This is a genomic window from Streptomyces sp. NPDC050703 (assembly GCF_040654435.1).
Taxonomy (GTDB): domain Bacteria; phylum Actinomycetota; class Actinomycetes; order Streptomycetales; family Streptomycetaceae; genus Streptomyces.
Window position 1 is genome coordinate 56,539 of the sequence record NZ_JBFAHX010000005.1, and the last position, 55,116, is coordinate 111,654.

Annotated in this window: 54 protein-coding genes, 1 tRNA gene and 2 pseudogenes (2 of these 57 cut by a window edge); 28 read left to right on the forward strand and 29 right to left on the reverse strand. The window is 70.1% G+C overall.

Translation table 11 applies throughout. From position 1 onward, the window contains the following. A protein-coding gene (locus AB0I16_RS06500; RefSeq protein ID WP_363248179.1) for an exopolysaccharide biosynthesis polyprenyl glycosylphosphotransferase crosses the window boundary here: on the reverse strand, window positions 1-240 show its start. It extends 1,257 nt beyond the left edge of the window; 240 of the gene's 1,497 nt are visible here — the first part of the coding sequence; its start codon is at window positions 238-240; its stop codon lies off the left edge, out of view. Then, window positions 237-1,412, reverse strand: a complete 1,176-nt coding sequence (locus tag AB0I16_RS06505) for a glycosyltransferase (RefSeq protein ID WP_363248181.1) — start codon at window positions 1,410-1,412, stop codon at window positions 237-239. Before AB0I16_RS06505 ends, AB0I16_RS06500 begins: the two co-directional genes overlap by 4 nt. 385 nt (window positions 1,413-1,797) lie before the next feature. Between AB0I16_RS06505 and AB0I16_RS06510 the strand changes: the two genes are divergently transcribed. The 6 genes from AB0I16_RS06510 (at window position 1,798) to AB0I16_RS06535 (ending at window position 5,789) form a co-directional block, all read left to right on the forward strand. Then, on the forward strand, window positions 1,798-2,037 hold the full coding sequence (locus tag AB0I16_RS06510; RefSeq protein ID WP_363248182.1) for a chaplin: 240 nt from the start codon (window positions 1,798-1,800) through the stop codon (window positions 2,035-2,037). 261 nt (window positions 2,038-2,298) lie between these two features. Beyond that, a complete protein-coding gene (locus AB0I16_RS06515; RefSeq protein WP_363248183.1) occupies window positions 2,299-2,883 on the forward strand; it encodes a hypothetical protein in 585 nt (194 codons plus the stop codon). A gap of 188 nt (window positions 2,884-3,071) precedes the next feature. Further along, window positions 3,072-3,347 carry a hypothetical protein gene (locus tag AB0I16_RS06520; RefSeq protein WP_363248184.1) on the forward strand — a complete coding sequence of 92 codons (276 nt, stop codon included), beginning with the start codon at window positions 3,072-3,074 and terminating at the stop codon, window positions 3,345-3,347. A 375-nt stretch (window positions 3,348-3,722) separates the two neighbouring features. Beyond that, window positions 3,723-4,307: a vitamin K epoxide reductase family protein gene (locus tag AB0I16_RS06525; protein ID WP_363248359.1), complete on the forward strand. Its 585-nt coding sequence runs from the start codon at window positions 3,723-3,725 to the stop codon at window positions 4,305-4,307. A gap of 231 nt (window positions 4,308-4,538) precedes the next feature. Beyond that, window positions 4,539-4,883, forward strand: a complete 345-nt coding sequence (locus AB0I16_RS06530) for a tyrosinase family oxidase copper chaperone (protein ID WP_363248360.1) — start codon at window positions 4,539-4,541, stop codon at window positions 4,881-4,883. A gap of 33 nt (window positions 4,884-4,916) precedes the next feature. Then, entirely contained in the window at window positions 4,917-5,789 is an 873-nt protein-coding gene (locus AB0I16_RS06535; RefSeq protein WP_363248185.1) for a tyrosinase family protein, read from the forward strand. Window positions 5,790-5,848: 59 nt separating this feature from the next. Here AB0I16_RS06535 and AB0I16_RS06540 read toward each other — a convergent pair whose 3' ends face one another. Both AB0I16_RS06540 and AB0I16_RS06545 read right to left on the reverse strand, forming a co-directional pair. Beyond that, window positions 5,849-6,115, reverse strand: coding sequence for a chaplin (locus AB0I16_RS06540; RefSeq protein ID WP_363248186.1), 267 nt, complete (start codon window positions 6,113-6,115; stop codon window positions 5,849-5,851). Between the two features lie 96 nt (window positions 6,116-6,211). Further along, on the reverse strand, window positions 6,212-6,448 hold the full coding sequence (locus tag AB0I16_RS06545) for a hypothetical protein (protein ID WP_363248187.1): 237 nt from the start codon (window positions 6,446-6,448) through the stop codon (window positions 6,212-6,214). A 197-nt stretch (window positions 6,449-6,645) separates the two neighbouring features. On the opposite strand from AB0I16_RS06545, the gene AB0I16_RS06550 reads away from it, so the two are divergent. Further along, a complete protein-coding gene (locus AB0I16_RS06550; protein ID WP_363248188.1) occupies window positions 6,646-7,860 on the forward strand; it encodes an FAD-dependent monooxygenase in 1,215 nt (404 codons plus the stop codon). Between the two features lie 294 nt (window positions 7,861-8,154). Next, window positions 8,155-9,066 carry a PRC and DUF2382 domain-containing protein gene (locus tag AB0I16_RS06555; RefSeq protein WP_363248189.1) on the forward strand — a complete coding sequence of 304 codons (912 nt, stop codon included), beginning with the start codon at window positions 8,155-8,157 and terminating at the stop codon, window positions 9,064-9,066. Between the two features lie 57 nt (window positions 9,067-9,123). Here AB0I16_RS06555 and AB0I16_RS06560 read toward each other — a convergent pair whose 3' ends face one another. Further along, the gene (locus AB0I16_RS06560; protein WP_363248190.1) at window positions 9,124-9,672 is read right to left on the reverse strand and encodes a hypothetical protein; all 549 of its coding nucleotides are present in this window, start codon (window positions 9,670-9,672) and stop codon (window positions 9,124-9,126) included. A gap of 879 nt (window positions 9,673-10,551) precedes the next feature. Next, window positions 10,552-11,337 (reverse strand): hypothetical protein, encoded by a 786-nt coding sequence (locus AB0I16_RS06565; protein WP_363248191.1) that lies wholly within the window; start codon window positions 11,335-11,337, stop codon window positions 10,552-10,554. 415 nt (window positions 11,338-11,752) lie between these two features. Here AB0I16_RS06565 and AB0I16_RS06570 point away from each other — a divergent pair, with 415 nt between their 5' ends. Next, window positions 11,753-12,853: a hypothetical protein gene (locus tag AB0I16_RS06570; protein WP_363248192.1), complete on the forward strand. Its 1,101-nt coding sequence runs from the start codon at window positions 11,753-11,755 to the stop codon at window positions 12,851-12,853. A gap of 94 nt (window positions 12,854-12,947) precedes the next feature. Here the strand turns inward: AB0I16_RS06570 and AB0I16_RS06575 are convergent, their stop codons facing one another. Together AB0I16_RS06575 and AB0I16_RS06580 are read right to left on the reverse strand one after the other, a co-directional pair. Beyond that, window positions 12,948-13,514, reverse strand: coding sequence for a peptide deformylase (locus AB0I16_RS06575; RefSeq protein WP_363248193.1), 567 nt, complete (start codon window positions 13,512-13,514; stop codon window positions 12,948-12,950). Beyond that, entirely contained in the window at window positions 13,511-14,485 is a 975-nt protein-coding gene (locus AB0I16_RS06580) for a helix-turn-helix transcriptional regulator (protein ID WP_363248194.1), read from the reverse strand. Before AB0I16_RS06580 ends, AB0I16_RS06575 begins: the two co-directional genes overlap by 4 nt. 144 nt (window positions 14,486-14,629) lie before the next feature. On the opposite strand from AB0I16_RS06580, the gene AB0I16_RS06585 reads away from it, so the two are divergent. From AB0I16_RS06585 to AB0I16_RS06605, 5 genes are read left to right on the forward strand one after another with little or no spacing between them, the layout of a single operon-like run. Next, a complete protein-coding gene (locus tag AB0I16_RS06585) occupies window positions 14,630-15,784 on the forward strand; it encodes a glycosyltransferase (protein WP_363248195.1) in 1,155 nt (384 codons plus the stop codon). After that, entirely contained in the window at window positions 15,781-16,485 is a 705-nt protein-coding gene (locus AB0I16_RS06590) for a hypothetical protein (protein ID WP_363248196.1), read from the forward strand. The genes AB0I16_RS06585 and AB0I16_RS06590 overlap by 4 nt, the downstream gene beginning before the upstream one ends. Beyond that, window positions 16,482-17,711: a glycosyltransferase gene (locus AB0I16_RS06595; RefSeq protein WP_363248197.1), complete on the forward strand. Its 1,230-nt coding sequence runs from the start codon at window positions 16,482-16,484 to the stop codon at window positions 17,709-17,711. The genes AB0I16_RS06590 and AB0I16_RS06595 overlap by 4 nt, the downstream gene beginning before the upstream one ends. After that, a complete protein-coding gene (locus tag AB0I16_RS06600) occupies window positions 17,712-18,578 on the forward strand; it encodes a glycosyltransferase family 2 protein (RefSeq protein WP_363248198.1) in 867 nt (288 codons plus the stop codon). A 27-nt stretch (window positions 18,579-18,605) separates the two neighbouring features. Beyond that, complete coding sequence (locus AB0I16_RS06605) at window positions 18,606-19,151, forward strand: ATP-binding protein (protein ID WP_363248199.1); 546 nt, start codon at window positions 18,606-18,608, stop codon at window positions 19,149-19,151. A 151-nt stretch (window positions 19,152-19,302) separates the two neighbouring features. On the opposite strand, the gene AB0I16_RS06610 is transcribed toward AB0I16_RS06605, so the two are convergent. The 4 genes from AB0I16_RS06610 to AB0I16_RS06625 form a co-directional block, all read right to left on the reverse strand. Then, window positions 19,303-20,997, reverse strand: a complete 1,695-nt coding sequence (locus AB0I16_RS06610) for a relaxase/mobilization nuclease domain-containing protein (RefSeq protein ID WP_363248200.1) — start codon at window positions 20,995-20,997, stop codon at window positions 19,303-19,305. After that, window positions 20,994-21,530: a plasmid mobilization relaxosome protein MobC gene (mobC, locus tag AB0I16_RS06615; RefSeq protein ID WP_363248201.1), complete on the reverse strand. Its 537-nt coding sequence runs from the start codon at window positions 21,528-21,530 to the stop codon at window positions 20,994-20,996. Before mobC ends, AB0I16_RS06610 begins: the two co-directional genes overlap by 4 nt. 270 nt (window positions 21,531-21,800) lie before the next feature. After that, the gene (locus tag AB0I16_RS06620) at window positions 21,801-22,733 is read right to left on the reverse strand and encodes a DUF2637 domain-containing protein (protein ID WP_363248202.1); all 933 of its coding nucleotides are present in this window, start codon (window positions 22,731-22,733) and stop codon (window positions 21,801-21,803) included. A 100-nt stretch (window positions 22,734-22,833) separates the two neighbouring features. Beyond that, window positions 22,834-24,111, reverse strand: a complete 1,278-nt coding sequence (locus tag AB0I16_RS06625; RefSeq protein WP_363248203.1) for a DUF3631 domain-containing protein — start codon at window positions 24,109-24,111, stop codon at window positions 22,834-22,836. A gap of 289 nt (window positions 24,112-24,400) precedes the next feature. On the opposite strand from AB0I16_RS06625, the gene AB0I16_RS06630 reads away from it, so the two are divergent. From AB0I16_RS06630 to AB0I16_RS06640, 3 genes and pseudogenes are all read left to right on the forward strand, one after another. Further along, window positions 24,401-24,913, forward strand: a complete 513-nt coding sequence (locus AB0I16_RS06630; protein WP_363248204.1) for a helix-turn-helix transcriptional regulator — start codon at window positions 24,401-24,403, stop codon at window positions 24,911-24,913. Between the two features lie 183 nt (window positions 24,914-25,096). Further along, window positions 25,097-25,417, forward strand: coding sequence for a helix-turn-helix domain-containing protein (locus tag AB0I16_RS06635; RefSeq protein ID WP_363248361.1), 321 nt, complete (start codon window positions 25,097-25,099; stop codon window positions 25,415-25,417). A gap of 32 nt (window positions 25,418-25,449) precedes the next feature. Continuing rightward, window positions 25,450-26,955 (forward strand): annotated as a pseudogene (locus AB0I16_RS06640) (LacI family DNA-binding transcriptional regulator). A gap of 66 nt (window positions 26,956-27,021) precedes the next feature. Here the strand turns inward: AB0I16_RS06640 and AB0I16_RS06645 are convergent. The 5 genes from AB0I16_RS06645 to AB0I16_RS06665 form a co-directional block, all read right to left on the reverse strand. After that, window positions 27,022-28,158 carry a hypothetical protein gene (locus tag AB0I16_RS06645; protein WP_363248205.1) on the reverse strand — a complete coding sequence of 379 codons (1,137 nt, stop codon included), beginning with the start codon at window positions 28,156-28,158 and terminating at the stop codon, window positions 27,022-27,024. 1 nt (window position 28,159) lies between these two features. Continuing rightward, window positions 28,160-28,663, reverse strand: a complete 504-nt coding sequence (locus AB0I16_RS06650) for a DUF4365 domain-containing protein (protein WP_362987758.1) — start codon at window positions 28,661-28,663, stop codon at window positions 28,160-28,162. Between the two features lie 283 nt (window positions 28,664-28,946). Then, window positions 28,947-29,168, reverse strand: coding sequence for a hypothetical protein (locus AB0I16_RS06655; RefSeq protein ID WP_363248206.1), 222 nt, complete (start codon window positions 29,166-29,168; stop codon window positions 28,947-28,949). Between the two features lie 9 nt (window positions 29,169-29,177). Then, entirely contained in the window at window positions 29,178-31,277 is a 2,100-nt protein-coding gene (locus AB0I16_RS06660) for a multicopper oxidase family protein (RefSeq protein ID WP_363248207.1), read from the reverse strand. Window positions 31,278-31,368: 91 nt separating this feature from the next. Continuing rightward, a complete protein-coding gene (locus AB0I16_RS06665; RefSeq protein WP_363248209.1) occupies window positions 31,369-32,079 on the reverse strand; it encodes an SgcJ/EcaC family oxidoreductase in 711 nt (236 codons plus the stop codon). A gap of 142 nt (window positions 32,080-32,221) precedes the next feature. On the opposite strand from AB0I16_RS06665, the gene AB0I16_RS06670 reads away from it, so the two are divergent. Beyond that, window positions 32,222-33,412: a histidine kinase gene (locus AB0I16_RS06670; RefSeq protein ID WP_363248210.1), complete on the forward strand. Its 1,191-nt coding sequence runs from the start codon at window positions 32,222-32,224 to the stop codon at window positions 33,410-33,412. Next, the gene (locus AB0I16_RS06675) at window positions 33,409-34,092 is read left to right on the forward strand and encodes a response regulator transcription factor (protein ID WP_363248211.1); all 684 of its coding nucleotides are present in this window, start codon (window positions 33,409-33,411) and stop codon (window positions 34,090-34,092) included. Before AB0I16_RS06670 ends, AB0I16_RS06675 begins: the two co-directional genes overlap by 4 nt. Window positions 34,093-34,181: 89 nt before the next feature. Here AB0I16_RS06675 and AB0I16_RS06680 read toward each other — a convergent pair. The 3 genes and pseudogenes from AB0I16_RS06680 to AB0I16_RS06690 form a co-directional block, all read right to left on the reverse strand. Further along, window positions 34,182-34,440: pseudogene (locus tag AB0I16_RS06680) on the reverse strand (GNAT family N-acetyltransferase); the annotation flags it as partial. Window positions 34,441-34,702: 262 nt separating this feature from the next. After that, window positions 34,703-34,776, reverse strand: a tRNA-Pro gene (locus tag AB0I16_RS06685). Window positions 34,777-35,003: 227 nt separating this feature from the next. After that, window positions 35,004-35,930, reverse strand: coding sequence for a metallophosphoesterase (locus AB0I16_RS06690; protein WP_363248212.1), 927 nt, complete (start codon window positions 35,928-35,930; stop codon window positions 35,004-35,006). A gap of 276 nt (window positions 35,931-36,206) precedes the next feature. On the opposite strand from AB0I16_RS06690, the gene AB0I16_RS06695 reads away from it, so the two are divergent. Further along, complete coding sequence (locus AB0I16_RS06695; RefSeq protein ID WP_062774750.1) at window positions 36,207-36,671, forward strand: GatB/YqeY domain-containing protein; 465 nt, start codon at window positions 36,207-36,209, stop codon at window positions 36,669-36,671. Between the two features lie 333 nt (window positions 36,672-37,004). Here the strand turns inward: AB0I16_RS06695 and AB0I16_RS06700 are convergent, their stop codons facing one another. Further along, window positions 37,005-39,332 carry a transglycosylase domain-containing protein gene (locus AB0I16_RS06700; protein WP_363248213.1) on the reverse strand — a complete coding sequence of 776 codons (2,328 nt, stop codon included), beginning with the start codon at window positions 39,330-39,332 and terminating at the stop codon, window positions 37,005-37,007. Between the two features lie 384 nt (window positions 39,333-39,716). Here AB0I16_RS06700 and AB0I16_RS06705 point away from each other — a divergent pair, with 384 nt between their 5' ends. After that, on the forward strand, window positions 39,717-40,061 hold the full coding sequence (locus AB0I16_RS06705) for a WhiB family transcriptional regulator (protein ID WP_030782081.1): 345 nt from the start codon (window positions 39,717-39,719) through the stop codon (window positions 40,059-40,061). 113 nt (window positions 40,062-40,174) lie between these two features. Here the strand turns inward: AB0I16_RS06705 and AB0I16_RS06710 are convergent, their stop codons facing one another. Continuing rightward, entirely contained in the window at window positions 40,175-41,614 is a 1,440-nt protein-coding gene (locus tag AB0I16_RS06710) for an ArsA family ATPase (RefSeq protein WP_363248214.1), read from the reverse strand. Continuing rightward, window positions 41,611-42,591 carry an ArsA-related P-loop ATPase gene (locus tag AB0I16_RS06715; protein ID WP_363248215.1) on the reverse strand — a complete coding sequence of 327 codons (981 nt, stop codon included), beginning with the start codon at window positions 42,589-42,591 and terminating at the stop codon, window positions 41,611-41,613. Before AB0I16_RS06715 ends, AB0I16_RS06710 begins: the two co-directional genes overlap by 4 nt. A gap of 82 nt (window positions 42,592-42,673) precedes the next feature. On the opposite strand from AB0I16_RS06715, the gene AB0I16_RS06720 reads away from it, so the two are divergent. The 4 genes from AB0I16_RS06720 (at window position 42,674) to AB0I16_RS06735 (ending at window position 45,300) form a co-directional block, all read left to right on the forward strand. Further along, the gene (locus AB0I16_RS06720; protein WP_003975360.1) at window positions 42,674-42,835 is read left to right on the forward strand and encodes a DUF4177 domain-containing protein; all 162 of its coding nucleotides are present in this window, start codon (window positions 42,674-42,676) and stop codon (window positions 42,833-42,835) included. Continuing rightward, window positions 42,832-43,302 (forward strand): RidA family protein, encoded by a 471-nt coding sequence (locus tag AB0I16_RS06725; protein ID WP_062774759.1) that lies wholly within the window; start codon window positions 42,832-42,834, stop codon window positions 43,300-43,302. Before AB0I16_RS06720 ends, AB0I16_RS06725 begins: the two co-directional genes overlap by 4 nt. Before the next feature lie 140 nt (window positions 43,303-43,442). Next, entirely contained in the window at window positions 43,443-44,387 is a 945-nt protein-coding gene (locus AB0I16_RS06730) for an NUDIX hydrolase (protein ID WP_363248216.1), read from the forward strand. Between the two features lie 82 nt (window positions 44,388-44,469). Beyond that, window positions 44,470-45,300 (forward strand): MBL fold metallo-hydrolase, encoded by an 831-nt coding sequence (locus AB0I16_RS06735; RefSeq protein ID WP_363248217.1) that lies wholly within the window; start codon window positions 44,470-44,472, stop codon window positions 45,298-45,300. 69 nt (window positions 45,301-45,369) lie between these two features. Here AB0I16_RS06735 and AB0I16_RS06740 read toward each other — a convergent pair whose 3' ends face one another. After that, complete coding sequence (locus tag AB0I16_RS06740) at window positions 45,370-46,044, reverse strand: Crp/Fnr family transcriptional regulator (RefSeq protein ID WP_055553109.1); 675 nt, start codon at window positions 46,042-46,044, stop codon at window positions 45,370-45,372. A 419-nt stretch (window positions 46,045-46,463) separates the two neighbouring features. Between AB0I16_RS06740 and nth the strand changes: the two genes are divergently transcribed. The 3 genes from nth to AB0I16_RS06755 all read left to right on the forward strand — a co-directional run bounded on the left by nth (window position 46,464) and on the right by AB0I16_RS06755 (window position 49,598). Then, window positions 46,464-47,492, forward strand: coding sequence for an endonuclease III (gene nth / locus AB0I16_RS06745; protein WP_363248218.1), 1,029 nt, complete (start codon window positions 46,464-46,466; stop codon window positions 47,490-47,492). A 138-nt stretch (window positions 47,493-47,630) separates the two neighbouring features. Beyond that, window positions 47,631-48,344 (forward strand): CoA pyrophosphatase, encoded by a 714-nt coding sequence (locus tag AB0I16_RS06750; protein WP_363248362.1) that lies wholly within the window; start codon window positions 47,631-47,633, stop codon window positions 48,342-48,344. Between the two features lie 48 nt (window positions 48,345-48,392). Then, window positions 48,393-49,598, forward strand: coding sequence for a MarP family serine protease (locus AB0I16_RS06755; RefSeq protein WP_363248219.1), 1,206 nt, complete (start codon window positions 48,393-48,395; stop codon window positions 49,596-49,598). A gap of 57 nt (window positions 49,599-49,655) precedes the next feature. Here the strand turns inward: AB0I16_RS06755 and AB0I16_RS06760 are convergent, their stop codons facing one another. The 5 genes from AB0I16_RS06760 to acs all read right to left on the reverse strand — a co-directional run. Next, window positions 49,656-49,844, reverse strand: a complete 189-nt coding sequence (locus AB0I16_RS06760) for a hypothetical protein (RefSeq protein ID WP_363248220.1) — start codon at window positions 49,842-49,844, stop codon at window positions 49,656-49,658. A gap of 155 nt (window positions 49,845-49,999) precedes the next feature. Further along, window positions 50,000-51,025, reverse strand: a complete 1,026-nt coding sequence (locus AB0I16_RS06765; RefSeq protein ID WP_363248221.1) for an alpha/beta hydrolase — start codon at window positions 51,023-51,025, stop codon at window positions 50,000-50,002. Then, a complete protein-coding gene (locus AB0I16_RS06770) occupies window positions 51,022-51,519 on the reverse strand; it encodes a phage holin family protein (RefSeq protein ID WP_363248222.1) in 498 nt (165 codons plus the stop codon). The genes AB0I16_RS06765 and AB0I16_RS06770 overlap by 4 nt, the downstream gene beginning before the upstream one ends. A 52-nt stretch (window positions 51,520-51,571) precedes the next feature. After that, entirely contained in the window at window positions 51,572-52,972 is a 1,401-nt protein-coding gene (nhaA, locus tag AB0I16_RS06775) for a Na+/H+ antiporter NhaA (RefSeq protein ID WP_363248223.1), read from the reverse strand. 250 nt (window positions 52,973-53,222) lie between these two features. Next, a protein-coding gene (gene acs, locus AB0I16_RS06780) for an acetate--CoA ligase (RefSeq protein WP_363248224.1) crosses the window boundary here: on the reverse strand, window positions 53,223-55,116 show its 3' portion. It continues 86 nt past the right edge of the window; the window shows 1,894 of its 1,980 coding nt (coding positions 87-1,980); the start codon falls outside the window, past its right edge; its stop codon occupies window positions 53,223-53,225.

Sequence of the window (55,116 nt, forward strand, 5' to 3'; positions counted from 1 at the left end):
CGGCGCGAGCACGGCGATCCGCCGCGGCTCCGCCAGTGGGACCACGGCGAGCAGCGCGGCGGCGGCGTCGACGGTGAGCAGGGCGGTCGCCGTGCGCCGTCCGCGCGAGGGCCGCCTCGCCGGGGTCCCGGCGCGCGGGCCGACGGCGCCACGGGGCGCCACGACGAAGGGCCCGGCCGGGGTGTACTTGTCCTGCCGCGGCTGTCCCGCGGAGGAAGCGACGGTTCGTTCGGCACTCACGTGGACGTGGACTCCCTGTACTTGGTGGGCGCCGGGTACTTGGTGGGCGGCGGGCCCAGAAGCTCCCGGTACACCGCGTCGATCGCCGACGCGGTCCGCCGGGCGTCGTGGTGATCGAGGACATGACGGCGGCCCCGCCGCCCGAGCCCGGCCCGCAGCGGGCGGTCCCGCAACAGGGCGAGCAGGGCCCCTGCCAGCGCCGCGGGGTTCCCGGGCGGTACGAGGGCGTGCGCGCGGTCGGCCGGGGGCAGGCTCTCCCTGGCGCCGTCCACGTCGGTGACCACCACGGGGCGGCCACAGGCCATGGCCTCCAGCGGGGCCAGGGCCATGCCCTCCCAGCGGGAGGGCAGGACGACCACGTCGGCCGCCCGGTACCAGCCGGCGGCGTCGTCCGTCGTGCCGGCGAACGTGACGGCCGGGTCCGCCAGGTCCCGCAGCCCGGCCGCGTCGGGCCCGTCGCCGACGAGGACGAGCCGGGCGTCGGGCAGCGCCGCGGAGACGGCGGCCCAGGCGCGGAGCAGGACGTCCTGCCCCTTCTGCCGGCACAGCCGCCCCACGCACACCACGAGGGGGGCCCGCGCGAAGGAGGCGGGCAGCAGTCCGCCGCGGGCGTCCGCCCGGCGGCCGGGGGAGAAGCGGGTGACGTCCACGCCGTTGGGGACCACCGTGTACGCACCCGTGACGCCCGCCCTGCGGCCGGTGATCCACTCGGCCTCGCTGACGCAGACGATGCGGTCCGTCCAGCGGGCGGCACGCCGCTCCCAGCAGCGGGTCAGCGGCGCGGTGAGGCCGCCGACCGCCTCGAAGGACCAGGCGTGCGGCTGGAAGACGGTCGGGAGGCGTCCGCGCAGGGCGAGGCGTGCGGCGAGGCCCGCCTTGGCGCTGTGGGCGTGCACGAGCGCGGGCCGTACGCGGGCGATGACGCGGGCCAGGTCGCGTACCTCGGCGGCGAGTTGCGGCCCGGGGGAGCGCGAGGCCGTCCACGGGTGGCCGCGCACGCCGCCGTCCGCGGTGTCCCAGATCCGGGGCAGCGTGCCCTCGTCGGGGCAGGCCACGTGGACGTCGGCGCCCGCCGTGGCCTGCGCGCGGGCCAGGTCGGTGACCACCTGGGCCACACCGCCCTCGACGGGCTGGCTGACGTGCAGGATGCGCGAGCCCGGGGAGTGACGCATGACGGCGTTGGCCTTCCGAGGTGAAGAGCTCTGAACCACAGCGGAGACAAGACATGTGCAAGGAATGCCGGGATCTGACGTATATGACTGAAATATCCCAATCGATGCGCAACTGTAGCTCGGTGGAGGAGCAGCTCCGCCGATCCCCGCACGTGTGTCGGACCGGTGAAAGGCATGGTGGGGCGGGGTCGATGGAGACGGCACGCGCCTCCCGCGCGCGCACCGGCCGGTCGTCCCCGTCATCGGCCGTTGCCGCCGCCGTCAGCGCGGCACGCGGCGCACATCACCCTTCCGGGTGCACAACTCGTGGTCTGGATCGGCAGTTGATTCCCCGTACACGGGCATCCCGCCCGTGCGTCACACCCTTGCCAAGGAGCAGCACCCCATGTCCCGTAGCACCAAGGCCCTCGCCTTCTCCGCCGTCGCCGCCGCCGCCGTGGCCGGTTCGGCGGGCGCCGCCGTCGCCGATGCCGACGCGAAGGGCAATGCCTCCCACTCCCCCGGCGTGGTCTCCGGCAACGTCGTGCAGGTGCCGGTCCACGTCCCCGTGAACGTCTGCGGCAACACGGTCAACGTCGGCGGCCTGCTGAACCCCGCGTTCGGCAACAAGTGCGTCAACCACTGACACGTCGTCCGGAGAACGGCCGTCCCCGCTCCCGCGGGGGCGGCCGTTCCCGCGTCCGCGGCGGCGTCCGGGGGTGCGGTGCCCCGAATGGAGTGGCGTCCCGCGATTATCCGACCACCCGTCAAATACCGGCGCCACCTGCGCCGATGCGTCCGCGTGACCGGTGTGGCCGGGCCGCGGGGGAGCCGCTCGGTTGCGGTGTGCGTGCACCCCTCGCACGGTGATCGCAAGATCCGACGTATCACCGAAAGGCTGTGACCTATGCGCGCTCTGCCCGTACGGCGTATCGCGACCACCACCCTGTGCGCGACGCTGCTCCTCGGCACGGCCGGCCCCGCGCTCGCCTCCGCGGACACCGCCCCCGGCGAGGAGACCCGGACCGCGCCCCACACACCCGGCCAGTCGCCGAAGGCCCTGCTGGCCGAGGCGAAGCGGCTGCACGACGCGGGCGGCGTCATCACCCCGGCCGCCGACCTGCTGGTGGCGGTCCTGGAGGCCAAGGGATACGAGCTCTCCGTCGCGGCGGCCGACAAGCACGCCCAGGCCGTACGGACGGAGGCCCAGAAGGTCGCCGCCAGGCAGCCCGCCGCCCCGGCCGGCAGCTCCGCCGCCAGGGCCCCCGAGCCCCCGGCGGGCAGCCTCCCCGCCCTGCAGAAGACGGTCGACAACCTGCTCAAGGCCTCCACGACCGGCGACGCCACCGGCGTCGTCAAGGAGGGGCGCTCGCTCGTCACGGGGCTGCTCCAAGGGGTGCTCGGCGGCCTCGGCGGCGCGGCCCAGCCGGCGGCCCCGGCCCCGGCCGCGGTGGCTCCGGCCCCGGGAGCGCAGCTGACGCCCACGCTCTGAGGGAGGGACGGCGGGCGGTCCTCATGCGCACGGGCCTGCGGGAAGTTCCCGGCTCAGGGGTTTCCGCACAGGCCCGTGCTCGTTGGTTCCTGGTGAAGTGACACGACAGGTGACGTGACACGCCCCGGCGGTCGACGCCGGGGCGGCACGTCCACCGGGCGACACGCGTTGCCAAAGAAAGGAACAAGATGAAGGCCATGAAGGCTGCCGCCGTCCTTGCCGGTTCCCTCGTCATCGCCGGTTCCGCCGCGCCCGCGTTCGCCGGCACCCAGGCGCCCTCCCGCCTGAACGGCGGCCTCGACGACCTCGCGAGCAAGGGCCTGGAGGCCGCCACCCCCGTCGGCACGAACATGCTCAACCCCGAGAACAGCGACTCCATGGCCAACACGGTCAAGGGCGTCGTCAGGGGGCTGAGCTCCGAGGGCCCCGGCAAGCTCATCGGCGGCCTCCCGGCGGGCAAGTAGACGCGCGCCGCCTCGCAGCCCCCGCCGAACACAGAGGGCCGGCTTCCTCCACGGGCCGGCCCTCCGGTGTGCGTACGGGCACACGAGGCACCCCGTACGGAAACCTGTTCGATCTGGCGCCGCTCTGTGGCCCCCCGGTGTGACCCCATCGTGTGATGGCCGCCCACGGCTCCGCCACCCGGGTGACAACGGAACCGGTCGTGCCCCCGGGCGTCTATACGGTTCCCCCATGACCATGACCACGACTACGACCCCCGGCGGCCCCCGCGCCGCCGCGCACCGCCCGCCGCGGACGCCCGGCCTCCGCCCGTGAGCGCCACGGAACTGCCGCTCCGCGTACCGGCCCAGTCCGCGGGCGGGCGCGGCCCGGCCGCGGTGCCGCAGTCCGACGGGCCCGGCCGGTGGTTCGGCGTGCTCCTCGTGGTCACCGGGGCGGCCGGCCTGCTCGCGTCGTGGGTCATCACGCTCGACAAGTCCAGGCTGCTCGAAGACCCGGACTTCCGGCCGGGCTGCGGCCTCAACCCGGTCGTGGCCTGCGGCAGCGTCATGCAGAGCGAGCAGGCGTCGGCCTTCGGGTTCCCCAACCCGCTCATCGGCCTCGTCGCGTACGCCGCCGTGATCGGCGTGGGAGCGAGCGTGCTGGCGGGCGCACGCTTCCCCCGCTGGTACTGGCTGACGCTCGACGCGGGCACGCTCCTCGGCGTCGCCTTCTGCACCTGGCTGCAGTTCCAGTCGCTCTACCGCGTCAACGCGCTCTGCCTGTGGTGCTGCCTGGCCTGGGCCGCGACCATCCTCCTGTTCTGGTACGTGACGGCGCACAACGTACGGCGCGGCTTCCTGCCTTCGCCCGAGGGACTGCGTACGTTCGTCTCCGAATTCACCTGGGTCCTTCCCGCCCTGCACATGGGCGTGATCGGCATGCTCGTCCTCACGCGCTGGTGGGACTTCTGGACGAGCTGAACCGCACGGTGGAGACGGGGCGCGGCCGAGTGAGCGGCCGTGCGGGGCGGCCGGGCACGGCTCATGAGGAGGCACGGTGGGCGATGGGAAGTGCGGAGTGACCGGGCACGGTGAGCGATGACGCGCGCTGAGCGTGCTGAGCGTGCTGAGCCGCGACGGCTCGTCGACCGCGTGACGCGCCGGCATCTCATCGGCGTCGCGGCTCTGTCCCTGCTCGCCGCCGCCGAGGTCATGCGGAGGCCCTGGGCCACGCGCGAGCAGAGCCCGTTTCCGGCCCCGGTCCCCGCTCCGGAACCGCGAGCCGCCCTGGCGTCGGACGGCCCACCCGCCGGCTTCGACGAGATGTACCGGGGCCGCCGCATCCAGGGAGAGCCGGTGGCCGCGAGCGAAGGGCAGGCACCGGAGAGCTGGCGGATCACCGTGGACGGCCGGCCGCTCGGCCTCATGCGCCGCGCCGACGGCAGTTTCCTCAGCATGGTCGACCACTACCAGTCGTACGCCACCCCGCTGGCCGCCGCGCGAGGCGCCGTGGACGAGATCGGCCCCCTGCAAGCCCTGAGCGGCCGGCACCACTGAGCCCGGCAGCCCCCGGACCCGGAACGGACGGACATGGCCCCCACGCGCAAGAACCAGAGCAGTCTGACCCGGGCCGAGCGGCGCAGGTTCGTCGACGCGGTGCTGAAGCTGAAGCGCCGGGGCGAGTACGACGAGTTCGTGCGCACGCACATCGACTTCTACGTCTCGGACGGCGAGAAGGGCCTGCGGGTGGCGCACATGGCCCCCTCGTTCTTCCCGTGGCACCGCCGCTTCCTGCTGGACTTCGAGCGGGCACTCCAGCGGATCGACGCGGGCGTGGCCGTCCCGTACTGGGACTGGACGAAGGACCGCAGCCCGGCGGCGTCGCTGTGGGGCGACGACCTGATGGGCGGCACGGGACGGAAGCCGGACCGCAGGGTGACGACGGGCCCGTTCGCCCGCGGGAACGGCCACTGGGTCATCAAGGAGGGCGTGACCGACGGGGACTTCCTCACCCGCGACCTGGGGCGCTCGCACGACCCCATCGCACTGCCGACCGCGCGGGACGTGGCCGACGCGATGGCGGACCCGCGCTACGACGTCCCGCCCTACGACTCCACATCACGCGGGGGCTTCCGCAACCGGCTGGAGGGCTGGCCGACCGCGCCGGGCGGCGAGCGGTGGCGCAACCACAACCGGGTACACCGCTGGGTCGGCGGCCACATGCTCGGCGGGGCCTCGGTCAACGACCCGGTCTTCTGGCTGAACCACGCCTTCGTCGACCTGCTGTGGGACCGCTGGCGCCGCCGCCACCCCCGCTCGGCCCCCTACCTCCCGGCGGAGCCGCCGCCCCTCGGGTCGTCCCAGTACCGGCGCGTCATCGCGCGCCATGAGCGGATGCCGCCGTGGGACGTACGACCGCACGACCTGCTCGACCGCGGCAAGCCCCACCGGGACGGGGGGTAGCCCCCGGTGCGCGGTTCACCGGGGGCCGACGGGCCGCTCAGCGGCGGCCCGGGGCCACATCAGTGGCCGTAGCCGCCGCCGTGGTGGCTGACGTTCGTGCACTTGTTGCCGAAGGCGGGGTTCAGCAGGCCGACGACGTTGACGGTGTTTCCGCAGAAATTGACCGGGACGTGGATCGGAGCCTGCACGACGTTGCCCGAGACGGCGCCGGGGGAACCGACGGCAGCGCCCTGCGCGTCCGCGTCCGCCATGGCCATGCCCGCGCCACCGAGTACGACAGCGCTGGTACCGAGGGTGGCGGCGGTGACCTTCGCGATGCGAGACATCACGTTCTCCTTTGACTTGGTAAGCGCGGCTGCCTACGCGCAGCCGCACCTCCGTTAACGCCCGGCGTCAACGTGAAGTAACGGTCCCGCGCCGTGTCACATGCGGCCGCCGACGACGCACGAACTGCCGTACCGCCAGTCGCACACGGGCGAGCCGCCGACGGAGGCATCGCGCACGGAGGCGTCCCGTACGAGCCGGTTGCTCTCAGAGGTGTTGGTTACCGCCGGGGCCGGGGCCGGGCCCGTGGGTGTGGCCGCCGCGGACACGATCCCCAGCGGGGGGACCAGGGCGAGCGCGACGATCAGAAGCGGCCTGGTGAGGTGAGCCGACACGTCCGGTCTCCTCGTGATCGACGTGAACCCGAGACAGAGTGATGGTGCACATACCTCACCCAAGATCGCATGCCGATCACGTTTGGTGACCGGCGCTGGGGTGACGTGCGGCGACACCGCCGCGCCGTACGGCGAGGAAGAGGAGACGGGCGGCTACTTTATGTGATCGTCCCGCTTCCCTCGGCGACTGGAGTCCCGTGAAGATCGATTGCGTCGGCGGAGGCCCCGCATCCCTGTACCTGGCCATCCTGGCGAAGCTCAAGGACCCGGCCCACGAGGTCACCGTCCACGAGCGGCACGCCGAGGGCGCCAGCCACGGCTGGGGCGTCACCTTCTGGCCCGACCTCCTGGACGAGCTGCGGGCGCACGACCCCGAGTCGGCGGCGGCCATCGCCGGGCGGTGCGTGAACTGGAGCGGCGGCTTCGCCCACGTAGGCGACAGGACCACCGCCCACGACGGCGACCTGGGCCACGCCATCGGACGCCACGAGATGCGGACGATCCTCGCCGACCGGGCGCGCTCCCTCGGCGTGCGCCTGGCGTTCGGCACGGAGATCGCCGGCCGCGAGGACCTGCCGGACGCGGACCTGATCGTCGCGGGAGACGGAGCGCGCAGCCGGCTCCGCACGGCGGGGGCCGAGCACTTCGGCACGCGCGTGACCACCGGCGCCAACCGCTTCGTCTGGCTCGGCACGACCCGCGTCTTCAAGGCCTTCACCTTCGCCTTCGTGGAGACCGGACACGGCTGGATCTGGTGTTACGCGTACGGGTACAGCGGCGGGCACAGCACCTGCGTGGTGGAGTGCTCGGCGGCCACCTGGACGGGCCTCGGCCTCGACCGGATCGCCCACACCGACGCCCTGCGCCTGCTGGAGAAGCTCTTCGCCGAGCCGCTGGACGGCCACGGACTGCTCGGCCGCGACGACATCGGGGGCCACGCGCAGTGGCAGGCCTTCCCGACGGTCACCAACGCCACCTGGTCCCACGGCAACCTGACGCTGATCGGCGACGCCGCCCACACCACGCACTACTCGATCGGCGCGGGCACCACGCTGGCGCTCCGCGACGCCGCGTGCCTGGCGGAGGAGCTCAGGGGCGTGGGCCCGGGGGAACTGCCCGGTGCCCTCGCGCGCTACGAACGCCGACGCAAGCACGCCCTGCTGGCGGTGCAGAGCGCGGCCCGGCACAGCGCCCAGTGGTACGAGAACCTGCCCCGCTACATCGGCATGCCCCCGGAGCGGATGTTCGCGCTCCTCGGCCAGCGCCACTCGCCGCTCCTGCCCTACGTGCCGCCGCAGATCTACTACCACCTGGACCAGACGGTGGCCCGCCTCAACTCCCTCCGCTGGCTGAAGCAGCGCCTGGGCCCCCGCGTGGCCAGGGCCTTGCAGGGCAGGCGCCCCGAATCCTGAGAACAGCTGCTCCCACGGCCTGCTCCCATGGCCTGCTCCCGTGGCTGCGACTGGGCGCCCATGGTTGCGTTGCCCAAGTGTTCACCCGTACGGCCCCCCGGGCCCGAAAGTGCCGTGACCGGCTCGATCGGCCCGGTTACCGGGGCGGGCACGGCTGACGGGGCGTTCCCCGTACGCTCCGTGATCCTCCGCCTTGCGGGGCGGGCCGGGGCGGCGCGCGATGGACCTGAGGCGTGCGTCGTCCCGTGGCGGATCGGTTTTCGCCCGTCGCATGCTCAAAGGGAGTGATCACCCATGACGCAGGGCGAGGCCTTCACCAACCCCGACGCGCTCAAGGGCCTGACAGCCTATGACCGGACCGGCGAGAAGATCGGCAGCATCGAGCGGGTCTACCTCGACGACCGCAGTGGCCGCCCCGAGTGGGTGACCGTCAAGACGGGCCTCTTCGGTATGAAGGAGAGCTTCGTGCCGCTGTCCGGGGCGCGCCTCCAGCAGGACGCCCTGCACGTCTCGTGCACCAAGGAGGCCGTGAAGGAGGCGCCGCGTGTCGACGCCGACCAGCACCTGGAACCCGGCCAGGAGCACGAGCTGTACACGCACTACGGCCTGACCCGCCCCGGCACGGGCACCACGGGCACCGGCACCGGTACGGGCATGGGCACCGGTACGGGCATGGGCACCGGCATGGCCACGGGCGAGCGCCCGATGGCGGGAGCCGCCGGGGGCCGCGAGTACGCCATGCGCGGCCGGGAGCACGACGACAGGGCGCAGGACATGATCCGCTCCGAGGAACGGCTGCGGGTCGGCACCGAGGAGGAGGAGGTCGGCCACGCCCACCTCCGCAAGACGGTGGTGAACGAGGACGTCACGAAGTCCGTACCGCTCTCCCACGAGGAGGTCCGCGTCGTACGCGAGCCGATCCGCGAGGGCGACCGCTCGCGCGCCGACATCGGCGAGGCGGAGACGGAGGTGACCCTCCACGCCGAGCACGCGGTGGTGAGCAAGGAGTCCGTGCCGGTCGAACGCGTGCACCTGGAGACCGAGCGCGTCACGGAGACCGAGCAGGTCTCCGGCACGGTCCGCAAGGAGCAGATCGAATTCGACGACGGCACGAAGGACACCCGCCGCGGCAGGAAGGGCGACCGCCGAGGAATGAAGGGCGCGGCGGACGACTGGCGCGACGACAAGCGGGGCCCGGGCCACTGACGCCGCGCCCTCGGCCCACGGTTCCAGACCGAGGCCCTCACCTGCCGGGTGAGGGCCTCACGCCGTCTCCGCGGCCGGGCCGGCGTGGCTCTCGGCGAGGGCGAGCCGGCTGCGCCAGACGTGCCGGGTGTTCGGCACCTCGGGATGGTCGAGCATCCACAGGACATGGGCCGCATGGCGCCGGGCCCACGCATGCTCCGAGCGGGCGGCCGCGGCGAGCCTGCCGCGCAGGTCGTCGCCGTCCAGGACCCGGCAGAGGCGGACGTACTCGCGGTCCTTGCAGCGGTAGGGCCGCAGGACGACGATTTCGACGAGGTCCGTGAGCGCGGCCTCGACCGACGCGATGTGCTCAGGCACGGCGAGGGCCCGTATCAGGGAGGCCTTGGTCCCCCAGTCCTTGGCGTGCCGAGTCCACTCCTCCGGGTACCGCGCCTCCCACTCCAGATAGAGCAGGGCGTAGGGCAGCCCGGGCCAGGCGGTGATGTCCTCGCCGGCCGGCCGGTCCCACAGCGCCTCGGGCAGCGAGCGCCCGCAAGCCCGGTAGTACTCCCGTTGGGCCCTGGCCCGACGCCCCGGCCACGCGGCACCCCGCCAGGCCCCATTCAACCGATCAAGAGTACCCAGCACCTCCCGCTGACCCTCGCCCCATCGCGCGAGCGCCGCCTCTCGCTCGTCCGCTCTCTCGGCAACGAGCCCGACCGCCCACCCCAACCGCTCCCCCCAACCACCCGAACCGAACCCCACGCCCCACACCACCTTCACCACCAGGCCTCTCTCCCCCTCCCGCGAACCGGACCTCCCCGACCGACCTCGCCGGCCCTGACCGTCTTCGGAGAAAGGCATGCGTTCAAACAGTCCCGGACGCGAAGCAAGGAAACAAGCCACATCCTGCGCTGCCTGTTTGCTGATACACGGCTCAACGGCAGCATGGTCGAGCAACGCGGGAAGAGCTACTACCCAGGGCACCCCCCGAACACCTGTCCGTCACATCGCGCGTGTCGCTGCTCTCCGGCAGGGGCGTCCCCTTGGAGGAGAGAAGCAGATCCGGCCCGTGATCCAGACCGGCGCCGTGGTCATGGACGGCATCTTCGAGCGCGCCCCAAAGCGATGGTCACGCAGATAGACACGCACGCAAAAACAGGTGAGGCCCTTACCGAACCGGTAAGGGCCTCACCTGATGTTTCACTGTCGGGGTGGCGGGATTTGAACCCACGACCTCTTCGTCCCGAATGAGGGTCGGCGAAGATCGACACCAGGACTGATGAGTATCTGTGCTGCTCAGGGGCTTGGAACGGGTTGGTCTCGGGTGGCCTTGATGGGCTTCCGGACGAAGATCATCTCCCAGATTTCTCCCGCACCGCGAGGCAGCTGATGGACCCTGGGATCAAGCAGCAGGCACGGTTGTCCATTGCCTTCGCACATTTGCGGTGAGACCGCAGTCGGCACCTGGCGCTTCCGGCGCTTCGTCGATGGGCGGCACAACTGTCAGCGCCTGCGCCTTTCCGAGCCGATACGGGGTTGCAGGCCGTATCGGACCTTCGCCGGTCCCTCGCGCTCACTCCATAGACGTGACTCGGACCTCATCAGTGTCCAGCCGCTGTCCTCGTAAGGCATGAGTTCTCCGACGCTGAGCTGCCCCAAGAGGTGGGTCAGCTCCTTGGCCATCCGGAGATCATGCTCGCGCTCCCGCGCGTCGGCATTCATGTAGCCGTCGGCGCGAGCGCTGAACTCCTGGTAGGTCATCTCGCCGAGACGGCGTCGATGGGCGACCAGCGCCTCAGCATCGACGTATGCATCGGAGTATTCCTTGCCAAACTGGCGACCGTATCGGCGTATTCGCTCGCGTTCCCCCTCCAGCATCTCAGGGCTGATCTGCCGCTGACGGAAGGTGGCGATCTCGTCGGCACGCGATAGGAGCCAAGTCAGCGGGGAGGGGCACAGGAACACTCCCAGCCTGCCGTAGCCCTTCCATTCGCACTGCGTATATCCGACTGCCTGCGCCACCCAGCTGTAGCGCTCGCCGGTGCTGGTGTTCGGGGCGAGATTCTTGAACTCCACGCCGAAGGCCGGCTCTTGGTCGTGCCAGCCGTCCGGTTCCCGGGGTCTTAGCGCGGCGTCTATTCGAGTCTCTTCGCCAGTCCAGGAGCGGCCGGGGACCTGCTCCTCGATGTGGAACCACCGGTTCAATTTGCCGAGGACGAAGGTGGCAAGAGCCTTCTCGTTGGCGAACGTTCCGGGTTCCGGGAGTAACGCCCTCTGTCCGTATCGCACCCGGTGACTGTACGACGCAAGCTGACCATCCGGAAGGTGGCCTAGCTGCCGACAACCGCCGACGCCACGGCGCTGTCAGTCTGCGCCGGTCGACCGGCGACGGACCGGTGTTGGCACCCCCTTTCGGGCGGACGTGGGAACCGTCCGCACAGGCACGCGACCAGTCAATCCCACCGGCCGCGCTCAGTTCGGCGAGCAGGATGCGGCGGGGCTGGTCGAAGACGTCGGCCCGCTGCCACCGCTCCAGGCGACGCCGGAGGTCTGTCCCGAACTGAACCCACCGAAACCCAGCTCGAACGGCAGAAGTTGCCGGGCTATGTCGCTGTAGAGGACGTACAGGATGCCTTACAGGCACAGCCGGTCGTCTATCGGGCGCGACCCCGGCGCCCGGTCGGGCCAAGGCGGCAGCAGCGGCTTGATCAGCAACCACAAGTCGTCGTTCACGATCCACGTGCATGCTTCAGCGCTTCGCCAAGCTCACCTGTCAGTGGCGCCTCGTAACATCCATCTGACGGCAGCAACCTGGGAGGGGCAAGTGGCGGAGTCAGCCGAGCACGCTTTTCTTTCTGACGCAGTTCTGCAAATTCTCGAAGATGCGTCAACATCCCGCCTTTATGCATACAAAGAGGCTGATCGAAAACGCTTTGATTTTGCTTGCGATATCGCCACTAACTGGAAGAGGGCCGTTTCGGGGCAGACGCTCTGGAAGCATAGCGAGGGGATCGACAAAGATATTAGGATGCTCCTCTCTGAGTCGGAATCGGATGCCCTTGTTTATGTTGCCCGCACTACGATGAAAAATAAGTCGGTGCTGCACGAGGCTATCGCCGACTATAAAAGAGCCGGATTGACGGATAGGCTTGACCGGCTGCGCGTATTCTGGGTTCCAGAAGACTTTGATGCCGATTCCGAGAGTCACAGGAGACTAGTTTATTCAGACCTGGAAAACTCGCTGTCCCGTGATCTCTTGCTTGCCGTTGTTCTTGGTGGCATCACTGAACGAGATGTCGCATCCTTTGCGACATGGAGTGGAATTTGTGGGCTCAGTCTGGCTGTCTTGGCTCAGGTGGAAGCCTCTGGTTTCGGTAACTACACAAGGCTCGGCAAGCAGATAGGTGTCGGGGTAAACCCTGTGAAGGAGCGGATTATTCGGTTGAATCTCACGGGGTTTATTGTGCACAGCCCAGACCCTCGAAAATCTGGAACCATTTACGAGGTGTCACCTAAGGGGTACGCTCTTATGGATCTCTGTGGGAGGCTTGCTGCCGAGCGCGAGGGAGGAAACGTGGATTCTGGGTTGAAGCACGTGTGCTCGCTGCTGGGTATCGATCTGAGGAAAGTTGATCTCTGGCCTTTCATTCCTGAATATGATGCACAGATTGATGGCGGTTCGAATCCTCGCCTTCGCCGCGATACCTCTTCAAGGCTAGCCAGGGAGATTAACTACGCGCTTGCAAGATGGGGTGTGGTGCTTCCAGATCCGCACTACGAAATCCCGCGCCTGGACATTTCTTGAGGTCGGCGGCGGATTTGGTCTGAAGCTGCTTTGGGGTGAGTGACAATGGCCCATCAAGCTGATGGCGAATCGAGCAGCCTGTGGACCTGCTCGTTTATTGCTCGTACGCCCAGGCCCTGCCGGTCTGCCGGTACTCCTCCACAGGGATCGGCTTGACCCCTGTGCGCATGCGGGCGGTGTAGAGCAGGCCGTCGAGGTGGTCGATCTCGTGGTGGATGAGGCGGGCGAGGCCGCGTTCGTACACGGTGGTGACGGTCTCGCCGGTCAGGGTCGTGGTCTCGACGGTGATCTTCAGGGGGCGGGGGACGAGTCCGCGGACGTCGAAGAAGCTCAGGCAGCCTTCGTACTGCTCGTCCAGTTCGTCGGAGCGGTCGGTGATCTGCGGGTTGAGCAGGATGATGGCGGGCGCGTCGCCGGGCGGCTGGACGACGGCTGCGGAGCGGCCGATGCCGATCTGCGGGGCGGCGATGCCCATGCCCTTGGCGAAGGGGTGGACCTGGCCGATCCGTTCCATGGCGGCGAAAAGCTCGTCGGTGATGCGCTCGGCTTCGTCGCGCTCGTCGGGCAGCGTGAAGGCGCGGGCCGCTTCGGCCAGGATGCCGGCGCCGTGCTGGACGACCCCGAGGTCTCGCATCTGCTGGCTGGGCCGCACATCAATCACCTGAAGTCCCCTTGCTCCGTGTCGTGTTCGGGCCGTGCCCGGAACCTCCACTCAAGACGGTACCGAGCATGGAGGGCGGGCGTGGTCGTGATCCAGGTGAATTGCCTCAGTTCACCGTCGTCGCTGCGGACGGGCGGGGTCCGCAGAGGCGACGCTTCGGCGGTCATGGAGGTCTCGGTGCCCCACACGACGGGGTCGAGGGCGGCGGGGAAGGCGAGCTGGACTTCGAGTTGCTCGGTGGGCAGGCGCACGGCCCGCTGGAACCAGTTGCCCCATTTGTCGTCGCCGACGGTGTAGGCGTATTCGATCCATACGGATTCGCCGGGGTAGAGCGGGAAGCGGCCATGTTCGTTGTCGAACAGCAGCCAGACTTCCTTGAAGGCGTCGCGGTCATGCTTGGCCTGCCAGCGCATTGTCTCGCCGCGGCAGGTGGCGGTGAGATCGAGTTCGTCCCAGGTCAGCGGGTGGGCTCGGTAGTGGGCGTTGGACTGCTCGGGGTCGCCGGGATAGCGGTCGACGGAGATGCGGATCAGGTAGCGGGTGACCGGTTCGTCGCCGGTGTTCCTCAGTAACCGCCTCATGGTGAGCCGGTAGGAGTGGCCGTCGTACTGGAGGCGGGCAGCGTCGTGTTCGACGACAAGCGCGGATCCGGTGGCGTACGGCTGCTCATGCCTGCGCTGGGCCGGTGGGGCCGTAGGTTGGCGCCGGGACTTCGTCCGGGCCTGCTCGTAGTCGCACCAGTGCCGCCAGATCGCCTTCCCGGCGTTCAGGTGCTCGTCGGCGAGCCTGGCGAACTCCTCGGTGGGCTTGTGGCGGCCGGACTCGACGTGGCTGACGTAGGACGGGTCGAAGCCCATGGCCAGCGCTAATGCCCGCTTGGACATGCCGCGTACTTCCCGCCATCTGGCTACCTCGGCCGCGAAGCCCTCGGCCGCCTGCTCGACGGTGATCTCCTCGCTGTGCGCGTCCATCGAAGCCCCGCTCCGCGTCACTTGGTGAGCATGAATGAACCGTGAGTGATCCAAGTTCATCATCCCGTCACGGCATGCGTCGCCGTTTTCCTTCTCTCAGCGGCCCGGATCGACCCCCGGGCGGATGAGGGAGGCGACGCAACCATGCGCGTGCTGTATCTGCTGAACATCTCCAACCCCGACCGGCTGTCTGCGGATTCGGGTTGGATCTTCGCGGACCTGCTGGCCCCGGCCCTGGTCGACGCTGGGGCGGAAGTGACTGTTGCGGCCCCGGCGGCGGCCGGGGATGCCCGCTGCGGATTCCACCGGACGAAGGTACCGGGAACGAAGTACCGGGCCCGGTTCTCGGCGGACATCGACGAGTTGGTGGCCTTGATCGCCTCGGAGAAGCCGGACGTCGTGGTGGCCAACCAGATCGAGGAGGCCCCGGCTGTCCGCACGGCTCTGCTGGAGGGCGGGTCGGATGCGCTGCTGGCCGGGTACTGCCACTACCTGCCGTTTTCGTTCGCGGGCGGCGGGCAGATGCTGCTCGACCCGTCGCTGGATGATGCGAGGCTCGGGAGGCCGGTCCTGCTGGCGTTCGCCGCGGGCCTGGCCGCGTGCGACCGGGTGATGGTCCACTCCTCCACGGCCGCCTCGTGGGTGTCGGCCGCCGCCGCCCGGATGACGGTGGACCTGGGCGACCGGCTGCGGGTCGTGCCCGCGCCGCGTGACGAGCGTCTGGTCCGCGACCCCGCCACGGTCCAACCCACGACCGGCACGGCGATCGGTATCTACAACCACCGCCTGTACGCGCACTACGGCACCGAGCAGTTCGTGGGCCTGGCCCGCCAGCTCAGCGACTCCGGCACCGTGCGACTGCGGGTCTTGGACCTGTTCGGCCAGCGCCGTCCCGAGCGCAAGGGCCTGGACGCCAGCCCCGAGAAGATGCGTGACCAGCTTGCCGCGCTGCCGCACGTGCAGGTCGTCTCCGACCGTGGCGACCGCGTCCGCTACAAGAACCTGCTGGCCGGCGCCCGCTTCGGCATCGCCCCGTTCCGGCCCGGCTGCCCCTGGTCGATGAGTGTCATCGACTGCCAGGGCATGGGCCTGCCGGTCATCTCGCCCCGACTGGGCTGGCTCGCCGAACACATCGACCCTGAGCTGTGCTTCACCACCCCGGCCGAAGCCGCCGCCCTAGCCGAACGCCTCGTCACGGACGACGAGTTCCACGCCGTCCACGCCAAGCGGGCGCACGCCTCCACCGCCGACTTCGCCCCCGCCCTGGTCGCCGCCCGCTACCTGGAGGCGATCTCGTGACCGGCTTCGACGCCGTGTTCCTCTCCTACGACGAGCCGATGGCCAACTCCCTGCATTCCCGGCTCCAGCGGACGCTCGGCGGCACGGTCAAGCGCCTGCACGGGGTCCACGGGATGCGCCGGGCCTACCGGCTGTGCGCCGAGGTCGTCGAGCGCGAGCAGTTCTTCCTCGCCGACGGAGACTTCGCCATCGACACCGACTTCGACCCCGCCACCGTCGAACCACTGGAGGAAGGCGTCTCCATGCGGGTGTGGCGGGCGGTCAACCCGGTCAACGGCCTGACCTACGGCTACGGCGGCCTGAAGCTGATCCGCCGCAGTGCTCTGCGGGAGATGGGCGACGCCGTGGACGTGCTTGCCGCTCTGCCCGGACGGATCGAATTCGCCCAGCACACCGCCGGGATCACGCGGTTCAACCAGAGCCCCTTCCACGCCTGGAAGGCGGGATTCCGCGAGTGTGCGATGCTCGCCCGCGGCAGCGAGTACGGCATGGCCGACGACGACGCCCACCAGCGCGTCGATGCCTGGATGCGCAGCCGCAGCGGCGAGTTCGCCACCCACGCCGCTGCCGGGGCCAGGGAGGGCGTCTCCTTCGCCCGCCAGGCCGCACGTGACCCGCAGCAGTTCGACCGCCTCAACGACCCCACCTGGCTGCGGGAGAGGTTCACCGCTGCCCATGGGGACCAGGCGGTGTCCGGATGAGGGGCAGGCTCGTGCTCATCGAGCCGTACGCGAACCGCCTGGGCGGGCACCACCAGCGCACACTGGTGGCCCTCGCCCAAGCTCGGCCCGGCAGCCTCGTCATCGCCCCGCACGGGATCGCCTCCGAGTCGGTACGTGCCTTGCGTGAGGCGGACGCCCGACTGGTGACCGCACCGGCCGGGTCGGCGGCTACCGTGCTGCTGGCCGTCTCCCGGGTGGCGGCGGGGCTCTCCGCGGCCGGACAGTGTGTGTTCCGCTCTCGCCGCTGGCCCCGCCGTCTGAGGAGGGTGCCGCACCAGATCACCCTCCTCGCCCGCTGCCTGACCGAGGCGTCCGCCCTGCGGTCCTCGCGCTGGTTAGTGTCCGACGCCGACGCGGTGGTGATCCTGACCGCGAGCGAAGCCCTGCACGGGGCCGCCGCCCTCCTCGGTGGGCAGCCGCACCTTCGGTTCGTCCACGAGGCGGTCACGGCCGAGGACGCCGTCGTACGGCTACTGGGCCGACTCGCCCGCCGGGGCGAACAACGGGTGATCGCCGTGTACCCGACCCAGGCCGTCGGCGATCAGTTCGCAGCGGCCTTCGCCGACCTGCCCGCGGTGGTGGGCGCCTTCGCGGTCGACGACGGCCGCCGTCTGAGCGACGCCGAACGCGACGGAGGCCGGGCCGCGTTCGGCATCCCCGCCTCCGAGGCCGTGGTCTGCCTGGTCGGCGGCTGGTGGCCCCACAAGGACATCACCGTTGTCAACGCCGCTCTGGCCCGGCTCAAGGAGCCCCTGCACCTGGTGGTCACCGGCTTCCCGCTCGACGAAGCCGTCCTGCAGCGGTGGCGGTGTCTGCCCGGTCTGCGGGTGCACACCGTGCCCGGCCCCGTCAGCGACTCCGTGCTGCGGCTCGTGTACGCCGCCGCCGACGCCGCCCTCGTCACCCGCCGCTCCGGAACCGGCAAGGAATCCGGACTCGTCATGGACGCCGCCCGCCTCGGCGTCCCCCTGATCATCTCCGAACACGACGGAGCCCTCACCACCCGCCTGTACGGCCAGCCCTGGGCCCTGATGTTCCCCGCAGGCGACCCGGATGCCCTCGCAGATGCCCTGCACACCGTCATCCGTCAGCCGCCCCCGCTACCCGGACCGGAGGCCCCGGTTCTGCTCGGGATGCGGTCCGCCACCGAGCAGGCCGACTTCCTCACCCGCACCTTCGCCCCCTTGCGCACGAAGGAGTCCTGAATGCCGAGCACGCCTCCCGCGCTGATCGCCGTCGTCGGCCCCGTCGAGCCGCCGCTGCTGGCCGCCTGGGCTCGCCACTACCGGTGGCTGGGCGTCGAGCGGTTCCTGATCGCCTTCCACTTCCCCGACCACGTCCCCGACGCACAACGACACGAGCTCCAGGCCGCGTGCCGGGAGCTGGGCATCATCCCCACCGGCACCAGCACCGGCCCCTGGCACGAGCACACCAACACCCAGCTCCGCGATGCCCTGCGGCACCGGGCCGGTCCCGGCTGGCACCTGCTTGCCGACGCCGACGAGTTCCAGCAGTACCCCGCCCCGCTGAACGAGGTGATTGCCCAGGCCGAGAAGTCCGGAAACCCTGTGGTGGGCGGTCTGATGCTCGACCGCCTCGCCGCGAGCGGACGCCTGACCGGCTGGCGGCCCGAAGGCGGACTCGATCTCGCCTATCCCCTCGGCGGACACCTCACTCACCGGCTCCTGCACGGCGACCCGAGGAAGATCGTTCTCGCTCGCCACGACGTCACCGTCTCCTCCGGCAACCACCGCGCTCCGGGCCACCGGCCGGACGCGGACCGCATCTGCGCAGTTCACCATTTCAAGTGGCGCTTGGGTGTCCTGGACGACCTGCGCCGCCGGGTCCAGCACTTCGCCTCCGGCACCTGGCAGGAACACACCCCGGCCGTCCGCGACGAGGCTGGACGCCTGCTGGCTCACGTCGGACAGCACGGCGGCGTGATCAACACCAGCGACCCGCGGTTCGCCTTCCGCCGGGTGGGCCTCGACCGGATGCCCTTCAGCTGGCCCTCGGAGGCCCGCAGCATCTTCACCACCTGGCGTCCGCACGCCCACAGCGGCCAGGATTGACACACGACGCACTCACACACGGACAGCATGTCGCGGAAGGATGACCACGTGCCCCTCGCCGTACTCCTGGCCGGTCTCACAGGCTCCGGGAAGACCACCGTCGCCCAGGCCCTGGCCGACCGCGGCTACCTCCGGCTGTCCGTGGACGAGGAGGTCCACCGCCTCCACGGCCGGTACGGCGTGGACTACCCCGAACACACCTACTTCGAGCGCGAACGGCCCGTGGTCGAAGTGATTCGGGGCCGGTTCGTCAAGGAGATCGAGGCCGGCAACGACGTCGTCCTGGACCACGGCCTGTGGCGCCGTGCCGAGCGCGACACCTGGCGGCAGGCCGCCCGCGAAGAGGGCGGCCTGCCCGTTGTCGTCTACCTCCCCGCCGACCGCGACGAACTGCTGCGGCGCCTGACTGAGCGCAACGCACGCCAGGACGCCAACGCGCTGACCGTGACCCCGGAAGCCCTGGACGACTTCTTCGCCCGCTTCGAGGCCCCGGCCAATGACGAGGATGTGATCGTCTACACCGGCGACCTGGACGTACTGGTGAGCGCGCTCGCCGAGGCCCGGGGGCGGTAAGGCCGCCGGGGTCGTGGTCCGGAGGCCAGCTGCATGACTCGTACGGGGCCGTGCCGTTGGGAGCGGCGGGCAGGCGGCGGACGTACCCGGCGCCGCACGTGGAGTCGAAGCCGCATGGCGCCGACTCCACGTGCGGCTCGCGGTGGGCGTGTCAGCGTCGCCGCGCCTGGGGCGACTGTGGTTGAGCGGCCGGAGCAGCCGGTGGAGATTGCACCAGCGTGCTCGACCGCCGTGCCGCACTCTGCGCCTGTGCCGCATGTGCGTGGGCGCTGGGCGCCGACCTCGTACTGAGGCGTTCGACTCGCCATGTCAGCACCCGCGCGGGCCGGCGGGCATCGTCGAGCGCACGCTGGTCGGCGGCCTGTTGCAGGAGCTGCTTCGGGTCGTGCCCGGCTTTCTCTGCGTCGGCAAGCACGGCAGCGAGTGCGTCGAAGGCCGGGTCCTCCAACACCTGTTCCGCGTGATCGGGCATTGTCTGCCGGATGAGGAGGATGTGCCGCTCCACTACCTGTGTGGGCGGCCTGCGCTGGGCGAGCACGGTCAGTGGCGCGGCGGCAGTTTGTTCGTAGGCGGCCCGGAGGTGGACCAGGGCCTGGTGGGCTGCGGCCACCTGTTGGTCGTGGTGGCGGAGCTGGTGCCAGCGGGCGGCGGCGGTGACGGCGAGGATCGCGGCGTCGAGGAACATCGCCAGCAGGGCGCCGTCCTTGGGGGTGGGCTCGCGGACCATGGCTCGCACGGCACCGCGCAGGGCGCGGGCGTGCCGGTGCTCGGCCTGGATGCGGGAGCGAGTAGCGCGCTCGAACGCCTCGGCTGCCTGACGGAGTTGGGGCTTAATTCCCTGGGGTGCGCGAAGGGGCAGGGCGTCGAGGGCTTCACCCAAAGCGGCAAGGTGAGCTTGGGCCGCTGTGCCTTCACCGTGCTCAAGGCGATGGGGGATGCGCTCCACGGCGGCGGTGGCCTGATGCCACGAGTTGGTCTTGCGTGGGCCTTGTCGCGGTTCGGTGGCGTCAAGGCGCTTGCGGATCTTGGGAAAGGACAGGTCGGGAGAGAGCTCGGAGCCTGAGTACCAGACCGGCTCTTGCACGGCGTTGACGTCGCCTTCGAGGGCGACGGTGTAGCCGCGTACGTCTCCGGACGGGAAGTGCTTGACGTCCACGAGGATGCCGTCGGTGTGCTCCAGCAGGTAGATGAACTCCTCGGTGCTGGCGGCGGCGGCCACGGCGGTACGCACCGTGGTGCGCAGGCGTTCGCGTGCGGTGCGGGCCTGGCCGGCGCGCTTGGTCTTTTCCTGCTCGGCGCGCGTGGGTCGTTTGGCGGCGGTGCGATCCCCACGGGCGACCTGGTGCAGGCCGTACTCCTTCTCGATGGCGGCGAGTTCGCGGTCGGCGGTGAGGTAGTCGTTCCAGTGGCGGGCGGTGCGCAGGTCGGACCGGACCTTGGTGGCGGCGATGTGGATGTGATCGGGCGCGTGGCGGACGGCGACCCAGCGGCAGCCGTCCGGATCGCCCTCGGGCGCGATGCCGGTGGCGGCGACGACGCGGCGGGCGATGTCGGCCCATTCCTCGTCGCTGAGGTGCCGGTCGGTCTCGGCGGCGCGGATCGAGCAGTGCCACACGTGCTTCTCGGGGGCGCGGCCGAGCCGCTCGGCCTGCTTGACGTGTAGGTCGAGGTCGGCGACGAGGAGCTTCTTGGTGGCGGCGATATCGTCGGTGCGGCCGGGGTCGGGGGCGAAGCCGTCCCAGGAGGCGACCAGGTGGGGGTCGGTGTGGTCCTTGGCTTTCTTGGTGTCGTACAGGTAGCGGATCAGGCCGGTGGTGCTCTTGCCGCTGCTGATTTTCGCGATCATGGGGCCGCCTTGTGGCCGACGGCCTGGTTGGCGGCTGCCGCGATGTGGCGCACGGCCGTACCGACAGCGTCCAGGGTGCGGTCGGTCTGGGCCAGCAGGGCGCTGTCCCCAGGGTGTGGATGGCTGCCGGAGTTGAGCTTCTTGGCGATCTGGTTGACGTTGTGGCCGATGGCGGCGACCTCGCGGCGCAGGGTGTTGAGTTCGTCGATGTAGTCGTCGAGCGGGGTGCGCTGGCCGGGCACGGTGAGGTCGCCGTGGACGTGGGCGAGGGTGACGACCGCAACGTAGTGGGCGCCGCTGACGTTCAGCGACCTGGCCTTGGCGAGGATGGCGGCCTTCTCCTCGACGCTGTAGCGGGCATCGACCCGCTTCTTGCGCTGGCCGTTCACGTCGGGCTTGCGACGTCGGGCGACACGGTGCAGGGCGGCGACGTCGGCAGCACGTGGCAACGGCGCGTCGGAAGCAGCGGCGGGATCGGTGTTCGTCGGCTGTTCCTCCTCGGGCACCCCCTGGTGCCCGAGTGCCTTCGCCACCCCTGGGGCGGAGGCTTCCCCGTGGGACCGGCCTGTGGACGGTCCAGCGGGATACCTTGCTGACTCGGTCGTGGGTGCTGTGGCCTTGGCTATGTCCTGATGTGCGGTGGGCAGTTCGTGCTGTGGTGCGGGCATCGTGACCTACTCGGTGGTGGTGTGGTCTGGGGAGTGCGGTGATGCCGGGTCGACTCGTCGCGGAAGGGAGACTCGTCCCCGCGCTGACGTGCGCGGGGACGAGAGATGCGGGATGCGGTTGGCAGCGGCCTGTGGTCAGGAGGCGATCGCTGCTGGCGCGGTCTCGCTCGGTTCGGCTGCGGCGGCTTTGTCGAGTTCGGCCTGGAGCGCGTCCTTGACGCGTTCCGCCTCGTCCTTGCCGATCGAGCGGCCGGTGCCGCGGACCGTGTCCTCGATGTGGCGGCGCGAGGCTTTGCCTCCGCGCCCACGAGGCGCACGGCGGGCGAGGGCGAGCAGATCGGGGTCGATGGCGTCCGTATCCGCTTTGTCGTCCGCACGGGAAGTGGCGGTGGAATCTGCCACATCGGTAGCCTCTTCCGCCACGTCTGCCGAGCCGCCCGCCACCTTGAGGCGTGTAGGCAGGTGGACGTCGGAGGGGGCGCCGTTGGCGACCGGCTCGGCGCCCTCCTGCTCAGCGGACAGCGCGAGGTCACGCTGGATGATCTGGTAGAAGTGCACCGCGCCGGCCAGAGCGAGCGGCGGGAGCGCAGAGAGCACGGCTACGGTCCAGTCGCTGAGCTGTAGACCGCCGTCCAGGGCTTGCTGGTTGAGGCGTACGGCGTGCAGCGCGTTGGCCCAGATGCTCAGCGTGGTGGCCAGGATGACGAGGATCCACACGTACAGGCGGGCGGCCGTGGAGGCGGTGCGCACCAGGAGCAGGGTGCCGATGCCGATGGCGATGAACCCGTCGATGACGAGGGGGAAGCCGATGGCGAAGAGCGGGCGGATGTGGGCGGAGACGGCCATCTGCCGCAGGGCGTCATAGGACAGGACGAAGCCGATGGTGCCGAGCAGGGCGATGCCGAAGCGGATGGCGCCGGTCTTGGGCGCAGAGGATCCGGATGCGTGCGGGGGCAGGGAGAACCTCCGATGGGTGGGGGCACCTGCGAGCAGGCAAGGCAGCGGGGCAGGGCGCTTTGGCTGCGAGGTGCTGGGACTCGTACCACTCGTCGCGTGCCTGGTCAGCACAGGTACGAGTGGCGTGGTGATGTCGAGACGACTCGTTGCGGGATGCTCACTCGTCCCCGCGCTGACCTGCGCGGGGACGAGTGATGCGGGTGGAGTCGAGTCAGGCTGCGGTGCCGGGCAGGAGCCCGTCGCCTGACGAGGCGGGCGTGTCCGCCGCCTTGGGCTCGGGGCAGTAGCGGGCCCAGGTGTCGAGGAATTGGTTGCGCGCGAACCCCTTGGCCTGGGCACCGTCGGGGAAGCGGCGGTTGGCCGAGCTGATGCCGTACGGCTTGAGCAGCAGCTGCAGGCCGCGCGGGGTCAGGCCGTTGGCGCCGTACTCCGCCCACGGTGCTTCCTTGTCCGCATTGAGCGCCTCCAGCAGGTGCTTCGTGCTCAGCACGGCCGGGTCACCGACGGCGGCGAAGGCCCGGCGGATGCCGACCAGGAGGCGGGTGCGCAGACCGCCCTCCTCGTCCTGACCAGCCTCATAGTCGGTCATGGCGCGGCATGCGGTACGGGCCAGCGCGGGCCAGTTGCCTCCGGCGAGGTCGGCGATGATGACCAGCGGTTCCCAGGTGTCTGCCGCACGGTCCTCGACCGGCATGGGCGGCTCCATCTCCATGGCCAGCTCGTACAGCGGCTGCAGCCAGGCGTGGAGGCGGTCGCGGATCGCGTTCAGGGCGGGCGTATCCCGGCCCGTGCGGAAGGACGCAACCTTCTCGCCCGCCGCACGGCGTCGCATCCGGATGACCACCGCGCGGTCCATGATCGTGTCGGGCAGGTCGCCGATCCCTGCCAGCGCGGCCATGGCGAAGGTCGGGAACTCCTGCACCTGGTGCTCCGGCCCCGACACCCGCAGGGTGGGTCGGCCGCGCTGGTGCCCGGCATTGATCAGGCCGCGGACCTCCTCGTTTTTCTCCGCGGCCTTGGTGGTGCTGAACATGGCGTCGGCCTCGTCGACCAGGAGGGTCGGCGGGTCGTCCCCGTCGATCGACCGGAAGATCGCCGCCGCGCTGGCGTTGACCGTGATCAGGCGCTTGTGCACGGTCTCGGTCACCACGTCCAACAGCCGCGACTTACCGCACCGCTTTTCCGGAGCGACGATCGCCAGCCGTGGGGCGTGCTGCCACGCGCGCTGTAGGTGCGTCGCCGCGACCCACAGCGCCACCGCCGTCACGGCCTCCTCGCTCGGCATCGCCACGTACCGCTTGATCTGCGTACGCAGGTCGTCCAGGATCTTCGCTCCCTCAGGTAGCGGCACAGTCTTGGAGGCGTCGTCAAGGTCCTCGTCCGCGGGAGGCGCGGTGGAGTCGGCCGGTCGGCCGGGCACAGCAACTGGGGGCCATGACGTGGCGGCGGCGTCGGGAAGGGATGGCGTACTCGGCTGGGGATCGGTCATACTGGGCATCAGCTCCTCTGCTTGCGGGCCATATGGGACGGCAATCCCGGTCTCCGCAGGTTGATCGCTAGGGATGGCGGTTGAGAGGTTTGCGCTTGAGCCCCCGGCATCGCCGGGGGCTTCTTTCATGTGACGTGCGGTCGTGCGGGGCTCCTCGGGTTGGTCGGGACCACCACTATGCCACACGAATTGCAGATCGCAGAAGTGTTCTGCATCTCGCAGTACGCATGTTACTGTTAGGGGGTCCTTGCAAATGGCAGGGGAGTGCTACGTACGGAAGGAGGTGGCCATGGCGGATGAAGACCCGCCGCAGGGCGTGTTGCTCAGCGGTGAGGGCAACGTCGCGGTGCGCATCAAGCTGGAACGCGAGGCGCGCGGCTGGAGCACCAACGCTTTGTCCGACCGCATGAACGAGGCCGGCTTCGAGATGAACCCGTCCGCGGTCTGGCGGATCGAAAACGGCAAGCGCCGCATCAACCTCGACGAGACCATCGGCTTCGCCGAGGTCTTCGGCCTCGACCTGCGCAATCTCGTCGGCCCCCCACAGCTGGCCGCCGAGGCCCGCGCCATGGAGCTCATCGACGAGATCGTTGACGCGTTCCGTGCCACCCAGCGCGCCAACATGGCCTTCACCGAGGCGCGCGACGCCCTCGACGCCTACCTCGCCGACCACCCTGACGTGCGCGAGGAAGCCGACGTCATGGTCTCCAACGCCATCGCGGAGGAGGCCAGCAAGACCATGCTGAAGATGCACGGCCCTCCGGCTGGTGGCGGCGACACCGATCCCGCCGACGAGGCGTAGCCCCCGGCTCCCACTCCCGTGCTGGACCCGCAAACCCCCAGCACGGGCACCTCATCCCCATCCCTTTAGCGATCGACCGGCGGGCGGCGTTGCCGCGCCCGTGCCCGCCAGAAGAGGACCCACCCTTTGCACCAAGCCGCGATATCCCCTGCCTCCGCACCGACTCCGCACGCCGAGGCCGCGCTGCCGCGCCTCTATGTACCCGAGGAAGTCGCTGCCGTACTCGGCTGCTCCGCCTGGTGGGTCAAGGACCGTGCCCGCCGGCGACTCATCCCATTCACCCGCGTCGGCCGCGCCTACCGATTCTCGGACGAGCACCTTGCCGAGATCATCCGCATGTACGAAGAGCGTCCGGCTCAGACTTTGCAGCGCCCTGGCGCCGCCTCTGCGCCGGCCCGGAAACCGCGCAATCGGCAGCAGCCCGAGATGGCTGCCCCCACGGTCCGTCTCAAGGCCCGTCCGCCACGCCGGACGACCAAGTCCCAGTACGGAACCGCTGCTTAACGCACCCCACACGTCAGAAGGGAGGGAAATCTGTGGGGTACGCAGAAAAGCGCGGCGGCTACTGGCGTGGCCGCTACAAGATCGAGGACGGCAAGTACGGCACCGTCGCCGATTCCATGGGCGTCGTGGTCAAGTTCGCCACCAAGCGCGAGGCCAAGCAGGCCGCAGACGCGGAAGAGGTGACCGTTCGGCGCGGCCAGTGGCGCGACCCGGGTCTCGGGCAGGAGACGTTCGGCGAGTACGCGAGCCGCTGATACGCCGCCCAGGACCTGGCCGCCTCGACCATGCAGAACTACAAGCGTCACATTGAGGAGCACCTGCTCCCGGACTTCGAGGACAAGGCGCTCGCGGGCATCCTGCGCACGGACGTCGATGCCTGGGAGAAGAAGGAGCGGGCCGCGTACGCGGCTTCCAGCGTCAAGACCTGGCGCTCGACGCTCCACCTGATCTTCGAGGACGCGATCGACGAGGGCCTGCTCACGTCCAACCCGGCGGCCCGTCGGCGTGGGCGAGGCAAGCGCGCCGGACGTTCCCGTGACCGCGGCCCGGAGAAGGTCGTCACCGACGCGCTCGGCATCCTGCTGACTGCCGAGCGGGCAGCCCTGCTCTCCGGTCGCGATGACGAGTTCGTCGCGACGGTCCTCAAGGGGTACACCGGCAAGCGCTGGGGCGAAATCGTCGGCCTGGAAACGGAGTTCGTCCGGCCCAACGCCTTCCGCGTCGAGTGGCAGCTGTACGAACTCGACACCGGCGAGCTGGTGCGCTGCCCGCCCAAGGACGACAGCTACCGCGACATCGACTCGACGGACTGGCTGTCGGCCCTGGTCTTCAACCACATCGCCCGTACGAAGCCGACGCCCTGCCCCTGCCACGGCAGGACGTACGTCTTCCGCGGCCAAGGCGCGGCGCGCACCGGCGGCCATCAGGGCGCGAAGCTCGTAGACGTCGCCCGTCGTGCCGGAGTCTCCACGGGCACGGTCTCCAACGTCCTGAACCACGCCGACCGGGTACGCGAGGACACCCGCGTACGCGTCGAACTCGCCATCGCAGAGCTCGGGTTCGTGCGAGGTGGCATGACGTCGGAGCACGCCGCTCACTGGCGCCGAAACGGCTTCGCCACCTGGCTGTTCACCCCGGCGGTCTCCGGCTGGTACCCGAGGAAGGCACCTCAAGAGGCCCGGCCGGTGCCGATCCTCGGCGAGCCGTGGCCCGGCATCCCGGCCCGAGGGCGAGGCGCCGCTACTCGGGCGGACGCCTGCTGGCTCCCCATAGCTAAGGGCCTCACACCCCACGGCCTCCGGCACACCCACCGGACGATGATGGAGGACCTCGGTACGGAGAAGGTCCTCATGGACGAACGCATGGGCCACATCGACGGCTCAGTCTCAGCCCGGTACGCGCACGTCACTCCAGGCATGCGCAGGCGCCTTACGGCCGGCCTTACCGATCGGTGGGAGGCGGCGCTCGATGCGCGTCGGGTCATGTGCTCGTCCTCACCAGTACGAGTTCTCGATCGCCTGCTGAGGTCGAGGGGATAGAGCGGCTGGCAAGTCGCGAGAGGCGGGGCTGTCGTTGGAACAGTCCCGCCTCGTCGTTTTGAGCTGCTAGTCGTCTGCTCCCAGCGATGGGTCAGGTCCGAAGCCGGTGACTTTCATGCGGGCAAGCCCGCCGGGCGGACTGGTCAGCATGCCGCTCACTCGGACGGGGTTTCCGGCATCGTGGCAGTGCACGGCTGTGTGATAGTCGCTGTCAGCGAGGTCCATCCATACCGTGCGGCTGCGGCGCTGAATGAGCGTTTGGACCCCGACGCGCCCGGTGTCGTCATCGGGGTGGCGACTGAGGTCTGTGACCACGCCGTAGATCAAGTGCTCCCGCGTGTAGACCTTGGTCTTGAGTTGTTCGGACACCAGGTCGACGATCTCGATCGCATCGCGGTTGAACTCAACGCGCGCTGGCGTACCTGGCGGTGGTGCAGCTACGCGGGACCAGTTGAATGCCACGTCGAGTGCACTGACGGACTCGGTGTTCACGACTTTGGCGAGGGCCTGACACAGTTCGTAGGAGACCCCCTCGCCGATGGAGTCATTAATCTCGCTGGGCGTGGGTTCGTGGTCGGCGCCTGCCATGTCTTCAAGTACGCCTAGTGCGCGAGACATCGTGGCAGTCACCCGGCGGTCGAAGAGAGTCTCCTCGACCTGGACGTCGATGTGATCCTGACGGGGTGAGTAAACGTCCTCGGGGGAGCGCGCCTGGCTGATGATGGGCACGATGTAGGAGCCGCGACGAGTCTGGCCCAGGCGAACCTCTCGTGCCTGATCACGCGCCCGAGTCGGGAAGTTCCGGAAGTGCCCTTGACGCCGGATCGTTGCCGCGGCCGAGGCCACCCGAAGTCGTTTGGCGGAGACAAAGAGTTCGTACCCGGACTCAAGCGGGATCGATCCGTCGCTCATTGACGGGTGGGAGGCCCGGAGGTCGGTGACGTCGTTGTAGACCGTGGCGACGGCGTCGTGGACAGTCTGGATATCTTCGAACTCGATCCTCGCCAGGTCTTGGATCAGGATCCGAGCCCTCTTGGCGAAGTCTGGTGCGCCCGGCTTCATCGGAACCAGGACGACTTCGTCCGCCGGCCCTGGAAGCCTCCATAGCTCGGCCACGTCTCCGCCCGATACGGGTGCCCATCCGGTGACCTTGAGATAGCTGCGAATCTCTTCAGGGCCGAAGTCAGGGGTGATGTCCGCCATGTCAGCTCAACCCCAGACCAGCGCTGTGGGTCATGCGACGCGCAGCATCGAACATGGTCCCCATGGCCTTCACGGTGAGCTCCTGGTGCTCAGGAAGGTGGATCGCGGTAGTAGAGCTGCCAGCGGCCTCTCCCATCCCATGAAGGGAGGACCAGTAGCCGTGGCAAGCAAGGACTATCGAATCCGGCTGGTGGATGACCCAGCGGCCGATGTCGGGCGGAACGATGAGCAGCGCAAGGTGACCAGGCGCAGAGCGCTCAGGGTCACGTAACTTGTCGTAGGTCTCGATGTCAAGGTCGAAGCTGTAGCCGCTCCTGATAGTGCGTGGGCTTTGTGTGCACTTGAGCTGGATATCGACCATGAGGCCGCGGGAACGGAGTGTGACGTCGACCCCATCCTTGTCCACGTTCCAGTCGCAGATCGTGTACCCGCCTTGCGTTGCTAAGGCATGCACGTAAGCGCGACTGACTTGCTCCTTCTGCCAGCTCGTTGCCTCAGCAGCCATGACCACCCCCCGGTAGCGTGATCGCGAGGATAAGTGGGATCTGCAAGTGAGGGAATACCGCGTACGCAGGCCAACTTTCCGGAGCCCCTGTTGCGGGCACCTCAGATACCGATTGGCGAACGCACAGGTTCAGCGGCGTGACGGCTGACGTGCGCTGGGTGCGAGATGCAGGACCGTCTGGGAGACCCTGACCAAGATCTTCTCCCAGATTTCTCCCAAACGATCTCCAGAGACGCAGCAAGGGCCTGATCCTCAAAGAGGATCAGGCCCTTGACCTGCTGTTTCAGCTGTCGGGGTGGCGGGATTTGAACCCACGACCTCTTCGTCCCGAATGACGCCAGACCAAGATCCGTACCGGGAGGTCGAGGTCGTGCAGGACCTCGAGCGAGACCACGGGGCTCGTGCCCCTGGTGGCCGCCTCGGCGGTCGCGACGGTACCGCAGGCCGCGGTGGTGAGACACAGGGCTCCGGCCAGCAGGGCGGCCGCCGCTTGTTTCCGGCGCATCAGAACTCCTCACTCGGGCTTGTTGCCGACGAGGCCGCCGATCTCGTACGGCGTGGTGACGTTGTCGTACGCGAGGTGCATGACCATGCCGAGCTTGCTGTGCCAGAAGTTGTGGCAGTGGTCCATCCAGATGCCGGGGTTGTCGGCCTTGAAGGCGACCTGGACCTCCTCGCCCGGCCGGACGAGCACGGTGTCCTGCCACATCGGGCTACCGGAGGCGCGCTTGCCGTTCTTGCTCAGCACCAGCATGTGGTGGCCGTGCAGGTGCATCGGATGGTCCTCGCTCCCGCGGTTGATGAAGGTGGCGCGGGCCAGGTCGCCTTCCTTGATCATCAGCATCGGGGTGTCAGGGAAGACGCGGCCGTTGATGGTCTGCTTCAGCCCGAAGCTGCCGTCGTAGAAGCCCAGCCACTCGTCGAAGACCAGCCGGTAGTCGCGGTCGAAGTCGCTGTCCGGGCCGAGTTCCGTCCGCTTCGGGCTGCCGTAGCCATACGGATCGAATTCAGGGCCGCTCAGATCCGCCTTCAGCTTCCCCTTGCCGTCCGGCGAGTAGACGATGCCCGCGTCCGGTGCGCTGCCGTCGGTCACTCGCACCGGCCCGTCGGGCATGGTGAATTCGACGTCCATCCGGTTGCCGCCGCCGAGCACCAGCTTCTTTCCCTTGAGCGCGGTCGGCTTGTGCACGTCCGTGCCGTCCAAGGCGGTGACCTTGTACGGGACACCGTCGACGGCGAACTCGCGGGTGGCACCGCTGGTGTTGGTGAGCCGCATTCGCACCTTCTCGCCCTGCTCGGCGCGGCGCTGCTCCAGCTCGTCGGAAGCGCCAATCGCAGGCACCGTGCCCTTGTCGGTCTCCCAGTCGTGGGCGAGGACGCTGACGTCCTTGTCCACCGGCCGGCGCTGCTTCTTCGGCTCGATGATCAGGGCGCCGAACAGACCGCGGTCGACCTGCTCGGAGGCGGCCTGGTGGGAGTGGTACCAGCGGGTGCCGGACTCCTCCACGCGGAAGCGGTAGGTGAAGGACTGGCCGGGCAGCACGGCGTCCTGGGTGGCGCCGGCCACGCCGTCCTCGCGGTTGGGGACGTCGACGCCGTGCCAGTGGATGGTGACGGGGGTCTTGCCGGGCAGCCCGTTGCGCAGCTTGATCTCGACCAGGTCGCCTTCGGTGACCCGCAGCTGGGGCCCGGGGATCTGGCCGTTGTACGTCCACGCGTCGACCGTCTTGCCGGAGGCCAGCTTCACCTTCTTGGCCTGAGCGGTGAGGGAGAAGCGCCGGTCGGGTGTGCCACGCGTGGGGCCGCGCAGCTGGTCGACGGAGACCTCGTCGGCGCCGCCGGTGCCGGTGGCCATGTGGTGACCGCCGGCCATGCTGTGGTGCTGCCCGGCGGCACCGCCGCCCCAGTCGGCTTCCCCCTTCATCATCGAGAAGGTGTGCGGCAGCCGACTACCGGCCATCCCGTAATTGACCAGCCCCACCACGGCGGCGAGCACGACCACGGCCGTACCCAGCCGGACCGCAAGCGCCCGTTGCCAGGGGATCTCACGGCCGGTGGACATGCGCTGCAGCCGGGCGATGGCCCGCCATACCAGCAGCCCGGCGGCCGCGGCGGTGAGCAGCCCGTACGTGCAGAGGCTGATCCAGAACGACCGGTCCGGTGGCAGGAAGAGCTGCGCGAAGCAGCCGAAGCCGCCGAAGGCGGCGAGCCGGGGCGGCACGACGTGGCGCGGGGACCTGGCGCGCGACTGCTCTTCCAGCGGCACCGGCGCATCCCGGTCGGGCAGCCGTACCCGGGCGGCGGATGCCAGCCACGGCACCGTCCAGACGGCGGTGGCGAGCACGCCCGGGAGCAGCATGACGAAGGTGGTGAACAGCCGCCGGTCGCCGACGAACACCCACCCCTGGCGGGCAAGGAGCCCGTACATGAGGAGCCTGGCCGCGGTGAGCAGCAGGGCGACGGACACCAGCACCAGCGCGATACGGGACATCCGCCGTTTCCGGCCGGCTGTACGGCGGCCCGGCTGCAGGCCCGTCGTGACCGCGGCGAGCAGCCATGCGGGGAGCAGGAAGATGCCCAGTGCGAGGTCGAGTCCGGATATGGCCACGTACATGGCCGTCACCTCCGGCCCTGCGACTGCGGGGCCGAGGTCGTCCGCGGCTCTGACGGGCTTCCCTCGGCAGCGCCGGTGATCAATGAGCGAGTCACTTTTCCGCCTTCGGAGCGGTATCGGGGGCCCAGAGGAAGGAGAAGCGCTCCATGACGTTGCTGCGCTCGGTGTTGTGGAACGCGGCGATTTGCCAGGTGTCGTCGGTGTCACGTACCAGGGTGAAGGTCGTCACCTTCGTGAGTTCGTCCGCGCCGGGCTTGTCGCCGGTGTAGTCGGCGCCGCGGCTGGTGAGGACGGCGACGTCCTTGGTCAGGAAGCGCATGTCGAGATACCTGGAAGCGAGTTTGCTGTCCTTGAGGAAGCCCTTGAAGAGCGCGCGGTGGCTCGCGGTGATGTCGGCGCGGCCCTCGTAATGGCTGCCGATGTAGGTGGTGTACGTGCCGTCCTCGGTGAACTGGCGTCCGTACGCCTCCGCGTCACCGCGCTCCCAGGCGTCGGCGAGAGTATCGAGGGTGGCGCAGACCGCCCTGCCGTCGTGGCGATCTGCGCCGTCCGGGATCACCTCGCCGCAGGTTTCGGCACCGACGCGCTGCACGTCGGAGGTGGCGTCGAGATAGAAGTAGCCGCCGGTCGCGCCGAGGGCGAGGACGAGCGCAGTGACGCCGAGCACCCGCTTGACGGTGTGGCGCCGGTTCCGCGGTCGGGGCTCGGTGGCCGTGTCGTCGGTGGACGTGTTGCTCTCGGCGGGGTCGTCCGGATTCGGGATGCTGGTCATGGGCCTGCTGTATTCGCTGATCTCTGGCATGCCTCCAGCGTGGCGATCAACGCACCGGCCGAGCATCCGCCGATCCTCGCTACCTTCCTCGGCGGAAAGCTGCAGGCTGGGCGGCGCCGTGTACAACTTTCGATCGACGCCCGCACTCCCGCACCCCGGCTAGCCTGCAGCCATGACATGGCACCGCCGCCTCACGGCCCACCGGGACCGTCTGCGTCCACTCGCGGGCGCCCTCGTCGCGCCGGCCCTCGCCGTGACCACGGCCGCCAGCGACGGGATATCCGCTAGGTTCGACTACCTGTCCGCGGACCCGCCGCTCTTCGTGGCGGTCCCAGTCGGGCTGCTCGTCGGCCTCGCGGCATGGTTCCGCCAGCGCCGCCCTGTGCTGCTTCTGCTGGCCGCGCTGGGCGCTTATGTGGTGCTGTCGGCCTGGATCGCCGTGGTGTTCGCGCAGTACGTCCTGGCCGACCGCGCCGCCTCCTGGCGCCGGGTCGCCGCCGCCACCACGGTCGCCGTCGCCCTGGTCGCCCCGCCGATCTGGCGGGGCGGCGGCTATGACGCAGCGATCATGAGCGTGGGCATCTGCGTCTTCCCGGCCCTGCTCGGCCTGTACACCGGTGCCCGGCGCCGCCTCATGGCCGAGCTCCGCGAGCGCGCCGAGCGGGCCGAACGTGAACAGCAGCAGCGGGTACTGCAGGCCCGCAGCGACGAACGTGCCCAGATCGCCCGGGACATGCACGATGTCGTCACCCACCGCGTATCCCTGATGGTGCTGCACGCGACCGCCCTGGAGGCGACCAAGGGCGCGTCCGCCGTCAGCATCGGCAAGCAGATCGGCGCCATCGGCCGCGAAGCGCTGACCGAGCTCCGCTCGCTGGTGGAGGTCCTGCACACCCAAGCCGAGGCCCCGCTCGCCCCCCAGCCCGGCCTGGCCGAGCTGGAGACCCTGATCGCCGACTCCCGCAGCCTCGGGATGCCGGTCACCCTGGAGCTGACCGGCGACTACGACACCACCCGCCCACCCGAGCTGCCGGCCCTGATCGAGCACGCCGTCTACCGGGTGGTGCAGGAAGCCCTGACCAACGTCCACAAGCACGCCGCCGACGCCGAAACCCGCGTCCGAGTCCACCGCACGCGCCGGCTGCTGTATCTCACGGTGGTCAACCAGCAGGGTGCCGGCGGCAACCCCTCCGGTCTTCCCAGCGGCGGCCACGGCCTGCTCGGCATCGCCGAACGGATCCGGCTCGTCGGCGGCGAACTCACCGCGGGGCCGACCCCGGACGGCGGCTTCGAGATCGCCGCCGAGATCCCGCTGGACGACGTACCCCACAAGCAGCCCACCCCCATGGAAGCCACCCGATGAGCGAGACGACGACCCGGGTCCTGATCGTGGATGACGAATGGATGGTGCGCTCCATGCTCAGCACCATCATGGCCTCCGCCCCCGACATCGAAGTGGTCGGCGAGGCCGCCGATGGCAACACGGCCGTATCCATGGCCGCCACCCTGGAGCCGGACGTCGTCCTGATGGACATCCGGATGCCCCGCTCCGACGGCCTGACCGCCACCGAGCGCCTCACCCGCTCACCCCGCCCGCCGCGCGTCGTCGTGCTGACCACCTTCGACCTGGACGAATACGTCCAGACAGCACTACGTCACGGAGCGGTCGGCTTCCTGCTGAAAGACGCCACCGCGGACGAGATGATCGCTGCGGTACGCAGCGCGGCCCGCGGCGACGCTATGCTCTCCCCGAAGATCACCCGCCGCCTCATCCGCCGCTTCACGGAGGACGACGATGGCCCCTCCGCGGAGCGGCAGCGCCGCCGCTCCGCGGCCCGCAGCAGCCTTCAGGCCCTGACGGAAAAAGAACGCGAGGTCCTGATCGCCCTGAGCGGCGGCCTCTCCAACACCGACATCGCCGCGGCCCTGCACATGAGCGAAGCCACCGCAAAGACCCACATCAGCCGGATCCTGTCGAAACTCTCCCTCACCAACCGCGTTCAGGCAGCGATCCTGGCACACCATGCAGGGCTGGTGGACTGACCAGGCGCTTCGATGCGTATTTGCCCACGGACTTGACGGATGGTGCCGCCAGATACCGCGGCACCCCGCCCCTGTCGGGAATCCGGGGCCTACAGCGCGAGTTTGAACCCTTCGTGACTGCTACGAAGCCCAGCCCGGCATAAGAGCGGTGCGCGTCCTGACGCTGCTTGTTGCTCGTCAGCAGTCGCAGCCCGGCACGCGTGACCGGGTAACCGCATGCTCCATAAAGATCCGGCCGAGCCCGCTGCCGCGACGGTCCGCACGGATCCGCACCGCCTCGATCAGGGCCCGCTCGGCACCGCCCTTGCCGAGTCCGGGGATGTACGTCGCCTGCAGACATGCCACCACCACATCACTTCACCCCCCCCATGATCATGGCTGAAGACAGGCCCAAGCCTGGGCGAGGTCGTTAAGGGCTGAGATGTGACGCCGGTTTGCGTCGGCGATCTAGCGAGCAATCCAGATCGGCACCTTCAGGCGATCACAGAGGAAGTCAGCTGGGAGAACCCGACCAAGATCTTCTCCCAGATTTCTCCCAAACGATCTCCAGAAATCACTCAGGGGCCCGACCCGCTAAGCGGATCAGGCCCCTGACCTGGTGTTTCAGCTGTCGGGGTGGCGGGATTTGAACCCACGACCTCTTCGTCCCGAACGAAGCGCGCTGCCAAGCTGCGCTACACCCCGATGTCGTTGCTCCACTGTCCGCACTGCTGCGGCCGTGGCGACATCGATAACTCTAGCGGACCCGGGGCCGGAGACGAAATCCGGTTATCGGGGGACGGGGCGCGGGGGGCTCAGGCCCGGCGGGGCGGGGGGCACGGGTCCGGGCCCGCGAGAACCGCGGGACCGCAGGGCCGCAGAACCGCAGGACCGCGGAACCCGCCCCCCCCCAAGGCCCCCGGCCCGATCCCTCAGACCCGAGGCGCCAGCGTCAGCAAGGTCGCCTCCGGGGGGCAGGCGAAGCGCATCGGGGTGTAGCGGTTGGCCCCGCAGCCTGCTGAGACGTGGAGGTAGGACGTCTGGCCCTCGGCCTCGTGCGTGGAGAGGCCCTTGACGCGGTCCGTGTCCAGGTCGCAGTTGGTGACCAGCGCCCCGTAGAAGGGGATGCAGACCTGGCCGCCGTGGGTGTGGCCGGCCAGGATCAGCGGATAGCCGTCCGCGGTGAAGGCGTCCAGGGAGCGCAGGTACGGGGCGTGCACGATGCCCATCGAGAAGTCGGCGCCGGAGTCCGGACCGCCCGCCACGCGCGCGTAGCGGTCGCGTTTGATGTGCGGGTCGTCCACACCCGTGAGCGCGATCTCGTAGCCGTCGATCTTCAGGGAGCCCCGCGTGTTCGTGAGGTTCACCCAGCCCGCGGCGTCGAAGCCGTCGCGCAGGCCCTCCCACGGGTTGTGGATGACGCCGACCGCGGGCGGGTTCCCGTTCAGGCCGTGCTTGCCCTGGACCTTTTCGAGGAGGTAGCGGGCGGGGTTGCGGGGCTTCGGGCCGTAGTAGTCGTTCGAGCCGAAGACGTACGCCCCGGGGAACTCCATCAGCGGGCCCAGCGCGTCCAGCGTCTCCGGTACGCCCTCGGGGTCGGAGAGGTTGTCGCCCGTGTTGATCACGAAGTCGGGGCGCAGTCCCGCGAGCGACTGGAGCCAGCGCTGCTTCTTGCGCTGCCCGGACACCATGTGGATGTCGGAGACCTGGAGGACCCGGAGGGGTCGCATTCCGGACGGCAGTACGGGCACCGTGACCCGCCTCAGCCGGAAGGAACGGGCTTCGAAGCCCACCGAGTAGGCGAGACCGGCCGCAGCCGTCGCCGTGATGCCCAGGGGTACTGCGTATCGCGCGCGCATCCCCCCATCGTGTCAGACACCGCAGGTCCGTGATCCCGAGGGCGGCCGACCCCAACAGCCGCCCCGACGACGTCCCGTCAACCGTCCCCACAGCCGTCCCCACAGCCGTCCATCAGCCGTCCATCAGTCGCCTCATCAGCCACCCCGGCAGCCGTCCCGCCCGTGCGCGCATCCGCCCCCATGGGCGCCCCGGCTGCCGCCCCAACAGCCGCCCCACCGGGCGCCCTCGGGGAAATCGGGGCGCAGGGAACCTTCCGCACCTGCCACAATCAACCCATGACCACGCTCAAGTCGAAGCTGCAGGAAGACCTCACCGCCGCGATCCGGGGGCGTGACGAGCTGCGCTCCTCGACGCTCCGGCTGACCCTCTCCGCCATCACCAAGGAGGAGGTCTCGGGCAAGACCGCGCGCGAGCTCTCCGACGACGAGGTGCAGAAGGTGATCGCCCGCGAGGCCAAGAAGCGCCGCGAGGCCGCCGAGGCGTTTGGGCAGGGCGGTCGCGCCGAGCAGGCGGAGCGCGAGAAGGCGGAGGGCGAGATCCTCGCCGAGTACCTCCCGAAGCAGCTCTCCGACGACGAGCTGCACGCGATCGTCGCCCAGGCCGTGGAAGAGGCCAAGGCCGCCGGCGCGGAGGGGCCGCGCGCCATGGGCCAGGTCATGAAGATCGTGAACCCGAAGGTCGCGGGCCTCGCCGAGGGCGGCCGGGTAGCCGCCACCGTCAAGAAGCTCCTCGCGGGCTGACGAGCATCAAGCCCCACGCGGGCTGATGAGCAGGAAGCCCCGCGTGAGCCCATGAGCGCGAAGCCCTGCGTGAGCCGATGAGCGCGAAGCCCCACGCGAGCTGACGAGCGGGAGCTCCGCGCGAGCGCGGGCTACAGCTCCCTACGCACGGGGGCGGGACCGCCTCCGTACGGAGGCGCTACGGAGGCGCTACGGAGGCGACGGCCCGGCCCGCTCCTCGCGGCGGACCCGTCACGCCGGAGGGCGCCCCCCGACCAGGCCGGAACAGCCAGGTCGAAGGGCGCCCTCCGGCGCGTGATGCGAGCGCGCGCTCACGGGGAAGCGGAAGCGGGACTACGGCCGCCAGCCGCCGATCCCACCGCCACCGCCGCCGTTGCCGCCACCATTGCCACCGCCGTTGCCGTTTCCGTTCCCGCCGCCGTCACCCAGGCCGCCGATGGCGTCCGGCGGGATCTCGACGTCCGGCCAGCCGTCCCCGAGGCCGCCGTTGTCGCCGCCGTCACCGTCGCCACCGCCCGTGCCCGGCTTGTCGTCGTCCTGGTCCTGGTCCCGGCCCTGGCCGCCGTCACCGTCGCGGTCCCTGTCGCGGTCCCTGTCCTTGTCGCCGCCGGGGATGTGCACGGTGTTGAAGCCGGGCGCCGGCTTGCCCTGGAGGGCGCCGCTCATCGCGTCGCGCCAGATCGGGCCCGGCACCTCGCCGCCGAAGACCTTGCCGTACGGGCGCCCGCCGATGGTGATGTCGACCATCCGACGCTTGTGCTGCGGGTCGCCGACCCAGACGGCGCCGGCCATGTTCGGGGTGTAGCCCACGAACCAGGCGGCGTAGCGGTAGTCCGTCGTACCCGTCTTGCCCGCGCTCGCCCGGGAGCCGAGGCCGGCCTGCTTGCCCGTGCCGTCCTCGACCACGCCCTTGAGCAGCGTGTTCATGGTGTCCGCGGTCTTCTGCGACATGGCGCGCGAGCACGTGGACTTCGGCACCGGCAGCGACTTGCCGCTGAGCGTGTTGATCGACTCGATGGCGATCGGCGTGCAGTACGTGCCGCGCGAGGCGAAGGACGCGTACGCGCTCGCCATCGTCAGCGGCGACACCTCCTGTGTGCCGAGGGCGATCGAGGGAGCCTGCGCGATGTCCTTGCCGTCGGCGCGGTCGACGCCCATCTTGTCGGCCATCCGCGTCACCGGGCAGATGCCGATGTCGCCGATGAGCTGCACGTAGTAGGTGTTGACCGACTTGGCGGTCGCCTCCCGCATGCCGTACGGGCCGACCTCGGTCTCGTTCTCGTTGGTGAGCTTCTCGTTGTTGCTGTTCACCCACTGCTTGCCGTCACAGGTCGAGACCCGTGCCGGGTACGGCATCTCGTACGGGGACGAGTAGCGCTGTCCCGCCGACTTGCCGCCCTCCAGGGCGGCCGCCGCGACGATCGGCTTGAACGTCGAACCGGGCTGGTAGCCCGCGCCGCCGCCCATGTCGCTGTCCACCGAGAGGTTGATGGTGGTCTCGTCCTTCTGGAAGCCGTAAGGACGTGACTGGCCCATGCCGAGGATCTTGCCCGTGCCCGGCTCGACGATGGTCGTGGCGGTCGCCACGTCGTCGCTCTTGTTCACGTGGTTCTTGATCGAGGCCTGGACCGAGTCCTGCGTCTGCGGGTCGAGCGTCGTGCGGATCTTCAGGCCGCCCCGGTTCCAGACCTTGGCGCGCTCTTCCTTGGTCTTGCCGAAGACCGGGTCGTTGAGGAAGACCTCGCGTACGTAGTCGCAGAAGAAGCCCGCGCCGCTGACCGCGGTGATGCAGCCGTTCTTGGGGCGGCTCACCTTCAGGCCCAGCTCGGTCTTCTTGGCCTCGTCCGCCTCCTGCTGCGAGATGTCGTGCGTCTCCGCCATGCGCTGGAGGACGACGTTCCGCCGCTGGGTGGCCTCCGTGGCGTCGTTGACCGGGTCGTACCGGCTCGGCGACTGCACGATGCCGGCGAGGAGCGCGGCCTCCTGGAGCTTCAGGTCCTTGGCGGGCTTGGAGAAGTACCGCTGGGAGGCGGCCTCGATGCCGTAGGCCTGCTGCCCGAAGTAGGTGATGTTCAGGTAGTTCTTGAGGATGCGCTTCTTGCCCAGCTCCTCCTCGACCTGAATCGCGTACTTCAGCTCGCGGATCTTGCGCCCGAGCGTCTGCTGGGTGGCCTGGGCGACCTTCGTCGGGTCGTCGCCGGCCTCCTCCACGAAGACGTTCTTCACGTACTGCTGCGTGAGGGTCGACGCGCCCTGCGCGACACCGCCGCTCTGCGCGTTCTGGTTGAGCGCGCGCAGGATGCCCTTGAGGTCGACGGCGCCGTGCTCGTAGAAGCGGGCGTCCTCGATCGCGACGATCGCCTTCTGCATGTACGGGGAGATGTCCTTGAGGGGCACCACCGTGCGGTCACGTGAGTAGACCGTCGCGATGTTGCCGCCCTCGCTGTCCAGGATGGAGGTCCGCTGGCTCAGCGGCGGCTGCTTCAGGTTGGCGGGGATCTCGTCGAACCCCTCGACCGAGCCCTTGGCCGCCAGGCCCAGCGCTCCGGCCGCGGGCAGGGCGATCCCGGCCAGTACCGCACCCGCGAGCACGCTGACCCCTAGGAACTTCGCTGCCTGCTGAGTGGGAGACAGACCACCGCCCGAGCGCTTCTTTGCCATGGGGGCAGCCTACGTTCTGATTCGCCGGACACGCCTTAATGCCTTGGCCTAAGCTACTCCCAACTGTCACAGGACTGCGGTGTGGCAACAAGCCCTCCGTCGCTCCCGATTCTGACGGATTCATGTCCGAATTCGCCGTGAGTGGCGTCCGGTGTCCGTTGTGACTCAGCTGAACTACCCCGATTTGCCGGGTTTCTCACATATGTCGTCAGCTCACTCCGTCGGGTGATCTGCCGCTTACGCATAGTCCGTTCGGGCCATTCAAGATTGGGCCCGAAGGGGGTGTTGCGCCGTGCCCACCTTCCGTAACGTCCTCAACTGGCGGCGGTGCATATGCCGCTGCCGCCGTGGGGGAGCCTCGATTCGGGAGAGGACGGCGCCGGTATGGGCTGGGTAACCGACTGGAGTGCGCAGGCGGCCTGCCGCACTACCGATCCGGATGAACTGTTCGTTCAAGGAGCAGCGCAGAACAGGGCCAAGGCGGTGTGCACCGGATGCCCGGTGCGGACCGAGTGCCTGGCCGACGCGCTGGACAACCGCGTCGAGTTCGGCGTGTGGGGTGGCATGACGGAGCGTGAACGCCGTGCGTTGCTGCGCAGGCGTCCCACCGTCACCTCATGGCGCAGGCTCCTGGAGACAGCGCGCTCCGAGTACGAGCGTGGTGCGGGCCTGCTGCCCGTGGACTTGGAGGACGAGGAGACGTACGAGAGCTACGCGGCCGTCGGGTAGCCGGCCGCACCCGCACGGTCGGCCGGCGGATCGCGGAGCCGGAGCGGACCGACCCTGTCGGCGGGTCGGCGGGTCGGCGGGGCGGTGGTTGTCGGAAGGCGTCGGCGGGCCGGTCAGCCTGCCAGCCGGTCCCCGATGGCCCGGAGCCCCGCAAGATCATGGACGTCGCCCGGCAGCGCGGCGACCTCGGCCACCGCCACCTCGGGGTGGAGCGCGGTGAAGCGATCGCGCGTGCGCTGTTCACGGTCGAGCAGCCGCATGCGCTCCGCGTGCAGGCGCAGCAGACCCGCGGTCAGCTGCGCGGTCAGCCGGTCCTCGGACGGGTTACCGGCGGACGTGCCGACGAGCGCGTCGGCGGACGTGTCGGCGGACGTCTCGGAGGGTGTGTCGGCGTCGGTGTGGGCTTCGTGCGCTTCCGGTGCGGCAGATGCGTCAGGTGCTGCGGGTGTGTCAGGTGCGTCAGGTGCGGCCTGTCCGGGCCGGGGAGCCTCGGTGGGGGTGCCGGAGGTCTCGGGGGTCTCGGAGTGCTCGGGGGAGCTACGCACTGCTTCCTTCCCGTCCTCCTGATCCACAATGCGATTATCTTCAAGATTTTCCGCGGCGGCGAGCGCCCGCTCGGCCGAGAGCTGCGCGGCACCACTGCCGTGGACCCGGTTCAGCACGAGGCCGGCCAGCGGCATGTCGTCCGCGGCGAGCCGCTCCACGAAGTACGCGGCCTCGCGCAGCGCGTCCCGCTCCGGCGACGCCACCACGAGGAACGCGGTGCCGGGCGCCTGGAGCAGCCGGTACGTGGCGTCCGCGCGCGTACGGAAGCCGCCGAACATGGTGTCCATGGCGGCCACGAACGTCTGCACGTCCCGCAGCAGCGGCCCGCCCAGGAGCTTGCCGAGTGCCCCGGTCATCATCGACATGCCGACGTTCAGGAACTTCATCCCCGCCCGGCCGCCCACCTTGGCGGGCGCCATGAGCAGCCGGATCAACTTCCCGTCGAGGAAGGAGCCGAGCCGCTTGGGCGCGTCGAGGAAGTCGAGCGCCGAGCGCGAGGGCGGCGTGTCCACGACGATGAGGTCCCACTCGTCGCGCGACCGGAGCTGCCCCAGCTTCTCCATCGCCATGTACTCCTGCGTGCCCGCGAAGCCGGCCGAGAGCGACTGGTAGAAGGGGTTGCCCAGGATGGCCGCGGCCCGCTCCTCATCGGCGTGCGCCTCGACGATCTCGTCGAAGGTGCGCTTCATGTCGAGCATCATGGCGTGCAGCTCGCCGTCGCCGTCCACGTCCTTGACCCGCCGCGGGACGTTGTCCAGCGAGTCGATGCCCATCGACTGGGCGAGCCTGCGCGCCGGGTCGATGGTGAGCACGACGACCTTGCGGCCCCGCTCCGCGGCCCGCAGGCCGATGGCCGCCGCCGTGGTCGTCTTGCCGACGCCGCCGGAGCCGCAGCACACCACGATGCGCGTCTCCGGGTCGTCGATCAGCGCGTCGACGTCCAACGCGCGCGTGGCGTCGTCCAGCGCGCGTGCGTCGTCCAGGGGCCGTGCCGGTTCCGGGGTCATGAGATCCCTTGCTTCCGCAGTGCCGTGGCGAGCTCGTAGAGGCCCGCGAGGTCCATCCCGCCCGACAGCAGCGGGAGTTCGTGCAGAGGCCGGCCGAACTCCGTGAGGACGGCGCGCTGGTCCTCCTCCAGGGAGTACCGCTCGGCGTACTCCGATGCCTGCTCCAGGAGCGGGTCGACGAGCCGCTCGGCACCGCCGCCGCGCCGGGTGCCGCCGAGCCCCGCGGCCGAGAGGGACTCGGCGATGGCCTGCCGGGGCGGCCGGTCCAGGCCGAGCCTCAGCGCGGCCTCGTCGAGCAGGGCGGGGCGCACCATGTTCACCATGATCCGGCCCACGGGGAGCCGGGCGGCCCCCAGCTCCGCGATGCCGTCCGCGGTCTCCTGGACGGGCATCTCCTCCAGGAGGGTCACCAGGTGCACGGCCGTCTCGGGGGACTTCAGGACCCGCATCACGGCCTGCGCCTGGTTGTGTATGGGCCCGATCTTGGCGAGCCCGGCGACCTCGTCGTTCACGTTCAGGAAGCGGGTGATGCGGCCGGTCGGCGGCGCGTCCATCACCACGCAGTCGTACGCGAAGCGCCCGTTCTTGTCCTTCCTGCGCACCGCCTCGCAGGCCTTGCCGGTCAGGAGGACGTCCCGCAGTCCCGGCGCGATGGTCGTCGCGAAGTCGATGGCCCCGAGTTTCTTCAGGGCCCGGCCCGCGCCCCCCAGTTTGTAGAACATCTGGAGGTAGTCGAGCAGCGCCAGCTCGGGGTCGATGGCGAGGGCGTACACCTCCCCGCCCCCGGGAGCGACGGCGATCTTGCGCTCCTCATACGGCAGCGCCTCCGTCTCGAAGAGCTGTGCGATGCCCTGCCTGCCCTCGACCTCCACGAGGAGGGTGCGTCTGCCCTCCGTCGCGAGGGCGAGCGCGAGGGCCGCGGCCACCGTGGTCTTGCCGGTACCGCCCTTGCCACTGACGACCTGGAGCCTGCTCACACTTCCGAGCCTAACCAGTCGTCGGCCGGGCTACGCAGGAGCCCACCGTGAGCATCCCCTCACACCGACTACAGTCGGCCACATGACCAAGTGGGAATACGCAACCGTGCCGCTGCTCGTCCATGCCACGAAGCAGATTCTGGACACCTGGGGCGAGGACGGCTGGGAGCTGGTCCAGGTCGTGCCCGGGCCGAACAACCCCGAGCAGCTCGTGGCCTACCTGAAGCGCGAGAAGCAGGCATGAGCGGCGCCGTGGAGGCCCGGCTCGCCGAGCTGGGCCTGACGCTGCCGGAGGTCGTGCCGCCGCTCGCCTCGTACCAGCCCGCCGTCCGGTCCGGCGTGTACGTCTACACCGCGGGGCAGCTCCCGATGGTGGAGGGCAAGCTCGCCGTGACCGGAAAGGTCGGCGGCGAGGTCACGCCTGAGGAGGCCAAGGACCTGGCCCGCACCTGCGCGCTGAACGCGCTGGCCGCGGTCAAGTCCGTCGCCGGTGACCTGGACCGCGTCGCACGGGTCGTGAAGGTCGTCGGCTTCGTGGCCTCGGCCCCCGACTTCACCGGCCAGCCCGGCGTGATCAACGGCGCCAGCGAGCTGCTCGGCGAGGTCCTCGGCGAGAAGGGCGTGCACGCCCGCAGCGCCGTGGGCGTCGCCGTGCTCCCGCTGGACGCTCCGGTCGAGGTCGAGATCCAGGTGGAGCTGACGGAGGCGTGACACCCGGCCTCGCGGGGCCTCCGTAGGGCCGGCGTGCTCAAGGCGATGCCTCCGTAGGGCCGGTGCGCTCAAGGCGCGGCCTCCGTAGGGTCCGATTGTTGCCTCTCGAACATCAGCCCACCAGGGGATAGCCTCCGCCCATGGCAAATGGGCAGTGGTACCCCCCGGAGTGGCCCGATCGCATCCGCGCCCTCGCGAGCGGCGAGCTGACTCCGGCGACCCCGCGCCGCGCCGCGACCGTCATGCTGCTCAGGGACGGCGCGGAGACCGGCGCACCACAAGTGCACATGCTGCGCAGACGCGCCTCCATGGCCTTCGCCGGAGGCGCGTACGCGTACCCGGGCGGCGGCGTCGACCCGCGCGACGACGACCACCTGGTGCGCTGGGCGGGCCCCACGCGCGCGTCCTGGGCGGCCCGGCTGGGCGTCGACGACGAAGCCGGGGCCCAGGCGATCGTCTGCGCGGCGGTCCGCGAGACGTACGAGGAAGCGGGCGTACTGCTCGCCGGGCCCACCCCGGAGACGGTCGTGGGCGACACCACCGGCGAGGACTGGGAGGCGGACCGCGAGGCCCTGGTCGCCCGTGACCTGTCCTTCGCGCAGTTCCTCGACCGCAGGGGCCTGTACCTGCGCAGTGACCTCCTGGCCGCCTGGGCCCGCTGGATCACCCCGGAGTTCGAGCCCAGGCGCTACGACACGTTCTTCTTCGTGGCGGCGCTCCCCGAGGGGCAGCGCACCCGCAACGCCTCCACGGAGGCGGACCGTACGGTCTGGATTCGTCCTGCGGACGCGGCCGCCCGCTACGACGAGGGCGAGCTGCTCATGATGCCGCCGACGATCGCGACGCTGCGGGCGCTGGCCGCCCACACCTCGCCGGCCGGGGCGCTCGCCGCCGCGGCGGAGCAGGACATGGCGCCCGTACTCGCCGAGGCACGCCTTGAGGGCGACGCCCTGGTCCTCACCTGGCCGGGCCACGACGAGTTCACCAAGCGGGTCGCGTCGGGCGCCGAGGACGCCGAGGACGCCGAGGACGCCGAGAACTCCGAGAACGCCAAGAACGCCGAGGACCGCGAGGGCGCCGCGTGACGCCGCCCGAGCCCGCGCGGACCGGGGTTCCGGCCGCCGTACGCGACGCGCACACCTCCACGCCGACGGGAGCCACCCCCGCATGACCGACGCCGCCGCCCTGCCCGGACAGCCCCGTGGCGGGGTCCTCAGCGGGCCTGCCACCGCCCGCGCGGTCAACGTTCTCGCGCCGAACGCCTCCGCCATGACGCTGGACGGCACCAACACCTGGATCGTCTCCGAGCCCGACTCGCCCCTCGCGGTGGTCATCGACCCCGGGCCGCTCGACGACGGCCATCTGAGCCACGTGGTGGAGACGGCGGAGAAGAGGGGCAAGCGCGTGGCGCTCACCCTCCTGACCCACGGTCACCCCGACCACGCGGAGGGCGCGGCGCGCTTCGCCGAGCTGACAGGAACTCACGTACGCGCCCTCGACCCAGCCCTGCGCCTGGGGGACGAGGGCCTCGGGGCCGGTGACGTGATCACCACGGGCGGCCTGGAGCTGCGGGTGGTGCCCACCCCCGGCCACACGGCGGACTCGCTCTGCTTCCATCTCCCGGCCGACGGGGCGGTCCTGACGGGAGACACGATCCTCGGCCGCGGGACGACGCTCGTGGCGCACCCGGACGGCCGCCTGGGGGACTATCTCGACTCCCTGCGCCGCCTGCGGTCCCTGACGGTCGACGACGGCGTCCACACGGTCCTGCCGGGCCACGGGCCGGTCCTGGAGGACGCGCAGGGGGCCGTCGAGTTCTACCTCGCCCACCGGGCCAGCCGCCTCGCCCAGGTCGAGACGGCCGTGGAGAACGGCCACACCTCGGCGGCGGACGTCGTGGCGCACGTCTACGCGGACGTGGACCGCTCGCTGTGGCCCGCGGCCGAGCTCTCGGTCAGGGCGCAGCTGGACTACCTCAAGGAGCACGGCCTGATCTGAGGGCGTGCCTACGGAGATGGGCCCCGCCTCTCCACGAGGCGGGGCCCATCTCCGTACGTCGTACGGGCGTCAGCGCGAACGCTTGGCGAGGCGCTCCACGTCGAGCAGGATCACCGCGCGGGCCTCCAGGCGCAGCCAGCCGCGTCCGGCGAAGTCCGCGAGCGCCTTGTTGACCGTCTCGCGGGAGGCGCCGACGAGCTGGGCCAGCTCCTCCTGGGTGAGGTCGTGCACCACGTGGATGCCCTCCTCGGACTGCACGCCGAAGCGGCGCGACAGGTCGAGCAGCGCGCGGGCCACACGGCCGGGCACATCCGAGAAGACCAGGTCCGACATCTGGTCGTTGGTCTTGCGGAGCCGCCGGGCGACGGCGCGCAGCAGCGCGGACGCCACCTCGGGGCGCGCGTTCAGCCAGGGCTGGAGGTCGCCGTGGCCCAGGCCGAGGAGCTTGACCTCGGTGAGGGCGGAGGCGGTGGCCGTACGGGGGCCCGGGTCGAAGAGCGACAGCTCGCCGATGAGCTCGCCGGGGCCGAGCACCGCGAGCATGTTCTCGCGGCCGTCGGGTGAGGTGCGGTGGAGCTTCACCTTGCCCTCGGTGACCACGTAGAGGCGGTCTCCGGGGTCTCCCTCATGGAAAAGGGCGTCTCCGCGCGCGAGCGTCACCTCACTCATGGAGCCGCGAAGCTCCGCGGCCTGCTCGTCATCGAGCGCCGCGAAGAGCGGGGCGCGCCGCAGAACGTCGTCCACGAGTTCTCTCCTTGTCGACCTGCATCAGGGGACCGTGTTCCCCAGTTTGCCGGACGGTCCAAACAGTGTGATCAGTCACAAGTCTGCCGCACCGGCGTGGCGTGCTGTGCGGGAGGGGGCCAATTGGGGGCCGATCCATGAGGTCAGGGACGGATGTCAGTGCCGGGCCCTAGGCTGGCCGGGTGTCCAAAAAGCCGGTGAACACACAGGCCGAGGGGGCTGAGAAAGCGGCCGCAGCCCCTGATTCCGCTGTGGGCGAACAGGAGTCCGGTGCGTCGGGCGAACCGGCGAATCGGGCAGGAGTGACACGTCCGGAGGGTACGCCTCCGGTGAAGCGGGCCACACGCGCCGAGCGGTCGGTCCGTGCACGGCAGACGACCCCCGAGCAGCAGCCGGCCTCCCCGAAGAAGGCACCTCCAGTGAAGCCACCAGTGAAGAAGACGCCCCCGGGTTCGGAACCCGCCCCGTCGAAGAAGACGGCCGCGAAGAAGACGGCCGCGAAGAAGACGGCGGCCAAGAAGACGGCCGCCACCGCCAAGAACACGGCCGCCACCGCCGAGAAGGCTGTCGAGAAGACCGCGGCCAGTTCCAAGAAGGCCGCTGTCAAAAAGGGCACCGCCAAGAAGACCGCCGCCAAGAAGGCCACCCCCGAGAAGGCCCCCGCCGCCCCCAAGACGTTTCCCCAGGAGTCGCGTACCGCCCTCGTCCGCCGTGCCCGGCGGATCAACCGCGAGCTGGCCGAGGTGTACTCGTACGCCCACCCGGAGCTGGACTTCGAGAACCCCTTCGAGCTGCTGGTGGCGACGGTTCTCTCCGCGCAGACGACGGACCTGCGGGTGAACCAGACGACGCCGCGGCTCTTCGCCAGGTACCCCACCCCGGAGGACCTGGCCGCGGCCGTGCCCGAGGAGGTCGAGGAGCTGATCAGGCCGACCGGCTTCTTCCGCGCCAAGACCAAGTCGATCATGGGCTTGGCCAAGGCCCTGACGGAGGACTTCGGGGGCGAGGTCCCGGGGCGCGTGGAGGACCTGGTCAAACTGCCGGGCGTGGGCCGCAAGACGGCCTTCGTCGTCCTGGGCAACGCCTTCGGAGTGCCCGGCATCACCGTGGACACCCACTTCGGACGCCTCGTCCGCCGCTGGAGGTGGACCGACGAGACGGACCCGGAGAAGGTCGAGGCGGCCGTGGGCGCGCTCTTCCCGAAGAGCGAGTGGACGATGCTCTCGCACCGCGTGATCTTCCACGGCCGCCGCATCTGCCACTCCCGCAAGCCCGCCTGCGGCGCCTGCCCGATCGCCCCGCTATGCCCGTCGTACGGAGAGGGCGAGACGGACCCGGAGAAGGCGAAGAAGCTCCTGAAGTACGAGATGGGCGGCTTCCCCGGGCAGCGCCTCAAGCCCCCGGCCGACTACCCGGGAAAGCCGGCGCCGCCGCTCGCCGAGGGGTGACATCACGGCGAGGCGGAACGAACGGGGAGACGAAGAGCGTTGTCCAGACGGACGGGGGTGCCGATGACGCACGCGAGCGAGATGACGGACGCCACGAACAGCCACAGCAGCAGCCACCTGGGCGGCGCGAGCAGACACATGGGCGGCACACACACTGGCGGCGGAGCCGCGCCCGTGGGCGGCGAGGCCCCTCTCGTCCGCGCCGACGGCCTGCCGTCCTGGCTCGACCCGGTCGCGCACGCCGCGCGGACCGTCGAGCCGCTCCAGCTCAGCCGCTTCCTGCCCCCGGAGAACGGCACGGGACGCCAGTCCGCGGTGCTCGTCCTCTTCGGGGAGGGCGAGCGGGGCCCCGAGCTGCTCCTGATGGAGCGCGCGGGCTCCCTCCGCTCCCACGCGGGGCAGCCCTCCTTCCCCGGCGGCTCCCTCGACCCCGAGGACGGCGACCCGCGGACCGAGGGGCCGCTGCGCGCCGCGCTGCGGGAGGCGGAGGAGGAGACGGGCCTCGACCCCCGGGGCGTCCAGCTGTTCGGCGTGCTGCCCCGCCTCTTCATCCCCGTGAGCGACTTCGTGGTCACCCCGGTGCTCGGCTGGTGGCACACGCCGACCCCGGTCGGCGTCGTCGATCCGAACGAGACGGCCCGCGTCTTCACGGTCCCCGTGTCCGATCTCACGGACCCGGCCAACCGCGCGACGGCCGTCCACCCGAGCGGCCACCACGGCCCCGCGTTCCTCGTCGAGTCAGCCCTGGTCTGGGGTTTCACCGCGGGCGTCATCGATAGGATTCTGCACTTCGCGGGCTGGGAGCGCCCCTGGGACCGGGGTAGGCGGGTCCCACTCGACTGGCGCGCATGACAAGGTTGCGTGCAGTGGCGGTGGCGATGCGAGGCGAGGATTGAATCGGTGAACGTGCTGGACGTCCTGTTGCTGCTCGCCGCGGTCTGGTTCGCGGTCGTGGGCTACCGCCAGGGCTTCGTGGTCGGCATCCTCTCGGTGATCGGGTTCCTGGGCGGCGGCCTCGTCGCCGTGTACCTGCTGCCGGTCGTCTGGGACGCGCTCAAGGACGACGACGCGGCCGGGGTGAGTACGACGGCCGCGGTCGTCGCCGTCGTCATCGTGATCGTCTGCGCCTCGATCGGCCAGGCCTTCACCACCCACCTGGGCAACAAGCTCCGCAGGTACATCACCTGGCAGCCGGCCCGCGCCCTGGACGCGACGGGCGGCGCCCTGGTGAACGTGGTGGCGATGCTCCTGGTCGCCTGGCTGATCGGCTCCGCCCTCGCGGGGACGACGCTGCCGACGGTCGGCAAGGAGGTGCGCAACTCCAAGGTGCTGCTCGGTGTCTCGCGCGCGCTGCCGGGCCAGGCCGACACGTGGTTCAACGACTTCTCGTCGGTCCTCGCGCAGAACGGCTTCCCGCAGGTCTTCAGCCCGTTCTCGAACGAGCCGATCACCGAGGTCCAGCCCCCCGACCCCAAGCTCGCCAAGAGCAAGGTCGCCACGACCGCGAGGCGCTCCATCGTGAAGGTCCGCGGCGAGGCCCACAGTTGCGGCAAGGTCCTCGAAGGCACCGGCTTCGTCTTCGCCGACCGCCGCGTGATGACGAACGCGCACGTGGTCGGCGGCGTGGACGAGCCGACGGTCCAGATAGGCGACACGAACCAGACGTACGACGCCAAGGTCGTCCTCTACGACTGGGAGCGGGACATCGCCGTACTGGACGTGCCCACGCTGAAGGCGCCGGCCCTGAAGTTCACGTCCGAGGACGCGTCGAGCGGTGCGGGCGCCATCGTCGCCGGCTTCCCCGAGGACGGCCCCTATGACGTCCGTCCCGCGCGCGTGCGCGGCCGCATCCAGGCCAAGGGCCCGGACATCTACCACCGCGGCACGGTGCGACGGGACGTCTACTCCCTCTATGCGACGGTCCGCCAGGGCAACTCGGGCGGACCGCTGCTCACGCCCGACGGCAAGGTCTACGGCGTGATCTTCGCGAAGTCGCTCGACGACCCCGACACGGGGTACGCCCTGACGGCGGACGAGGTGCGCGAGGACATCGAGCGGGGCCGCACCGCGAACCAGGAGGTCGACAGCCAGGGCTGCGCCCTCTAGACGCAGGGTTGCGCCCTCTGGGCGGTCGCGGAGGTGAGGCGCCGGGAGGGAGCGGGGTCAGTCGCGCGTGTGCCGGAGCCGCGCGGAGACCCAGCGGGCCCTCCGGCGGAGGATGCGGGAGATGCCCATGGCCTGCGGCGGGCCGTGACGGCCCCTGTCCTGTTGCCCGCCCCTCTCGCGGCTGTTCAGCGCTGTGGCCGAGCGGCGATTGCGTGCTACGTCACTGTAGTCGTGCGTCCAGCCCATACCCGGACGTGTGCCCGGGCCCCATGGTCGGTAACCGCGCTCAGGGGCCCCAATTGGCCTATGCGCCGGGCAATTGGCGTTCGTAGGACAAGTGTTCCCGGGAGTTATCCGGATGACCACGCTCCGGAGACCTGACAGCGGGCCCCGGGGGGGCCTCACCGGTCGGGTTCCGGGTCCTTCAGCCAGTTCACCAGCTCCGTGGAGAACGCCACCGGGTCCTCCTCGTGCGGGAAGTGCCCGAGGCCGTCGAACAGCCGCCAGCGGTACGGGGCTTCGACGTACTCACCGGACCCCGCCGCGCTCCTCGTACGCATCACGGGATCGAGCGAGCCGTGCAGATGCAGCGTCGGTACGCGCACGGGCCGCTTCATCCGGCGGTTGAACTGGATGCCGTCGGGCCGCGCCATCGACCGCACCATCCAGCGGTACGGCTCGATCGAGCAGTGGGCCGTCGAGGGGATGCACATGGCCCTGCGGTACGTCTCCACCGCCTCGTCGTCGGGCAGCCGCGGCCCCGACCAGTCCCGCACCAGACGCCCCACCAGGGCACCGTCGTCGGCGACGAGTTGACGCTCCGGCAGCCAGGGCCGCTGGAAGCCCCACACGTACGATCCCGCGGCGGTCTGCCTGCGGTCGGAGAGCATCGCCGAGCGCCAGCGCCGGGGGTGCGGCATGGAGGAGACGGCGAGGCGGCGCACCAGCTTGGGCCGCATCACGGCCGCCGTCCAGGCGAGGTAGCCGCCGAGGTCGTGGCCGACGAGCGCGGCGTCCGGCTCGCCGAGGGAGCGGACGACGCCGGTGATGTCCAGGGCGAGGTTGGCCGGGTCGTAGCCGCGCGGTGTGCGGTCGCTGCCGCCCACGCCCCGCAGGTCCATCGCCACGGCCCGGAAACCCGCGTCGGCGAGCGCCACCAGCTGGTGCCGCCATGTCCACCAGAACTGCGGGAAGCCGTGCAGCAGCAGGACCAGCGGTCCGTCCCCCATCTCGGCGATGTGGAAGCGGGCCCCGTTGGCGGCCACGTCCCGGTGGGTCCAGGGGCCGTCGAGGCGTACGACGGACGAGGGCTGCGCGGGTTGCGTGGGTTGCGCCGTATGGGTGACGAGGTCCCGCGCGGGGTCCAGGTCGTGGCCGTGCCGCGGGGTGCCGTCGAGGGCCTGGTCCTGAGGGGCGGGGTCCGTCATGAGGACGAGCGTGCCACAGTGGCCCCCGTCTCACCGACTCGGACGTCGATCGCACCCGCGGGGGTCACGGAACGGGCGTGGGGCTTGGCGTTCCCCAGTACGGCAGCCGTCTCCTTGGCCGAGGCGGCGACCTTCTGCGGGCCCTTGCCCTGCTTGGCCTTCTTGGCGAAGACGACACCGATCAGCGCGAGCGCGCCGGCGACCAGCACGTTGGCGGCGAAGGACAGCAGGAAGCAGACGGCGAGGTTCCAGTCGCTCCAGGTGTGGATGCCGTACGCGAGCGCGAAGCTCAGCATCGGCAGCGAGAAGATGAGGACCATGCCGGCCGCGCCGAAGGCGCCGCCGCCGATCGCCCCGCGCTTGACGTCCTGCCGCAGCTGGGCCTTGGCCAGCGCGATCTCGTCGTGCACCAGCGCGGACATCTCGCTGGTCGCCGTGGCGACCAGCTGGCCGAGGCTGCGCTCGGCGCCGACGGGGCCGTCGGGTGAGCTCATGGCGTTCTCCCCTTTTTCTCTTCTGATCTCTTCTGAGATATGTCTGCTCAGATCATGCCGGACCGTTGCCATCCTCGCTTTCCCCACCCGCGACTTCGGCAAGCCTGCGGTGTTCAGCGGCCTTCTTCTCGTGGATGGCCGCCATTCGGAGGTGGTAGTCCGGCTTGTCGAGCTCGTAGATGTCGGGTATCCCGTCCAGGTCCTCGTCGCGCTCCTCGTCCTCCCAGAGCTTGCGGTACTTGGCGTTCCGCAGCTTCAGGAGGATGCCGGAGAGTACGGCCGCGATGAGGGAGCCCGCGAGGACGGCCGCCTTGATCTCGTCGGTGAGCAGCGGATCGCCGGTGAAGGCGAGCTCGCCGATCAGCAGGGAGACGGTGAAGCCGATGCCGGCGAGCGAGGCGACCGCGAACACGTCCGGCCAGGCCAGGTCCTCGTTCAGCTCGGCCCGCGTGAAGCGCGTCGCGAGCCAGGTGCCGCCGAAGATGCCGACCGCCTTGCCGACCACGAGGCCGAGTACGACACCCAGCGTTTCCGGTTGCGTGAAGACGTCGCGCAGCGCGCCGCCCGAGATGGACACACCCGCGCTGAACAGGGCGAACAGCGGCACGGCGAGACCGGCGGAGAGCGGGCGTACGCGGTGTTCGATGTGCTCGCCGGGGGAGTGCGGCTCGCTGTCGTCCTCGCGGTGGCAGCGCAGCATGAGGCCCATGGCGACGCCCGCGATGGTGGCGTGGATGCCGCTGTTGTACATCAGGCCCCAGATGACCAGGCCCAGCGGCACGTAGAGGTACCAGCCGCGGACCCGCTTCCTCAGCAGCAGCCAGAAGAGGACGAGGCCGGCGAAGGCTCCGCCGAGCGCCGCGAAGTTCAGGTCGCTGGTGAAGAAGACCGCGATGATCAGGATGGCGAAGAGGTCGTCGACGACGGCCAGTGTCAGCAGGAAGGCGCGCAGCGCGGACGGCAGGGAGGTGCCGATGACCGCGAGGACCGCGAGCGCGAAGGCGATGTCGGTCGCGGTGGGCACGGCCCAGCCGGCCGTGGAGCCGCCGCCGAGCACGTTGGTCAGGACGTAGACGAGCGCGGGCATGGCCATGCCGCAGAGGGCCGCGACCACGGGCAGCGCGGCGGCCTTGGCGTCGCGGAGGTCCCCGGCCACCAGCTCGCGCTTGAGTTCGATGCCCGCCACGAAGAAGAAGACGGCGAGCAGTCCGTCGGCCGCCCAGTGCTGGAGGGAGAGGTCGAGCCCGAGCGAGCCGGGCCCGAGGTGGAAGCCGCGCACCGCCTCGTACGAGCCGCCTGCCGTGTTGGCCCAGATCAGCGCGGCGACCGCGGCCACGAGCAGCAGGACACCGCCGACGGTCTCGGTGCGCAGGGCTTCGGCGACGAAGTTCCGCTCGGGCAGCGAAAGGCGTCCGAGGAGCTTGTGGCGGGTGCGGGGGACAGGCGCGGTCACGGGGGTGGACCTCCGGGCAGGCGGGCAGGACGGATCACATGCCGACCAGACTTCCCGGCGCACCTGGGTACTTCTCGTCGCGATCGGGCCGTGCTCTCCTGGCACGTCCTTGACGCGGATTCCAGCCTACCCAAACCGCACTGGGACGTATCCGGCGATCTTCACTTTACGGAGAAAGAGGGCACCCGGCGCGTCGCCGGATGCCCTCCCCGTACCGCTGGTGCCGTCGCTGTCGCGGGCGCTCTCTCGGTCAGTCCTCGCTGGGTGCGGCCGGGAGCCGCGTCTGGATCAGGTCCATCACGGAGGAGTCCGTGAGCGTGGTGACGTCACCCAGCTCGCGGTTCTCCGCGACGTCCCGCAGCAGGCGCCGCATGATCTTCCCGGAGCGCGTCTTCGGCAGCTCCGCCACCGGCAGGACGCGCTTGGGCTTGGCGATCGGGCCGAGCGTGGTGCCCACGTGGTTGCGCAGCTCGGCGACGAGCCCCTCGGCCTCGGCGTCGGCGGAGCCGCGCAGGATCACGAAGGCGACGATGGCCTGCCCGGTCGTCTCGTCGGCGGCGCCGACGACCGCGGCCTCGGCGACCGCGGGGTGTGAGACGAGCGCCGACTCGACCTCGGTGGTGGAGATGTTGTGCCCGGAGACGAGCATCACGTCGTCCACCCGGCCGAGCAGCCAGATGTCGCCGTCCTCGTCCTTCTTGGCCCCGTCACCCGCGAAGTACTTGCCCTCGAAGCGCGACCAGTAGGTGTCGATGAACCGCTGGTCGTCACCCCAGATGGTGCGCAGCATGGAGGGCCACGGCTCGGTCAGGACGAGGTAGCCACCGCCGCCGTCGGGCACTTCGTTGGCCTCGTCGTCCACCACGGTGGCGGAGATGCCGGGCAGGGCGCGCTGCGCGGAGCCGGGCTTGGTCTCGGTCACGCCGGGCAGCGGCGAGATCATCATCGCGCCGGTCTCGGTCTGCCACCAGGTGTCCACGATGGGGCACTTGTCGGCGCCGATGTTCTTCCGGTACCACATCCAGGCCTCGGGGTTGATCGGCTCGCCGACCGAACCGAGCACCCGCAGACTGCTCAGGTCGAACTTGGCGGGGATGTCGTCGCCCCACTTCATGAACGTCCGGATCGCCGTCGGCGCGGTGTAGAGGATCGTGACCCCGTACTTCTGGACGATCTCCCAGAAGCGGCCCTGGTGCGGGGTGTCGGGGGTGCCCTCGTACATCACCTGCGTCGCGCCGTTCGCCAGCGGGCCGTACGTGATGTACGAGTGCCCGGTGACCCAGCCGATGTCGGCCGTGCACCAGTAGACGTCGGTCTCCGGCTTGAGGTCGAAGACGGCGTGGTGGGTGTACGCCACCTGCGTCAGATAGCCGCCGGAGGTGTGCAGGATGCCCTTCGGCTTGCCCGTGGTGCCCGAGGTGTAGAGGACGAAGAGCGGGTGCTCCGCGTCGAAGGCCTCGGGGGTGTGCTCGGCGGACTGCTTCTGCGTGGCCTCGTGCCACCACACGTCACGGCCCTCGGTCCACGCCACGTCCTGGCCGGTGCGGCGCACCACGAGGACGTGGCGCACGCCCTCGGCGCGGCCGACGGCCTCGTCGACGGCGGGCTTGAGCGCGGAGGGCTTGCCCCGGCGGTAACCGCCGTCGGCGGTGATGACGACCTTGGCGTCGGCGTCCTTGATGCGGGCGGCGATGGCGTCCGCGGAGAAGCCGCCGAAGACCACCGAGTGGGCGGCGCCGATGCGGGCGCAGGCCAGCATCGCGACGACCGCCTCGGGGATCATGGGCAGATAGACGGCGACGCGGTCGCCCTTCTCGACGCCCAGCTCGGTCAGCGCGTTCGCCGCGCGGCTGACCTCTTCCTTCAGCTCGGCGTAGGTGATGGCCCGGCTGTCACCGGGCTCACCCTCGAAGTGGATCGCGACGCGGTCGCCGTGTCCTGCCTCGACGTGGCGGTCGACGCAGTTGTACGCGACGTTGAGCTTGCCGTCGGCGAACCACTTGGCGAACGGCGGGTTCGACCAGTCCAGCGTCTCGGTCGGTTCCGTGGCCCAGGTCAGCCGGCGGGCCTGCTCGGCCCAGAAGCCGAGCCGGTCAGCCTTGGCCTGTTCGTACGCCTCCGCAGTGACGTTCGCGGCGGCCGCC

What these genes read in the sequence shown, in the direction of transcription:
- AB0I16_RS06505 (WP_363248181.1), bottom strand. Translation starts at nt 1,412, where the DNA reads ATGCGTCACTCCCCGGGCTCGCGCATCCTGCACGTCAGCCAGCCCGTC.
- AB0I16_RS06510 (WP_363248182.1), top strand. Translation starts at nt 1,798, where the DNA reads ATGTCCCGTAGCACCAAGGCCCTCGCCTTCTCCGCCGTCGCCGCCGCC.
- AB0I16_RS06515 (WP_363248183.1), top strand. Translation starts at nt 2,299, where the DNA reads ATGCGCGCTCTGCCCGTACGGCGTATCGCGACCACCACCCTGTGCGCG.
- AB0I16_RS06520 (WP_363248184.1), top strand. Translation starts at nt 3,072, where the DNA reads ATGAAGGCCATGAAGGCTGCCGCCGTCCTTGCCGGTTCCCTCGTCATC.
- AB0I16_RS06530 (WP_363248360.1), top strand. Translation starts at nt 4,539, where the DNA reads ATGCGGAGGCCCTGGGCCACGCGCGAGCAGAGCCCGTTTCCGGCCCCG.
- AB0I16_RS06535 (WP_363248185.1), top strand. Translation starts at nt 4,917, where the DNA reads ATGGCCCCCACGCGCAAGAACCAGAGCAGTCTGACCCGGGCCGAGCGG.
- AB0I16_RS06540 (WP_363248186.1), bottom strand. Translation starts at nt 6,115, where the DNA reads ATGTCTCGCATCGCGAAGGTCACCGCCGCCACCCTCGGTACCAGCGCT.
- AB0I16_RS06555 (WP_363248189.1), top strand. Translation starts at nt 8,155, where the DNA reads ATGACGCAGGGCGAGGCCTTCACCAACCCCGACGCGCTCAAGGGCCTG.
- AB0I16_RS06580 (WP_363248194.1), bottom strand. Translation starts at nt 14,485, where the DNA reads ATGGACGCGCACAGCGAGGAGATCACCGTCGAGCAGGCGGCCGAGGGC.
- AB0I16_RS06585 (WP_363248195.1), top strand. Translation starts at nt 14,630, where the DNA reads ATGCGCGTGCTGTATCTGCTGAACATCTCCAACCCCGACCGGCTGTCT.
- AB0I16_RS06595 (WP_363248197.1), top strand. Translation starts at nt 16,482, where the DNA reads ATGAGGGGCAGGCTCGTGCTCATCGAGCCGTACGCGAACCGCCTGGGC.
- AB0I16_RS06600 (WP_363248198.1), top strand. Translation starts at nt 17,712, where the DNA reads ATGCCGAGCACGCCTCCCGCGCTGATCGCCGTCGTCGGCCCCGTCGAG.
- AB0I16_RS06605 (WP_363248199.1), top strand. Translation starts at nt 18,606, where the DNA reads ATGTCGCGGAAGGATGACCACGTGCCCCTCGCCGTACTCCTGGCCGGT.
- AB0I16_RS06610 (WP_363248200.1), bottom strand. Translation starts at nt 20,997, where the DNA reads ATGATCGCGAAAATCAGCAGCGGCAAGAGCACCACCGGCCTGATCCGC.
- AB0I16_RS06625 (WP_363248203.1), bottom strand. Translation starts at nt 24,111, where the DNA reads ATGACCGATCCCCAGCCGAGTACGCCATCCCTTCCCGACGCCGCCGCC.
- AB0I16_RS06630 (WP_363248204.1), top strand. Translation starts at nt 24,401, where the DNA reads ATGGCGGATGAAGACCCGCCGCAGGGCGTGTTGCTCAGCGGTGAGGGC.
- AB0I16_RS06645 (WP_363248205.1), bottom strand. Translation starts at nt 28,158, where the DNA reads ATGGCGGACATCACCCCTGACTTCGGCCCTGAAGAGATTCGCAGCTAT.
- AB0I16_RS06650 (WP_362987758.1), bottom strand. Translation starts at nt 28,663, where the DNA reads ATGGCTGCTGAGGCAACGAGCTGGCAGAAGGAGCAAGTCAGTCGCGCT.
- AB0I16_RS06655 (WP_363248206.1), bottom strand. Translation starts at nt 29,168, where the DNA reads ATGCGCCGGAAACAAGCGGCGGCCGCCCTGCTGGCCGGAGCCCTGTGT.
- AB0I16_RS06660 (WP_363248207.1), bottom strand. Translation starts at nt 31,277, where the DNA reads ATGTACGTGGCCATATCCGGACTCGACCTCGCACTGGGCATCTTCCTG.
- AB0I16_RS06665 (WP_363248209.1), bottom strand. Translation starts at nt 32,079, where the DNA reads ATGCCAGAGATCAGCGAATACAGCAGGCCCATGACCAGCATCCCGAAT.
- AB0I16_RS06670 (WP_363248210.1), top strand. Translation starts at nt 32,222, where the DNA reads ATGACATGGCACCGCCGCCTCACGGCCCACCGGGACCGTCTGCGTCCA.
- AB0I16_RS06675 (WP_363248211.1), top strand. Translation starts at nt 33,409, where the DNA reads ATGAGCGAGACGACGACCCGGGTCCTGATCGTGGATGACGAATGGATG.
- AB0I16_RS06690 (WP_363248212.1), bottom strand. Translation starts at nt 35,930, where the DNA reads ATGCGCGCGCGATACGCAGTACCCCTGGGCATCACGGCGACGGCTGCG.
- AB0I16_RS06695 (WP_062774750.1), top strand. Translation starts at nt 36,207, where the DNA reads ATGACCACGCTCAAGTCGAAGCTGCAGGAAGACCTCACCGCCGCGATC.
- AB0I16_RS06700 (WP_363248213.1), bottom strand. Translation starts at nt 39,332, where the DNA reads ATGGCAAAGAAGCGCTCGGGCGGTGGTCTGTCTCCCACTCAGCAGGCA.
- AB0I16_RS06705 (WP_030782081.1), top strand. Translation starts at nt 39,717, where the DNA reads ATGGGCTGGGTAACCGACTGGAGTGCGCAGGCGGCCTGCCGCACTACC.
- AB0I16_RS06710 (WP_363248214.1), bottom strand. Translation starts at nt 41,614, where the DNA reads ATGACCCCGGAACCGGCACGGCCCCTGGACGACGCACGCGCGCTGGAC.
- AB0I16_RS06720 (WP_003975360.1), top strand. Translation starts at nt 42,674, where the DNA reads ATGACCAAGTGGGAATACGCAACCGTGCCGCTGCTCGTCCATGCCACG.
- AB0I16_RS06725 (WP_062774759.1), top strand. Translation starts at nt 42,832, where the DNA reads ATGAGCGGCGCCGTGGAGGCCCGGCTCGCCGAGCTGGGCCTGACGCTG.
- AB0I16_RS06730 (WP_363248216.1), top strand. Translation starts at nt 43,443, where the DNA reads ATGGCAAATGGGCAGTGGTACCCCCCGGAGTGGCCCGATCGCATCCGC.
- AB0I16_RS06735 (WP_363248217.1), top strand. Translation starts at nt 44,470, where the DNA reads ATGACCGACGCCGCCGCCCTGCCCGGACAGCCCCGTGGCGGGGTCCTC.
- AB0I16_RS06750 (WP_363248362.1), top strand. Translation starts at nt 47,631, where the DNA reads ATGGGCGGCACACACACTGGCGGCGGAGCCGCGCCCGTGGGCGGCGAG.
- AB0I16_RS06760 (WP_363248220.1), bottom strand. Translation starts at nt 49,844, where the DNA reads ATGGGCTGGACGCACGACTACAGTGACGTAGCACGCAATCGCCGCTCG.
- AB0I16_RS06765 (WP_363248221.1), bottom strand. Translation starts at nt 51,025, where the DNA reads ATGACGGACCCCGCCCCTCAGGACCAGGCCCTCGACGGCACCCCGCGG.
- AB0I16_RS06770 (WP_363248222.1), bottom strand. Translation starts at nt 51,519, where the DNA reads ATGAGCTCACCCGACGGCCCCGTCGGCGCCGAGCGCAGCCTCGGCCAG.